This is a genomic window from Pseudarthrobacter sp. P1 (assembly GCF_050156935.1).
Classification (GTDB): Bacteria; Actinomycetota; Actinomycetes; order Actinomycetales; family Micrococcaceae; genus Specibacter.
On sequence record NZ_CP189584.1, the window covers coordinates 1,931,763 to 1,989,017 of the forward strand.

Annotated in this window: 45 protein-coding genes, 2 tRNA genes and 1 pseudogene (2 of these 48 running past the window's edge); 25 read left to right on the forward strand and 23 right to left on the reverse strand. The window is 70.1% G+C overall.

Features of this window, described 5'->3' with window-relative positions:
- Positions 1-31: the start of a hypothetical protein gene (locus ACQCSX_RS09135; RefSeq protein WP_427018672.1), read on the reverse strand. 869 nt of this gene lie to the left of the window's left edge; the window shows 31 of its 900 coding nt (coding positions 1-31); the start codon lies at positions 29-31; the stop codon falls past the left edge of the window.
- Between the two features lie 157 nt (positions 32-188).
- Positions 189-881, reverse strand: coding sequence for a helix-turn-helix transcriptional regulator (locus ACQCSX_RS09140; RefSeq protein ID WP_427018673.1), 693 nt, complete (start codon positions 879-881; stop codon positions 189-191).
- Positions 882-956: 75 nt separating this feature from the next.
- Between ACQCSX_RS09140 and folE the strand changes: the two genes are divergently transcribed.
- From folE to ACQCSX_RS09160, 4 genes are all read left to right on the forward strand, one after another.
- Positions 957-1,589, forward strand: coding sequence for a GTP cyclohydrolase I (gene folE / locus ACQCSX_RS09145; protein WP_427018674.1), 633 nt, complete (start codon positions 957-959; stop codon positions 1,587-1,589).
- Between the two features lie 169 nt (positions 1,590-1,758).
- Positions 1,759-3,021 (forward strand): NAD(P)/FAD-dependent oxidoreductase, encoded by a 1,263-nt coding sequence (locus ACQCSX_RS09150; protein WP_427018675.1) that lies wholly within the window; start codon positions 1,759-1,761, stop codon positions 3,019-3,021.
- 8 nt (positions 3,022-3,029) lie between these two features.
- Entirely contained in the window at positions 3,030-3,989 is a 960-nt protein-coding gene (folP, locus tag ACQCSX_RS09155) for a dihydropteroate synthase (RefSeq protein ID WP_427018676.1), read from the forward strand.
- Positions 3,986-4,789, forward strand: coding sequence for a pyrimidine reductase family protein (locus tag ACQCSX_RS09160; protein WP_427018677.1), 804 nt, complete (start codon positions 3,986-3,988; stop codon positions 4,787-4,789). Before folP ends, ACQCSX_RS09160 begins: the two co-directional genes overlap by 4 nt.
- On the opposite strand, the gene ACQCSX_RS09165 is transcribed toward ACQCSX_RS09160, so the two are convergent.
- Complete coding sequence (locus ACQCSX_RS09165; RefSeq protein WP_427018678.1) at positions 4,786-5,730, reverse strand: diacylglycerol/lipid kinase family protein; 945 nt, start codon at positions 5,728-5,730, stop codon at positions 4,786-4,788. The genes ACQCSX_RS09160 and ACQCSX_RS09165 overlap by 4 nt on opposite strands.
- A gap of 74 nt (positions 5,731-5,804) precedes the next feature.
- Here ACQCSX_RS09165 and ACQCSX_RS09170 point away from each other — a divergent pair, with 74 nt between their 5' ends.
- From ACQCSX_RS09170 to ACQCSX_RS09185, 4 genes are all read left to right on the forward strand, one after another.
- Positions 5,805-6,767: a J domain-containing protein gene (locus tag ACQCSX_RS09170; RefSeq protein WP_427018679.1), complete on the forward strand. Its 963-nt coding sequence runs from the start codon at positions 5,805-5,807 to the stop codon at positions 6,765-6,767.
- Between the two features lie 42 nt (positions 6,768-6,809).
- The gene (locus ACQCSX_RS09175; RefSeq protein WP_427018680.1) at positions 6,810-7,277 is read left to right on the forward strand and encodes a tRNA (cytidine(34)-2'-O)-methyltransferase; all 468 of its coding nucleotides are present in this window, start codon (positions 6,810-6,812) and stop codon (positions 7,275-7,277) included.
- Between the two features lie 44 nt (positions 7,278-7,321).
- Positions 7,322-8,122: a class I SAM-dependent methyltransferase gene (locus tag ACQCSX_RS09180; RefSeq protein WP_427018681.1), complete on the forward strand. Its 801-nt coding sequence runs from the start codon at positions 7,322-7,324 to the stop codon at positions 8,120-8,122.
- Between the two features lie 114 nt (positions 8,123-8,236).
- Entirely contained in the window at positions 8,237-8,992 is a 756-nt protein-coding gene (locus ACQCSX_RS09185; protein ID WP_427018682.1) for a MerR family transcriptional regulator, read from the forward strand.
- 126 nt (positions 8,993-9,118) lie between these two features.
- Here ACQCSX_RS09185 and ACQCSX_RS09190 read toward each other — a convergent pair whose 3' ends face one another.
- From ACQCSX_RS09190 to ACQCSX_RS09200, 3 genes are all read right to left on the reverse strand, one after another.
- The gene (locus tag ACQCSX_RS09190) at positions 9,119-10,105 is read right to left on the reverse strand and encodes an electron transfer flavoprotein subunit alpha/FixB family protein (protein WP_427018683.1); all 987 of its coding nucleotides are present in this window, start codon (positions 10,103-10,105) and stop codon (positions 9,119-9,121) included.
- 17 nt (positions 10,106-10,122) lie between these two features.
- Positions 10,123-10,941: an electron transfer flavoprotein subunit beta/FixA family protein gene (locus ACQCSX_RS09195; RefSeq protein WP_427018684.1), complete on the reverse strand. Its 819-nt coding sequence runs from the start codon at positions 10,939-10,941 to the stop codon at positions 10,123-10,125.
- Between the two features lie 212 nt (positions 10,942-11,153).
- Entirely contained in the window at positions 11,154-12,956 is a 1,803-nt protein-coding gene (locus ACQCSX_RS09200; protein ID WP_427018685.1) for a trypsin-like peptidase domain-containing protein, read from the reverse strand.
- 229 nt (positions 12,957-13,185) lie between these two features.
- On the opposite strand from ACQCSX_RS09200, the gene ACQCSX_RS09205 reads away from it, so the two are divergent.
- From ACQCSX_RS09205 to ACQCSX_RS09215, 3 genes and pseudogenes are all read left to right on the forward strand, one after another.
- Positions 13,186-15,213 (forward strand): TPM domain-containing protein, encoded by a 2,028-nt coding sequence (locus ACQCSX_RS09205; RefSeq protein WP_427018686.1) that lies wholly within the window; start codon positions 13,186-13,188, stop codon positions 15,211-15,213.
- 218 nt (positions 15,214-15,431) lie between these two features.
- Positions 15,432-16,211, forward strand: a complete 780-nt coding sequence (locus ACQCSX_RS09210) for a PspA/IM30 family protein (protein ID WP_427018687.1) — start codon at positions 15,432-15,434, stop codon at positions 16,209-16,211.
- A gap of 190 nt (positions 16,212-16,401) precedes the next feature.
- A pseudogene (locus tag ACQCSX_RS09215) lies at positions 16,402-17,448 on the forward strand (IS4 family transposase); the annotation flags it as partial.
- A 439-nt stretch (positions 17,449-17,887) separates the two neighbouring features.
- Here ACQCSX_RS09215 and abc-f read toward each other — a convergent pair.
- Entirely contained in the window at positions 17,888-19,525 is a 1,638-nt protein-coding gene (abc-f, locus tag ACQCSX_RS09220; protein WP_427018688.1) for a ribosomal protection-like ABC-F family protein, read from the reverse strand.
- Positions 19,526-19,671: 146 nt separating this feature from the next.
- Between abc-f and ACQCSX_RS09225 the strand changes: the two genes are divergently transcribed.
- The 5 genes from ACQCSX_RS09225 (at position 19,672) to ACQCSX_RS09245 (ending at position 23,996) form a co-directional block, all read left to right on the forward strand.
- A complete protein-coding gene (locus tag ACQCSX_RS09225) occupies positions 19,672-20,784 on the forward strand; it encodes a PQQ-dependent sugar dehydrogenase (RefSeq protein WP_427018689.1) in 1,113 nt (370 codons plus the stop codon).
- A gap of 69 nt (positions 20,785-20,853) precedes the next feature.
- The gene (locus ACQCSX_RS09230) at positions 20,854-21,264 is read left to right on the forward strand and encodes a TOBE domain-containing protein (RefSeq protein ID WP_427018690.1); all 411 of its coding nucleotides are present in this window, start codon (positions 20,854-20,856) and stop codon (positions 21,262-21,264) included.
- Entirely contained in the window at positions 21,261-22,073 is an 813-nt protein-coding gene (gene modA / locus ACQCSX_RS09235) for a molybdate ABC transporter substrate-binding protein (protein WP_427018691.1), read from the forward strand. The genes ACQCSX_RS09230 and modA overlap by 4 nt, the downstream gene beginning before the upstream one ends.
- Positions 22,051-22,914, forward strand: coding sequence for an ABC transporter permease (locus ACQCSX_RS09240; RefSeq protein WP_427018692.1), 864 nt, complete (start codon positions 22,051-22,053; stop codon positions 22,912-22,914). The genes modA and ACQCSX_RS09240 overlap by 23 nt, the downstream gene beginning before the upstream one ends.
- Positions 22,911-23,996, forward strand: coding sequence for a sulfate/molybdate ABC transporter ATP-binding protein (locus ACQCSX_RS09245; RefSeq protein ID WP_427018693.1), 1,086 nt, complete (start codon positions 22,911-22,913; stop codon positions 23,994-23,996). Before ACQCSX_RS09240 ends, ACQCSX_RS09245 begins: the two co-directional genes overlap by 4 nt.
- Before the next feature lie 100 nt (positions 23,997-24,096).
- Here ACQCSX_RS09245 and ACQCSX_RS09250 read toward each other — a convergent pair.
- Positions 24,097-24,173 (reverse strand) — tRNA-Met (locus tag ACQCSX_RS09250).
- Between the two features lie 126 nt (positions 24,174-24,299).
- Between ACQCSX_RS09250 and ACQCSX_RS09255 the strand changes: the two genes are divergently transcribed.
- Positions 24,300-25,136: an IclR family transcriptional regulator gene (locus ACQCSX_RS09255; protein ID WP_427018694.1), complete on the forward strand. Its 837-nt coding sequence runs from the start codon at positions 24,300-24,302 to the stop codon at positions 25,134-25,136.
- 79 nt (positions 25,137-25,215) lie between these two features.
- On the opposite strand, the gene ACQCSX_RS09260 is transcribed toward ACQCSX_RS09255, so the two are convergent.
- Entirely contained in the window at positions 25,216-26,676 is a 1,461-nt protein-coding gene (locus ACQCSX_RS09260; protein WP_427018695.1) for a purine-cytosine permease family protein, read from the reverse strand.
- Between the two features lie 311 nt (positions 26,677-26,987).
- Here ACQCSX_RS09260 and hutU point away from each other — a divergent pair, with 311 nt between their 5' ends.
- Positions 26,988-28,664: a urocanate hydratase gene (gene hutU, locus ACQCSX_RS09265; protein ID WP_427018696.1), complete on the forward strand. Its 1,677-nt coding sequence runs from the start codon at positions 26,988-26,990 to the stop codon at positions 28,662-28,664.
- A 140-nt stretch (positions 28,665-28,804) separates the two neighbouring features.
- Here hutU and ACQCSX_RS09270 read toward each other — a convergent pair.
- The 3 genes from ACQCSX_RS09270 to ACQCSX_RS09280 form a co-directional block, all read right to left on the reverse strand.
- Positions 28,805-28,878 (reverse strand) — tRNA-Met (locus ACQCSX_RS09270).
- A gap of 221 nt (positions 28,879-29,099) precedes the next feature.
- Positions 29,100-32,081, reverse strand: a complete 2,982-nt coding sequence (locus ACQCSX_RS09275; protein ID WP_427019017.1) for a UPF0182 family protein — start codon at positions 32,079-32,081, stop codon at positions 29,100-29,102.
- Between the two features lie 163 nt (positions 32,082-32,244).
- Positions 32,245-33,351, reverse strand: coding sequence for a YlbL family protein (locus ACQCSX_RS09280; RefSeq protein ID WP_427018697.1), 1,107 nt, complete (start codon positions 33,349-33,351; stop codon positions 32,245-32,247).
- A gap of 197 nt (positions 33,352-33,548) precedes the next feature.
- Between ACQCSX_RS09280 and ACQCSX_RS09285 the strand changes: the two genes are divergently transcribed.
- Positions 33,549-34,973 (forward strand): zinc-dependent metalloprotease, encoded by a 1,425-nt coding sequence (locus ACQCSX_RS09285; RefSeq protein ID WP_427018698.1) that lies wholly within the window; start codon positions 33,549-33,551, stop codon positions 34,971-34,973.
- Between the two features lie 115 nt (positions 34,974-35,088).
- On the opposite strand, the gene ACQCSX_RS09290 is transcribed toward ACQCSX_RS09285, so the two are convergent.
- Positions 35,089-35,700: a M48 family metallopeptidase gene (locus ACQCSX_RS09290; protein WP_427018699.1), complete on the reverse strand. Its 612-nt coding sequence runs from the start codon at positions 35,698-35,700 to the stop codon at positions 35,089-35,091.
- Positions 35,701-35,774: 74 nt separating this feature from the next.
- Here ACQCSX_RS09290 and ACQCSX_RS09295 point away from each other — a divergent pair, with 74 nt between their 5' ends.
- Positions 35,775-36,908 (forward strand): ThiF family adenylyltransferase, encoded by a 1,134-nt coding sequence (locus tag ACQCSX_RS09295; RefSeq protein WP_427018700.1) that lies wholly within the window; start codon positions 35,775-35,777, stop codon positions 36,906-36,908.
- Here the strand turns inward: ACQCSX_RS09295 and ACQCSX_RS09300 are convergent.
- Together ACQCSX_RS09300 and nudC are read right to left on the reverse strand one after the other, a co-directional pair.
- Positions 36,869-38,980 (reverse strand): ATP-dependent DNA helicase UvrD2, encoded by a 2,112-nt coding sequence (locus tag ACQCSX_RS09300; RefSeq protein WP_427019018.1) that lies wholly within the window; start codon positions 38,978-38,980, stop codon positions 36,869-36,871. The genes ACQCSX_RS09295 and ACQCSX_RS09300 overlap by 40 nt on opposite strands.
- A 40-nt stretch (positions 38,981-39,020) precedes the next feature.
- Positions 39,021-40,058 carry an NAD(+) diphosphatase gene (nudC, locus tag ACQCSX_RS09305; protein ID WP_427018701.1) on the reverse strand — a complete coding sequence of 346 codons (1,038 nt, stop codon included), beginning with the start codon at positions 40,056-40,058 and terminating at the stop codon, positions 39,021-39,023.
- A gap of 152 nt (positions 40,059-40,210) precedes the next feature.
- Here nudC and ACQCSX_RS09310 point away from each other — a divergent pair, with 152 nt between their 5' ends.
- Entirely contained in the window at positions 40,211-41,530 is a 1,320-nt protein-coding gene (locus ACQCSX_RS09310; RefSeq protein ID WP_427018702.1) for a phosphotransferase, read from the forward strand.
- A 98-nt stretch (positions 41,531-41,628) separates the two neighbouring features.
- On the opposite strand, the gene ACQCSX_RS09315 is transcribed toward ACQCSX_RS09310, so the two are convergent.
- From ACQCSX_RS09315 to ACQCSX_RS09325, 3 genes are read right to left on the reverse strand one after another with little or no spacing between them, the layout of a single operon-like run.
- Positions 41,629-45,120: an ATP-dependent helicase gene (locus ACQCSX_RS09315; RefSeq protein WP_427018703.1), complete on the reverse strand. Its 3,492-nt coding sequence runs from the start codon at positions 45,118-45,120 to the stop codon at positions 41,629-41,631.
- Positions 45,117-48,404 carry an ATP-dependent helicase gene (locus tag ACQCSX_RS09320; RefSeq protein ID WP_427018704.1) on the reverse strand — a complete coding sequence of 1,096 codons (3,288 nt, stop codon included), beginning with the start codon at positions 48,402-48,404 and terminating at the stop codon, positions 45,117-45,119. Before ACQCSX_RS09320 ends, ACQCSX_RS09315 begins: the two co-directional genes overlap by 4 nt.
- The gene (locus ACQCSX_RS09325; protein WP_427018705.1) at positions 48,401-48,814 is read right to left on the reverse strand and encodes an MGMT family protein; all 414 of its coding nucleotides are present in this window, start codon (positions 48,812-48,814) and stop codon (positions 48,401-48,403) included. The genes ACQCSX_RS09320 and ACQCSX_RS09325 overlap by 4 nt, the downstream gene beginning before the upstream one ends.
- A gap of 60 nt (positions 48,815-48,874) precedes the next feature.
- Here ACQCSX_RS09325 and ACQCSX_RS09330 point away from each other — a divergent pair, with 60 nt between their 5' ends.
- The 4 genes from ACQCSX_RS09330 (at position 48,875) to ACQCSX_RS09345 (ending at position 52,320) form a co-directional block, all read left to right on the forward strand.
- Positions 48,875-49,558, forward strand: a complete 684-nt coding sequence (locus ACQCSX_RS09330; protein ID WP_427018706.1) for a 3'-5' exonuclease — start codon at positions 48,875-48,877, stop codon at positions 49,556-49,558.
- 321 nt (positions 49,559-49,879) lie between these two features.
- A complete protein-coding gene (locus ACQCSX_RS09335; protein WP_427018707.1) occupies positions 49,880-50,812 on the forward strand; it encodes an ABC transporter substrate-binding protein in 933 nt (310 codons plus the stop codon).
- 9 nt (positions 50,813-50,821) lie between these two features.
- The gene (locus ACQCSX_RS09340; RefSeq protein WP_427018708.1) at positions 50,822-51,586 is read left to right on the forward strand and encodes an amino acid ABC transporter permease; all 765 of its coding nucleotides are present in this window, start codon (positions 50,822-50,824) and stop codon (positions 51,584-51,586) included.
- Positions 51,583-52,320 (forward strand): amino acid ABC transporter ATP-binding protein, encoded by a 738-nt coding sequence (locus ACQCSX_RS09345; protein WP_427018709.1) that lies wholly within the window; start codon positions 51,583-51,585, stop codon positions 52,318-52,320. The genes ACQCSX_RS09340 and ACQCSX_RS09345 overlap by 4 nt, the downstream gene beginning before the upstream one ends.
- 196 nt (positions 52,321-52,516) lie before the next feature.
- Here ACQCSX_RS09345 and hemL read toward each other — a convergent pair whose 3' ends face one another.
- From hemL to ACQCSX_RS09370, 5 genes are all read right to left on the reverse strand, one after another.
- Positions 52,517-53,836, reverse strand: coding sequence for a glutamate-1-semialdehyde 2,1-aminomutase (gene hemL, locus ACQCSX_RS09350; protein WP_427018710.1), 1,320 nt, complete (start codon positions 53,834-53,836; stop codon positions 52,517-52,519).
- Between the two features lie 35 nt (positions 53,837-53,871).
- Positions 53,872-54,852: a porphobilinogen synthase gene (hemB, locus tag ACQCSX_RS09355; RefSeq protein ID WP_427018711.1), complete on the reverse strand. Its 981-nt coding sequence runs from the start codon at positions 54,850-54,852 to the stop codon at positions 53,872-53,874.
- 37 nt (positions 54,853-54,889) lie between these two features.
- Positions 54,890-55,744: a uroporphyrinogen-III synthase gene (locus tag ACQCSX_RS09360; protein WP_427018712.1), complete on the reverse strand. Its 855-nt coding sequence runs from the start codon at positions 55,742-55,744 to the stop codon at positions 54,890-54,892.
- A gap of 206 nt (positions 55,745-55,950) precedes the next feature.
- Entirely contained in the window at positions 55,951-56,952 is a 1,002-nt protein-coding gene (hemC, locus tag ACQCSX_RS09365; protein ID WP_427018713.1) for a hydroxymethylbilane synthase, read from the reverse strand.
- Positions 56,953-56,955: 3 nt separating this feature from the next.
- On the reverse strand, positions 56,956-57,255 hold the final stretch of the coding sequence (locus ACQCSX_RS09370) for a ferrochelatase (RefSeq protein ID WP_427018714.1). The gene runs 927 nt beyond the window's last position; 300 of the gene's 1,227 nt are visible here — the last part of the coding sequence; its start codon lies off the right edge, out of view; it ends in the stop codon at positions 56,956-56,958.

The window sequence follows — 57,255 nt, forward strand, 5'->3', positions numbered from 1 at the left end:
GACCATCCCCCCACAGATTCCATGCGGCCACCCTACCCGGGTCTCGACCAGTTCGACCAGCGGTGGTTTCGGCGAACTCGACCGCCGGCGGCAGGGAGGGATTTTTGTAGGCGACGTCAAGGGACCTGAGGCCGCTTGCGGCCTGGGGTCACAGTCGCCGGAAAATCCTGGACTGCCGACCAACGAGGTCAGGTGCGCTCGATCCGGGCGCAGCAGAACGCGCCGCCGGGATCGGGCACCACCTGGAGTCCGGCATCGGCGCAGCCGGCGAGCGCACCGGCCAGCAGCGCGCCGTTGAGCGAGCACACCACCTCGGTATGGTCCCTTGCCAGCCGGTGGAAGGGACAGTTGGCCAGCACGTAGCCGCCGTCGCCGTCGTCCTGCGGCGCATACCCGGTGGCGTCCAGCACCGCTGCCATGCTGCCCTCGCGCTCCCCCAACTCCACGCCGGCGGCGAAGGCCACCTCCCCCAGTGCGTCCGCCACGGGGCCGCCGGTGGCGATGGACCGTTCCACGGCGCGGGCCAGCAGTACAGCGGCCAGATCGTAGTGGCGCTCGGGAACGGAGGCGGCAACCTCGGCGACGGCGGCACGGTACAGCTTGGCCGGGCGCCCCGAACCCGGACCGGTGCGCGGGCCCAGCTTGCGGAACTCCACCTCGAGCAGTCCGGCGTCCACCAGCCGGTCCAGCTGTGCCAGCGCCGTGCTGCGCGGCAGGCCCAGAGCGGCGGCGCAGTCCTCCCGCCCGAGCGGTTCCGCGCTCGTCTGCACCAGCCGGAACAGTGCCTTGCGGACGGGATCGCCCAGGGCGGCGACGGCGGCCAGGCGTTGCGGTTCGGCCATCTGCGCCATGGGAGCCTCCTCGGGTGCGTTGGTGGACATGTTCAGTCACAATAGCTTGACCATTCGAGTCTGCACTTCTAAAGTCGGAAAAACAAGCTTTAGAAAGGGAGTGCGATGGCCATCCAAAGCACGCAGAGCAGCGCTTTGTCCGACGACGGCGGGACCCTGGCCGAATTTGCCCAGGAGTTCGGCGGACCGGCCACCGGCGCCGGCATCGACCTGCCGGCCGCCGAGGCGGCCATCGCGGACTTCCTGCGGGCACTGGGCCGGGACACCACCGATGCCCACTTGGCCGACACTCCGCGCCGGGTGGCAGCGGCCTACGCCGAAATGCTCACGCCCCGTCCGACGTCGTGGACCACGTTCCCCAACGACGAGGGCTACCAGGGCCTGGTGCTGGTGAAGGACGTCCCGTTCAACTCGCTCTGCCAGCACCATCTGCTGCCCTTCCGCGGCGTCGCGCACATCGGCTACCTGCCCGGCGAGCGCCTCTTTGGCCTGTCCAAGCTGGCCCGCGGGCTGGAGCTCTTCGCCAAGGACCTGCAGGTGCAGGAGCGGTTGACCCAGCAGCTGGCGGACTGGCTCGAGGAAACCCTGGCGCCCCGGGGCGTGGGCGTGGTGCTGGAGGCCGAGCACATGTGCATGTCGCTGCGTGGCGTCCAGTCCGCCGGCACGCTGACCCGCACCTCCGTCTTCACCGGCCTGCTGGAACCCGGCGGCCCGTTGCGCCGCCAGTTCCCCCAGTAGCCCGCCACCCGCGCGAGCCTGCCACCCGCCCCGCGCACCGGACTGCCAGAGCGCCGTTCCACCGGACCGTGCCGCCGTTCCACCACCGTTCCACAGTGGACGGTTCCCACGGCGGCTGCTCCGGCGGAGAATCTAATCAAACCGTCCCCCAGACGAAATGAGCAGCACGATGACAGCAGCACCAGCACAAGGGCACGTTGAGCACTCCATGGTGATTGTGGGCGGTGGACTGGCCGGCGCCACGGCCGCGGCGTCGCTGCGGGCGGACGGCTTTGCCGGTGCCATCACCATCGTGACGGAGGAGGCGGAACTGCCGTACCAGCGCCCGCCGCTGTCCAAGGGCTTCCTGGCCGGCAAGGAGGGCGAGGAGGCGCTCTACCCCTATCCGGCGCAATGGTACGAGGACCACAGCGTGGAATTGGTGACGGCGGACCCCGCCACCGGCGTCGACCCTGCCGGCCACACCGTCACCTTGGCCAGCGGGCGCACCCTGCACTACGCCAAGCTGCTGCTGGCCACCGGCGCCAGCCCGCGCGTGATCCCCCTCCCGGGGCTGGAGCTGGACGGCGTGCACTACTTCCGGACCAAGGCCGACAGCGAGGGCCTGAAGGCGCTGCTCTCCGCGGGCGGGCACAAGCTGGTGCTCATCGGCTCGGGCTGGATCGGGATGGAAATCGCCGCCACCGCCCGCGAGCTCGGCAACGAGGTCACCCTGCTGGGGCTTGAAGACGTGCCGTTGAGCGCGGCCATCGGAACCGAGCTGGGCAAGGTGTTCATGGACAGGCACCTTGAGGCAGGGGTCCAGTTCCGGCTGCCGGCCTCCGCCGCGTCCATCAACGGGGCCGACGGCGGCAGTGCCGGCAAGGTGGCCAGCGTGACCACCAGCACCGGCGAAACGATCCCGGCGGACCTGGTGGTGGTTGCCGTCGGCGTCGTCCCGAACACCGCCCTGGCCCAGGCGGCCGGACTGGCCATCAGCAACGGCATCGAGGTCAACGCCCACCTGCAGACCTCGGCTCCCGACATCTTCGCCGCCGGGGACGTGGCCAACGCCCTGCACCCGGCCACCGGCGCCCACGCACGCAGCGAGCACTGGGCCAACGCGATTGCCGGCGGCAAGGTGGCGGCCCGCTCCATGCTGGGCATGAACGCCGTGCTCAGCGACATCCCCTACTTCTACACGGACCAGTTCGACCTGGGCATGGAGTACTCCGGCTACGGCGCCCTGGCCAAGGATGCCGAACTCGTGGTCCGCGGCAGCCTGGAAAGCCGCGAATTCATCGCCTTCTGGCTGCGCGAGGGCAAGGTGGTGGCCGGCATGAACGTCAACGTCTGGGATGTCCAGGACTCAATCAAGGCGCTCATCCATTCCGGACGCACCGTCGACACGCGGCGGCTGGCTGACCCCGCCGTGGCACTCGAGGCTATTTGATGGAGGGGATGACAATTCTCCAGGACCCCAGCCAGTTCCGCTCCGGCACCGCATCCCCCTTCTTCGAGCCGCAGCTGCTGCACCCCGTGCACCGGTTCGGCGCCCGCACGCTGGACTTCAGCCGCCAGGTGGCGCTGATGGCCATCATCAACCGCACGCCTGACTCCTTTTACGACGGCGGCGCCACCTTTGCCCTGGACGCCGCGGTGGCCGCCTCGCTCAAGGCCGTGGACGACGGCGCCGACTGGGTGGACATCGGCGGCGTGCCGTTCTCGCCGGGCCCGGCCCTGAGCGCCGCCGAGGAGGCGGACCGCGTGGTGCCGGTGATCGAGGCCGTTGCGGCCAAGAGCGACGTCATCATCTCCGTGGACACGTTCCTGCCGGAGGTGGCCGAGCTGAGCATCAAGGCCGGTGCCCACGTCATCAACGACACCACCGGACTCGCCAACCCGGAATTGGCCGAGGTGGTGGCCAGCACCGGTGCGCACCTGGTGATCACGCACAGCCTGGCCCAACCCCGCACCAGCTACCCGCGCCCGCAGTACGGCGACGTGGTGGCCGAGGTGGCGGACTTCCTGCGCCGCAAGACCGAGCTGGCACTCTCGCTCGGCGTCCCGGCGGAGAAGATCATCATCGACCCCGGCCACGACCTGAACAAGAACACCCTGCACACGCTGGAAATCACCCGCCGCTTCAACGAGGTCGCCACGCTGGGCTATCCCGCGCTCGCCGCCGTGTCTAACAAGGACTTCATCGGCGAGACCCTCAACCAGGACAAGGCGGACCGACTGGAGGGATCGCTGGCGGCGGCGGTGATCTGCATCCTGGGCGGCGCCCGGATCGTGCGGATGCACAATGTCGCGGCGTCGCACTCCGCCGTCCGCTTCACCGAGGCCACGCTGGGCTGGCGGGCGCCGGCCTACCTCAAGCACAACATGGGCGATGCGAACGAGCCGGCCAAGCGGTGAGCGGGGAACCCATCGAGCGGATCTTCCCCGCAGCCTCCGGGGAAGCCAGCGACGCCGACCTGCTGGACTGGTACGCGGCACCTTCTGTGGACGGTGGCAGCGGGCCTGCTTCCGGTGACGGCAGCGGGACCTGGGTCGGCTTCAACTTTGTCTCCTCGGTGGACGGGGCGGCCACGGTCGCCGGCAGGTCCGGCGGGTTGGGCAATGCGGCGGACCAGCGGATCTTCCTGCTGCTGCGCCGGCTGGCCGATGTCCTCCTGGTGGGAGCCTCGACCATCCGGGTGGAGGGCTACGCGGGCCCACTGCTGGACACCGCCGCGCAGGAGTGGCGCGTGGCGCACGGCAAGAGCGCCCACCCCGGGATCGCCGTCGTCTCCGGCAGCCTGGACCTGGATCCGGACATCGACTTCTTCCGGCTGGCACCGGTGCGCCCCGTCGTCCTCACCACGGCATCAGCCCCGCAGGCGCGCCGTGCGGCACTGGCCACCGTGGCCGACGTCGTCGACGCCGGGGAGACCACCCTGGACGTTGATTCCGCCATCGCAGCCCTCGCCGAGCGCGGATGGCTGCGCATCCATTCCGAGGGCGGCCCGCATGTACTGGGCACCTTTGCCGCCGCGCACCGGGTGGACGAACTCTGCCTGACGCTCTCCGCCAAGCTGGCCGCCGGCGGTGCCGGACGCATCGCCGCCGGGCCGCCGCTGGAGGTGCCCGCGGAGATGGAGCTGGCGCATGTACTGCGCAGCGGCTCCATGCTCTTCCTGCGCTATGTGCGCGGCGAGAACCGGGTCCGGCCCTAGCACCAGACCTTCAGCGCGCCGGGCACCGCCGTGGCCGTCACCGGCAGCGGGCCCACCCGCTCGCCGTCGGCGTAGCCCACGACAGCTTTAGCTTCAACGGAAACATCGTCGATGGACACGCTGGCGGCCCGGCGGATGCTCACGGCGGGGTGGGTGGTGTGCCGGCCGCTGAAGACGCGCGGAAAGATGGCCAGGAAGGTGGCCCGGGAGACGGGCGCGACGACGAAAAGGTCCAGCAGGCCGTCGTCGTAGCGGGCGTCGGGGGTGATCTTCATGCCGCCGCCGATGGAGACCCCGTTGGAGACGGAGATCAGCAGTGCGCCCAGCTCTTCCGGCACCCCGTCCACCACCAGCCTGTAGCGGGTGGCCTTGAGCGTGGCGAGTTCGCGCACGATGGCGAGGTTGTAGCGGGCGTTGCCGCGTGGCCAATGCCAGGAGTTGGCCCGCTCGTTGACCAACGCGTCAAAGCCGGCGGACAGCGCGCCGGCAAACCACACCGGTTCCCGGCCGTCCGCATCCAACCGCCCGAGGTCGATGGTCCGCGGGGCGCGGGCCGTGGCGGCCAGGAACTGGTCGACGGCGGCATCGATGCTGGTGCGCGCAATGCCCAGCCCACGGGCCGTGTCGTTGCCCGTGCCGGCCGGAATGATGCCCAGCGGGATGCCCGTGCCGGCCAAGGCGTTCACGCCCAGATGCACCATGCCGTCCCCGCCCACCACCACCAGGGCCTGGGCCCCGGCGGCCAGCTCGGCGTCCACCGCCGCGGAGAGCTGTGCATAGCCGGCCCGGCGCAGCACGGCCACCCGGTGTCCGGCGGCACGCAGCCGCGCCACCACCGCCTCACCGGCATGGCGGGAGCGGCCAAACGCCGCCCGGGGGTTGATCGCCACGGCAATCCGCAGTCCAGTGCCGGAGGGCCCGGGCGCCGTGGGGATAGTCATCGGAACGCAATTATGTCAGGGCCCGCGCCGGTAGGATGAACCATGCCCGCGTCAGCCACAGGAAAGGTGCGTTTGTGAACGGGAACGTCCCCACGCACTACCAGGTGCTGGGCATCCAAGCCGGTGCCAGCGAGCGCGAGATCAAGCTGGCCTACCGCAAGGCCGCCCGCAAGGCGCATCCGGACCACGGCGGCGACGCGGCACATTTCCGCCAGGTGACCGAGGCCTACGAAACCCTGATCGACCCGGCCCGGCGGGCCGCCTACGACAGGTCCTACGGGGCCAACCGGCGCGGGTCCGCCGGCACGCGGCAGGGCGGCTGGTCCGCCTCAACTGCGGGCCCCGATGCTCCCGCGGCCGGATTCCGCACCGACGCCCGCCCACGCGAGCACCGCGCGTCGTCGTCGGACCCCACCGTCTATGTCCCGGCCTACGAATCCCTGCCTGCGGGCGGCACCCCGCTGCTGGCGCGCACCCGGGCGGCCCATCCCGTGCACGGTGCCCCGCGCAAACGCGGCCTCTTTGGCGCCCAGGCCCGGCTGGCGCGCGAGGCCCGGACCATCCAGCTGCTGATGCAGCAGGTGCTCTCCCAGATCCCCTCCGCCCGGCTGGTCAACGGGCTTCTCTCCCCCGCGGACAACGGGTACATCGACCACGCCCTGCTGGTGGGCTACCGGCTGGTGCTGTTGGGGTCAATGATGCTGCCGGAGGGCGCCTACCGCTGGAACGGGCAGACCCTGGTGCACGGGTCCAAGGTGATCGAGCCGCCGCGGCTGCTGCCGGCCGTGCGGAAGATGCAGGAACTCTTCCCCGAATGCAACGTCACCGGCTGGGTGCTGGTTCACAGCCCCGACGGCAACCTCTACCAGCCCGTGATCGACTATGCCCGCGGCAGCGAGCCCGACGGCAGCGACCTGGTCCAGGTGGCCAACGGGGCCCGGCTGGTGCGCGAGGTCAAGCACTTCCTCGGTGCCGGACCGGCACCCAACGTGGTGGACCTGCAGGTGCTCTCCCGGCTGCTGGGCGGCATGCACTAGCCGCTGTCGGGCGGGCGGACGCCGCGTGCCTAAGATGGTTGGGTGTTCCGCATACTTTTCTACACGCCCGAGATCCCCGGCAATACCGGCAATGCCATCCGGCTGGCCGCCATCACCGGCGCCGAACTCCACCTGGTGGAGCCGCTGGGCTTCCAGCTGGAGGATTCCAAGCTGCGCCGCGCCGGCCTAGATTACCACGATCTGGCCGTCCTGCACGTCCACCCCAATCTTGAGGCGGCGTGGGAGGCCCTGGCTCCCGAGCGGGTCTTTGCGTTCACCTCCGACGGCGAGGCGTCCTACACGGACATCGCCTACCAGAAGGGCGACGTGCTGCTCTTCGGCCCCGAATCGGTGGGACTGCCCGACGCCGTCAAGCGGGATCCGCATGTGACCTCCCGGGTGCGACTGCCCATGCTCCCGTCGCTGCGCTCGCTGAACCTGGCCAACGCGGCCTCGATCGCCGTCTACGAGGCGTGGCGCCAGCACGGCTTCGCCGGCGCCCAGCTCTAGGTTTCCCCTTTCGTCCGTCCCCACATGCTCTCCCGGAGGTAAGAATGTCCGCACGCGATCCAGGCCTGGCCTTCACCGACGGCGCCCTGCAGTTTGAGGCGTGGTCCGAGGCGCTGTGGGACCCGATGGGTGCCGCCGTCGCCGCCGCTGCGCACCTGCGGCCGGGTGAGAAGGTGCTGGACGCCTGCTGCGGCACCGGGGCGGCCACGCTCCCGGCCGCGGCCGCCGTCGGGCCCACCGGCAGCGTCGACGGCGTGGACCTCTCCACCGGGCTGCTGCGCCTGGCCGCCGCCAAACTGGCCGCCGCCGGCATCCTGAACACCACCCTCACCGAGGCGGATGTGACGCGCTGGCGCGGCCACCGCACCTTCGACGCCGTGCTGTGCTCGTACTCCATGTTCTTCCTGACCCCGATGGAGGAGGGCGTGGAACACCTGGTGAGCATGCTGCGCCCGGGCGGACGGCTGGTGGCCAGCACCTGGGTGGAGGGCGCCCTGGAACCCTTCGCCGGGCGGATCCTGGAGGCCGCCATCACCGAGCGGCCCCGGCTGGCCGGCGTGGTCCCGGAGCCCAACCAGAACATGGACAAGGTCTCCTCCCCCGCGGCGCTGAAGGAGTGGCTCGAGGCCCGCGGGCTGGTGGACGTCGAGGTGGCGTCCCGGCCGCAGACCCTCACAGTGGACGACGAGATGGCCTGGACGCTGGTGATGGGCAGCGGCTGGCGCACCCTGCTGCCGCGCGATCCGGAGGCGATTGCCCGGGTCCGCAAGCACTTTGTCCGCTCCGTCGGGCCACAGGTGCAGATGAACTCGGACGCATTGGTGGCCACCGGCCGAAGGCCCTAGCCACGTCCGCAGCGGCTGCCCCGCCGGGCGCTTGACCTTGACGCTGCGTCAACTTCTACTGTGGGAAACGGGCCCGGAGGACCGGGGCCGAAACAGTTGATGGAAGGGGTTCCGATGTCCGGGAGCAACGAGCGGTGGAGCATTGCCGACGTCGCCCGCCTGGCCAAGGTGACCTCGCGGACCCTGCGGCACTACCACCAGATCGGCCTGCTGGAGCCGGCCGGAACGGCGGCCAACGGCTACCGCTTCTACGGCCGGGCCGAGCTGGAGCGCCTGCAGCGGATCCTGCTGCTGCGCGAGCTCGGGCTGGGGCTGGAGAAGATCGGCGAAGTCCTGGCCGGCCAGGCGGACCCGGTGGCGGCATTGCGCGCCCACCGCGTCTGGCTGCTGGCCGAACGGGACCGGATGTCAGCCATGGCCGCCACAGTGGACGCCACCATCAACGCCCTGACCCAAGGAGAAACGATGAGTGCCGAGGAACTGTTCACGGGCTTCGACGAGAACCCGTACGAGGAAGAGGCCATCTCGCGCTGGGGCAAGGAGGCGGTGTCGCGCAGCACTGCGAAATACAACGCCCTTACCCCGGAGCAGAAGCAGGCGATGATGGACGAGTCGGCGGCGATCAATGCCGAACTGGCCCGCTGCCACGGGGCCGGCCTGCCGGCCGGCGATGCTGCCGTCCAGGCCGCCGTGGGGCGCCACTACCGGTGGATCTGCTTCCACTGGACGCCCACCGCGGCAGCCTACGTCGGCCTGGGCGAGATGTACCGGGACGATCCCCGCTTCGCGGCCACCTATGAGGGCGCCGGCGTGCCGGTGGGCTACATGCTGGAGGCCATGACGGTCTACGCCGCGGAAAACCTCGCGTAGCCGCAACTGGGGCGCAGCAACCGTCCCCAGCCGCTCCCAGGGCTCGCAAGCTCGCCCCGGGTCCCTCGCGGCCGTGGGCCCCGAAAATCCGTGGATTCCGTGCAGTTGCTGCGCCCCAGTTGGGCGTTAAGCCCGGCGGCGCCTGATCTCGGCCGTGGCCTGGGGCAGCACCTCGAAGAGGTCGCCCACAATGCCGAAGTCAGCAATCTCGAACACCGGGGACTCGGCATCCTTGTTCACGGCCACGATCACCTTGGATGTCTGCATGCCGGCCTTCTGCTGGATGGCGCCGGAGATGCCCACGGAGATGTACAGCTGTGGGGAGACAGTCTTGCCGGTCTGGCCCACCTGCGCGGAGTGTTCGATCCAGCCGGCATCGGTGGCCGCGCGGGAGGCGCCGATGGCCGCGCCGAGCACGTCCGCCAGTTCCTCCACCGGGCCAAAGTTGCCGTCCACGCCGCGTCCGCCGGCCACCACAATGCGGGCATCGCCCAGTTCCGGGCGTCCGGTGTCGGGCTTGGGCGTGCGCTCCACGATGCGGGCGCCCAGGCTGGCCGGGCCGAATTCCGCGGTGAAGGGCTCGACGGCGGCCGTGGCCGGGGCCGCTGCCGGCTCGGCGTGCACGCTGTTGGACTTGACGGCGACGACGGCGATGGCCGTGGTGGCGGAGGCCTCCACGGTGTACTCGCCGGCCAGCACGGACTTCTGCACGCTCAGGACGCCGTCGGCAACGGTGAGCCCCACGGCGTCGGAAATGACACCGGCGTCCAGGGCGATGCCCACGCGCGCGGCAATCTCCTTGCCCTCGGAGTTGTTGCCCACCAGCACGGTGGAGGCGCCGGCGGCGGTGGCCACCTGGGCCAGGAAGTCTGCCTTCGGCGCCACCAGATAGGACGTCAGTTCCTCCTGGTTGGAGGCGAACACGCGCGCCACGCCGGCCTCGCCCAGTGCGGCGGCCAGGCCATCGCTGACCTCACCTGCCACGGCGGCCACGGGCTCCCCGGCCAGCCGGGCCAGGGTCAGCAGCTCCTGGTTGCTCTTGGAGAGCGCATCAGCGTCCCCGGCGCCTCCGGAGACGTCGGTCTGGTCAATGAAAACTACAACTGCACTCATTCTCAGTCCTTCGTCGCTTAGAGGAGCTTCTGGGCGGCCAGGAAGTCCACCAGTTGGATGCCGGCGTCGCCGTTGTCCGTAATGATGGTTCCCGCGGTGCGGTGCGGGCGGACCTCGGCCGAATGCACCACTGTCCGGGAACCCGCGCTGCCCACGCTGGCGGCGTCGACGCCGATCTCGGCGAGCGAGAGCGTGGTGACCGTCTTCTTCTTCGCGGCCATGATGCCCTTGAAGTTGGGGTAGCGCGGCGAGTTGGCCTGGTCCGTCACGGAAACAACGGCGGGCAGGGTGGCCTCGATGACCTCGGCGTAGACGTCGCCGTCGCGCCGGGCCGTCACGGTGTGGGCGTCGCCGCTGGAATCGAGCTCCAGCGAGGAGGCGAAGGTGATCTGCGGCAGACCCAGGCGGGCGGCCAGCTGGGCCGGCACCAGGGAGGTCTCGCCGTCGGTGGAGGCCATGCCGGTGAGCACCAGGTCCACCGCGCCCAGGCGGCGGACGACGGCGGCCAGGGCCAGCGAGGTGGCGGCGGCGTCGGAGCCGGCGAGGGCCTCATCGCTGAGGTGCACGCCCTCGGTGGCGCCGATCTGCAGGGCCTTCTTCACCGCGGCGACGGCGGATGCCGGGCCCATGGTGATGGCTGTGACCTTGTTGCCCGCGGCCTCTCCGCCGCGGGCCTCGGACAGCGCCAGGGCAGCCTCGATCGCGTACTCGTCCAGCTCGGAGAGGATCGACTCCGACCGTTCCAAGGTGTTGCCGGCTCCCGTGAGGTGCCGGTCAAACTGTGCGTCCGGCACATATTTGACCAGTACCGCGATGTTCAGTGCTGTGTTTTCCACTGTTGCCCTTCGTCCTGCGTGGTTCTTGAGCGCATACCCCACGAGCTTAGTTGTTCCCCGCCCGCGGCACCCAGTCCATTTGTCGCCCCGTTACAGGGCGGGCCGTCCGGCGTCCGACGGCTGCCAAGCCACCGGCCGCCGTCGGACGCCCGGAGCCGGGGCACAGGAGAGGGCGGTCCCGGCCGGGACCGCCCTCCTGTATCAGGCAAACGCTAGCTGGCAGTCCCCAGTGTCACGTCCGCGGACTGCGTCTTGCCATCGCGGACAAAGGTGACCTTGACGGTGGCGCCGCCGGCCTGCTCGCGGACCGCCGCCGTCAGTTCGGAGGCGTCGGTGATGGTGCGCGATCCAAGCTGGACGATGACGTCGCCCTTCTTCAGCCCCGCCTTGTCCGCCGGCGAATCGGCCGGGACGGTGGCCAGGGAGGCGCCGTTGGAGAAGGAGCTGGAGGTGCCGTTGGCCGCGGCGGCCTGGACGCTCACGCCGAGCTGGCCGTGGGTGGCCTTGCCGTTGGCGATGATCTCCTGGGCAATCCGCTTGGCCGTGTCGATCGGGATGGAGAAGCCCACACCGATGTTGCCCGACTGGGCGGATGAGGAGGAGGACCCGGCGGAGGCAATGGCCACGTTGACGCCGATGATCTCGCCCGCGGTGTTCACCAGCGCGCCACCGGAGTTGCCCGGGTTGATGGCGGCGTCGGTCTGGATCACGTTCAGGTTGACCGTGCCCGTGGCGGCGCTGTTGGTGCTGTTCGAGCCGTCCGGCGGGGCAAAGTTGAAGCCATTGCCGCCACGGCCGCCCTGCTGGCTGGAATCGCTGCTGGAGCCCGGCACCGCCGAGGAGGCCACCTGGATGGTCCGGTTCAGCGTGGACACGATGCCGTCGGTGACGGTGCCGCTCAGGCCCAGCGGTGCACCGATGGCAATGACGGTGTCGCCGACGTTGATCTTGCCGGAATCGCCCAGCGCGGCGGGCACCAGGTTGGGGGCATCGACCTTGATGATGGCCAGGTCTGAGAGCGGGTCCGTGCCCACGATGGTGCCCTTGTACACCTTGCCGTCGGAGGTCTGCACCTCGATGGTGGCGTTGGCGGCCTGGCCGTCAAGGGTCACTACGTGGGTGTTGGTTAGGATGTGGCCCTCGGTGTCAAGGATGATGCCGGAGCCGGTGCCGCCGGACTGCCCGGACGAGGCGGAAATGGTGACAACGCTCGGCGAGGCCTTCTGGGCCGCCGCGGTGACGGCGTTGACGTTGTCCTTGTTGTTCACAATCACCGACGAGCTTTGGGGCGCCTGGGTGGCACTGCTCGAGGTGTTCTGGCTGGCCAGAAAGTAGCTGGTGGTGCCGGCGACGCCGCCGCCGACGAGGGCCGCGGCCAGGACGCTGGCCACCAGGACACCCGTGCCGAACCTGCGCTTGCCGGGGGTCTTGACCGCCGGGGGCAGGGCACCCTGGTAGGCGGGGTGCTGGCCCTGGTACATGGGGTGCGGGCCCGGCTGCTGGCCCGGGTATTGCTGGGTGGCCGGCTGCTGGGGTGCGCCGTAGTGCGCGCCGTGCCCGGCACTGTGGGAGCTCTGGGCGTACTGGCCGTAGCGCGGCTGGGGTGCGGGAATGGGTGCCGTCGGGTACGACGACGGCGGCACGGGGGCGCCGGCCGCCGGTGCCGTGGGCTCGACGGGTGCGAAGTCCGGTTCTGCGGCGGCGGACGGCGCCTCGGCGGCTGTGGCCGGTGCGGTAGCGGCCGGCAGGGCCGCGGTGGGTGCGGCGGCGTCAGGCAGCGGCACGGCGGGTGCGGCGGCGTCAGGCAGCGGCACGGCGGCGGTCTCGGCAGCCGCCCCGGAGGCATGGCGCTGGTTCCACAGTTCATGCAGTTCGAGGGTGGGATTGGTTGCGGGGCTCTGCGGAGTCAGTGCCTGATCGGCGGCGGTGTTCTGCGCCGGGGTGGTGCCGGTGGCATCCTCGCCGTTCTGGCCCTCTGCAGCCGGGAATGTTCCCGGGGTGTTGTTGTCCGTCATCGCTCTGCCTTCCTCGTTCAATCCGCACTGGCTTTGTTGTTACCTCAATCATGACTCCATTTTCTGGAGCCTTGGCGAGCGTTCGCTGGAAGGTTCCTGTGAGCGGATCGGCCCCTCCCGCGTTTCGCTGGAGGCTGAGGCCCCCGGATGGACGCTCTCCCGGCCCCGCCCTAGACTCAAAGCACGCGATGACTACGGCGGAGGGTTCCCCATGCGGTCCGGTTTGAAATTGTTCACACGTCTTGCGTCCATTGCCGCCATCGCCGCACTGGCGCTCCTGCCCGCGGCGGCGGCCAACGCGGAACCGCCGGTCACCATTCCCGGCGGCACCTACGTGGTGGACCACGCCAACGCCCTGGGCTCGAAGGCCCAGGACGTGAAGGACGCCATTGCCAAGCTCAGCAAGGACCACGGCTGGACCTTCTTTGTGGTCTACGTCGACTCCTTCGATGGCATGAACCGGGATGACTGGGCCAAGGCGGTGGTCGCGTCCAAGAACATGGGGCGGACCGAGGCACTGCTGGCCGTGGCCACCAAGGACCGCCAGTACAGCTTCCAGGGCGGAAGCGCCCTGACGCCCGCCCAGGGCAACAGCATCAGCCAAAACGCCATCAAGCCCCAGCTGGGCCAGGACAATTGGGCGCAGGCAGCCATTAACGGCGCGGCGGCCATCGGCGATGCCGCCGGCGGCGGCAGCGGCACCGTCCCGGACACCTCCAGCGGACTGGTCGCGCTGGGCATCGGCGGCGCCGTCGTCGCCGGCGGTGTGGGCACGGTGGTGGTGCTGCGCAACCGGCGCAAGAAGAAGGCCCTGGCCGACACCGCGGCGGGCTACGGCCCCTCCGGCGAGAAGCTGGACCCACTGGCCGGGGTGAGCATTCCGGAGCTGCGCACCCGTGCCGGATCGCTGTTGATCGCCGCCGACGACGCCATCAAGTCCTCCGAGCAGGAGATCGGCTTTGCCCAGGCCTCCTACGGGGACGACGCCGTCAAACCGTTCCAGCAGGCGCTGGCCGATGCCAAGGGGCACCTGAACGAATCCTTCAAGCTGCAGCAGCAGCTCGACGACACCGTCCCGGACACCATCGAGGAGCAGCGCGCCTGGTACGGCGAAATCATCCGCCGTTCGGAGGCGGCCAACGCGGCCCTGGCCGAGCAGAAGGGGAACTTCGATTCCCTGCGCGAGCTGGAAAAGACCGCCCCGCAGGCCCTCGCCGCCGTGGCCGCCGGCGCCGTCGAAGCCGGTGCCAAGATCACCAGCGCGCAGTCCACCCTCACTGCGCTGGCGAGCCACTACGCGGACTCGGCGCTGGCCCCGATTGCCGACAACATCGCCCAAGCCCAGCAGCGGCTGGAGTTTGTCCACACGGCCTCGGACCAGGCGCAGGCCAAGCTGGCCGGCCAGGACACCGCCTCGGCCGCCGTCGCCGTGCGCGCCGCGGAGGAAAGCCTCTACCAGGCCAACCTGCTGCTGGATGCCATCGCCAAGGTGGCCCACGATCTGGACGCGGCCAACACCAACCTGCGCGCCGCCGTGGCGGACACCACCGGCGATCTGGCCCAGGCCAAGGCGCTGGCGGCCACCGCCGGCAACGCACAGTACGGTCCCACGGTGACCGCTGCACAGGCCGTCCTGGACCAGGCCAACGCGGCCATCGCCAGCGGCAAGCTGGACCCCGCGGCCACGCTGGCCCAGGTGGAACGCGCCCACAGCGCCCTGGATGAGATGCTCGGCGGCATCCGCGATGCCCAGCAGCAGCGCGCCCGGGCCCAGGCCTCGCTGCAGCAGGCCCTGGCCACTGCGCAGGCCCAGATCTCCGCCACCAACGACTTCATCGCCGCCCGCCGCGGCGGCGTCGGCTCCGAAGCGCGCACGCGCATTGCCGAGGCCCAGCGGAACCTGGACTATGCCCTCGCCATCGCCTCCTCGGACCCGGCCTCCGCCCTGGCCTACGCCCAGCAGGCCAATTCGCTGGCCCAGCAGGCGGCCCAGTACGCCCGGAACGATGTCTCCGGCTTCGGCGGGGGCGGCGGTTTCGGCGGCGGCGGGTACGGCGGGCGCGGCGGCGGCGGCCTGGGCGGCGGCTTCGGCGGCGCCATCCTCGGCGGCATCCTGGGCGGCATGCTCTCCGGCGGCGGCCACGGCGGTGGCGGCAACTGGGGCGGCGGCGGCTTCGGCGGCTGGGACTCCGGTGGAGGCGGCGGCGGAGGCGGGTTCGACGGCGGCGGATTTGGCGGGGACTCCGGCAACTTCTAGTCCCCACTCCCTCCCCCAGCTCGCAAGCTCGCTGCGGGTCCCTCGGGAGCGTGGGCCCACCACCACCCCCCGGCGGCTCGCACCAGGACACGCCTCCCGCGGCTAGCCAAGCCGGGCAATTTTTGACAGGCTACCCACAGAAGTACAGGCGGTGCCGCCCCGCACGGGCGCACCGGCTGGGCGGCACCCACGCAGCACCTCCACGAAAGGCACTAACCATGGCAAAGCAGTCCATCTTCGGCCGTATTGCGCAGTTGGCCAAGGCCAACATCAACGCGTTGCTGGACCAGGCCGAGGACCCGCAAAAGATGCTGGACCAGATGGTCCGCGACTACACCAACAACATTGCCGAGGCCGAGTCCGCCGTCGCACAGACCATCGGGAATCTGCGCATGCTCGAGGACGACTACAACCAGGACGTCAAGACGGCCGCCGACTGGGGCAACAAGGCCCTCGCCGCCAGCCGCCGGGCGGACGAATTCCGTTCCGCCGGGGACACCGTGGATGCCACCAAGTTCGACAACCTGGCCAAGGTGGCCCTGCAGCGCCAGATCACCTCGGAGAACGAGGCCAAGGCCTCCGCGCCGAACATCGCTTCCCAGACCGACGTCGTCGAGAAGCTCAAAGACGGCCTGACCCAGATGAAGTACAAGCTCAGCGAGCTCTCGAGCAAGCGCAATGAGCTCATCGCCCGGGCCAAGACCGCCGAGGCCCAGACCCAGGTGCACGATGCCATCAAGAGCATCGACATCCTGGACCCCACCAGCGAGGTCAGCCGCTTCGAGGACAAGATCCGCCGCGAAGAGGCCAAGGTGCGCGGCCTGAACGAGCTCGCCGCCTCAAGCCTGGACGCCCAGTTCAACAGCCTGGAGGACCTGGGCGAGCAGACCGAGGTGGAGGCCCGCCTGGCCGCACTGAAGGCAGGCAGCGCTCCCGCCCCGGCAGCCATCACGGCCGCTGACGCCCCGGTCAACGAGGCGGACTTCGACAAGCTCTAAAGCCGCCGCACGCAGGTTGAGGCGTGAGTTGGTGCCCTCTAGAGACAATGCCGGGGAGTTAAGGTTCGGGGTCGTGGGTCAATCTTCTGCGTCGGCGTGTTGTTGACCGGCAGGCGAACGGAGGTCCGGTAAGACGGAAATCGACCAAGAAAGCCGTCTGTAAGGACCTCCGTTGCGCTCCCATTCTGCCATCCGTTCCGCTGTTACGACCATTACCCGCACGATCACGGTCGCGGCGGGGGTGTTCGCCCCCGGACACCTGGGCGAGCTGACCCGCATCGTGCCGTTCGAGCTGGCCGATGCGGTGCTGGCCCGGACCCGCACCCGGGAACGGCGGCTGCGGACGCTGCCCTCAAGGGTCGGGATCTATTTCGTGCTCGCTCTGGGCCTGTTCCCCCGCTGCGGCTACCAGGGCGTGTGGGCGAACCTGACCGCGGCGCTGCGGGGACAGGCGCCCCGCCCGTCGGGCAAAGCACTGCGGGACGTGCGCCGCCGCCTGGGTCCGGCCCCGCTGCGGGCGCTCTTCGACATCCTGGCCGGCCCGCTCGGACAGCCGTCCACGCCCGGGGTGCGCTTTGGCCGGTACCGCACCGTCACGTTCGATGGCTGCCGGTCGATCAAGGTCCCCGACACCGAACGCAACCGCGGCTGGCTGGGCAGGCTCAACGCCGCGCAGGGCCAAACCGGCTACCCGGCCATCCAGCTGATGACACTGGTCGAAACCGGCACCCGCGCACTGATCGGTGCCGTGTTCGGCACGCCCGCCGATGGCGAAATCACCTGGGCCCGGCGGCTGTTGCACCACCTGGACGGGAGCATGCTCGTCCTGGCCGACCGCGGCTTCGACGCCGCCGCGTTCCTGGCCGACGTCGCCGGTACCGGCGCCGGGTTCCTGGTCCGGATCAAAGCCGGCCGCCGGCTGCCCGTGACCGGGCGGCTGCCCGACGGCTCGGTGCTCTCGTGCCTCGGCGGCCTGAAGGTACGGATCATTACCGCACACGTGGGCGTCACCTGCCACGACGGCACCACGTACGGCGAGGACTACCGGCTGGCCACCACGCTGACCGACTGCCGGGAGTACCCGGCCGGGGCGCTCATCGGGCTCTACCACGAGCGGTGGGAACACGAAATCGCCTACCTCGCCCTGCGGCACACCCTGCTCCAGGGCCAGGTGCTGCGCTCCGGCGACCCGACCGGCCTGGAACAGGAAATGTGGGCACTGCTCGCCGTTTACCAGACATTGCGCATCGCGATCACCGACGCCATCACCACGGTGCCAGGCACCGATCCGGACCGGGCCAGCTACCAGCTCGCGGTGACAACCGCCCAGAACCTGGTCATCGGCGCCGAGAACGTCACCGCCGGCAACGAGGACTTGGCCGGCGACATCGGCCGCGCAGTCCTGGCCAACCTGAACCCGCCCCGACGGCCGCGCGTCTGCGCCCGGCGCGTGAAATCCCCGCTATCACGCTGGAACAAGCAGCCACCGGGCAAACCCCGCACCAACTTGCGGATCACCCGGCTCACCATCACCGCCAGCGGGCACGACCCCCTGGACGAGGGAACGACACGCCGCAGCCGGTCCTTGACCCAGGCCGCAGGCCCTTAACTCCCCGGCATTGCCTCTAGAGAGGTTCTATAGGGCACCAACTCACACCTCAACGTGCGTTAAAGGGTTACAGAACGGAGACGGTGCCGGCCTCCACGCGCCAGCGGGCATCCAGGCGCACGTTCTCCAGCAGCCGGCGGTCGTGCGTGACCAGCAGCAGGGCGCCGTCGTAGCTTTCCAGCGCCTCCTCCAGCTGCTCGATGGCCGGCAGGTCCAGGTGGTTGGTGGGCTCGTCCAGCACCAGCAGGTTCACCCCCCGGGCCTGCAGCAACGCCAGCCCGGCCCGGGTCCGCTCCCCCGGTGAGAGGGCGCCGACGGTGCTGGTGGCCTGGTCCGCCTTCAGGCCGAACTTGGCCAGCAGGGTGCGCACCTCCCCGCTTGCCATCTCCGGCACGCAGTCCTCGAACGCGTCCCCCAGCGGCTTGTCCTCCGCCAGCTGCCCGCGGGCCTGGTCGATCTCGCCGATGGCGACGCTGGAGCCCAGCGCGGCCACACCATTGTCGGGCGCGTCATGGCCCAGCAGCAGGCGCAGCAGCGTGGTCTTGCCGGCGCCGTTGGGGCCGGTGATGCCGATCCGCTCGCCCGCGTTGACCTGCAGGGACACCGGGCCCAGGGTGAAGTCCCCGCGGCGGGCCGTGGCGGCGTTGAGCGTCGCGACGACGGAGCTGGAGCGCGGGGCGGCACCGATGCTGAACTGCAGCGCCCACTCCTTGCGCGGCTCCTCCACCTCGTCCAGCCGGGCGATGCGGGATTCCATCTGGCGCACCTTCTGCGCCTGCTTCTCGGAGGACTCGTTGCTGGCCTTGCGGCGGATCTTGTCGTTGTCCGGGTTCTTCTTCATCGCGTTGCGCACACCCTGCGAGCTCCACTCGCGCTGCGTGCGGGCGCGGGAGACCAGGTCCGCCTTCTTGTCGGCAAACTCCTCGTAGGCCTCGCGGACATGCCGGCGTGCGACGGCGCGTTCGGCCAGGTAGGCGTCATAGCCGCCGTCGTACACGGCCACCTTGTTCTGGGCCAGGTCCAGCTCGACGACGGTGGTTACGCAGCGGGCCAGGAACTCGCGGTCGTGCGAGACCAGCACGACGCCGCCGCGCAGCCCGCGGACAAACTGCTCCAGCCGCTCCAGGCCGGCCAGGTCAAGGTCGTTGGTGGGCTCGTCCAGCAGGACGATGTCGAAGCGGCTCAGCAGCAGCGCGGCCAGGGCAGCGCGGGCCACCTGCCCGCCGGACATCCCCGTCATCAGCGCCTCCACGCCCAGCTCCAGGCCCAGCTCGGCCAGGGTGGCGGGGATGCGTTCGTCCAGGTCCGCGGCACCGGAGACCAGCCAGTGGTCCAGCGCGGTGCCGTAGGTGTCGGCGGCCTCGGTGGTGCCGCTGGCCAGCTCCTCGGCCGCTGACTCCATGGCGTCCGTGGCCGCGGTGCAGCCGGTGCGCCGGGCCAGGTAGCCGCCCAGGGTCTCGCCCTCGATCCGCTCGTGCTCCTGCGGCAGCCAGCCGACAAAGGCATCCGCCGGGGCCGTGCTCACGGTGCCGGCCAGCGGCGTGTCAGCGCCGGCCAGCAGGCGCAGCAGGGTGGATTTGCCGGCCCCGTTGGCGCCCACGACGCCCACCACATCGCCGGGGGCCACGGTGAAGTTCAGGTTGGAAAAGAGGGTTCGGTGGGCGTGGCCGCCGGAGAGGTCCTTGGCCACGAGCGTTGCAGTCATGGTTCCAGTTTAGTTTCCGCCCCTCCCCCGCCCGAACCGGGAAGGATGGGCGGGACGGGCCAGGGCTGGTGGCGGGCGGGCCGGGCCCCGGCGCGGCCCGGCCGGAGCCGTGGACGGGGCAGCCGGGCGGGCATAGGCTCTGGAGCATGGGAGGCCTGCGCACCCGCGCCAACGCTTTGGTGGCCGCCGCGGCCGCCGTCGCCTGCTTTCTGGCTGCCTGCGCCCCACCAACCGACGGACCACAGCCCGCCCCGGTGGCGGCGTCGGACGTCGCCACGGGGCTCGCGGTGCCCTGGTCCATGGCGGCACTGCCCGACGGGTCGGTGCTCGTCAGCGAGCGCGGCACGGCCAGGGTGCTGGAACTGCTGCTCGGCGGCGCCACCCGGGTGGCCGGAACGCTCGACGGCGTCGTGCCCGGCGGCGAGGGCGGCCTGCTCGGTCTGGCGGTGCGCCCCGGCTGCGGCCCCGGCCCGCAGGCCACCGAAACCGGCTGCGCCACCCTCTATGCCTATCTGACGGCCGCCGGCGACAACAGGATCGTGCGTCTGCCCGTCACGGGCGCCGCCGGAAGCCAAGCGCTGGGCAGCCAGCAGACGGTTTTCACCGGGATCGCCAAGGCCGGCAACCACAACGGCGGCAGGATCGCCTTTGGCCCGGACGGCTGCCTCTATGCCACGGCGGGCGATGCCGGGAACCGCGCGTCGGCGCAGGATCCGCGCTCCCTCAACGGCAAGATCCTCCGGCTCACACCCGACGGCGGGATCCCGGCGGACAATCCGTTCCCCGGCAGCCCCGTCTACTCGCTGGGCCACCGCAATCCGCAGGGGCTGGCCTGGGACGGGCAGGGGCGGCTCTGGGCCTCGGAGTTCGGCCAGGACACCTGGGACGAGCTGAACCTGATCGTCCCCGGGCACAACTACGGCTGGCCGCAGGTGGAGGGCATGGGCGGCGGGCCCGGCTTCACCGATCCGGTGCTGGCCTGGCACACCGGCGAGGCCAGCCCCAGCGGCATCGCCATCGCCGGGAGCACCCTGTACATGGCGTCGCTGCGCGGGGCCCGGCTGTGGGTGGTGTCCCTGCCCGGCGACGGCGGCACGCCCGCCCGCCGGGACGCCTTCGTGGGCACCTACGGCCGGCTGCGGGATGTCCGGCTGGCGGCGGACGGAACCCTGTGGCTCCTGACCAACAACACCGACGGCCGGGGTTCCCCGCGCCAGGGCGATGACAGGATCGTCTCGGTGCCGCCGCCCGCGCCCTGACCCGCCACGAGGCCGCATATTCGGACACATTGGTGCAAATATACTGCTTCTGCGGGTAGATTGTGGCCTATGGCACGTATCCGCGTTTCCGAAGCAGCCCACCTGCTGGGCGTCAGCGACGACACCATCCGCCGCTGGATCGACAATGGCACCCTGCCCGGGACCAAGGACGCCTCCGGCCGGCTGGCCGTCGAGGGTCTGGACCTGGCCAATCTGGCCCGGAAACAGGCCGCGTCGCCGGATGATCCCGCCGGGTCGCGCAGCTCCGCCCGCAACAGGTTCACGGGGCTGGTGACGGGCATTGTCACCGACACCGTCATGGCCCAGGTGGAGCTGCAGTGCGGGCCGTTCCGGGTGGTGTCGCTGATGAGCAGCGAGGCCGTCCGCGAGCTCGGGCTGGAATTGGGCTCCGTCGCCACCGCCGTGGTCAAGGCCACCACCGTCATTGTTGAAACCGGACCCCTGGGGAGCCAAGCATGATCAAGACAACAGCATCTCTCATCGCAGCCGCCGTGCTGGCCGCCGGCGCCCTGGCCGGCTGCGGCGCCGGCAGCACGCCGTCGTCCTCCCCCACCGCGGGCACCGGCACGACTGGGGCAAGCGCCGACACGCTCAGCGGCACCCTGACGGTCTTTGCCGCCGCCTCGCTGAAGTCCACCTTCACCGCGATGGCCAAGGACTTCGAGCAGCAGCACCCGGGGGCCAAGGTCCAGCTAAGCTTTGCCGGCTCATCGGACCTGGTGGCCCAGATTTCCCAAGGCGCCCCGGCGGACGTGTTCGCCTCCGCCGACACGAAGAACATGGCCAAGCTGACCGATGCCTCGCTCATCGACGGCACGCCCGTGAACTTTGCCATCAACCGCCTCACCATTGCGGTTCCGCCGGCCAACCCGGCCAACATCGCCACGCTGGCCGATCTGGCCAAGCCCGGCGTCAAGGTGGTGGTCTGCGCGGCCCAGGTGCCCTGCGGCGCCGCGGCGGTGACGGCCGAGAAGGCCGCCGGGGTGACCCTGGCCCCGGTCAGCGAGGAATCCTCCGTGACGGATGTGCTGGGCAAGGTCTCCTCCGGCGAGGCCGACGCCGGCCTGGTGTACGTCACCGATGTCCAGGGCGCCGCGGGGAAGGTCAAGGGCATCCCCTTCGACGCCGCGGAGCAGGCCGTGACGACGTACCCGATGGGCACTGTGGCGGCGAGCCAGCACAAGGATCTGGCAGCGGCGTTCACCGCTCTGGTCACCGGTGCCACCGGCCAGAAGACGCTCAGTGATGCCGGTTTTGGGGCGCCGTAGCCCCACCACAGTCCGCACTCCGGGGAGCGCGTATTCCGCCGTTCCCCGCTGGATCGTTGCCCCCGCCGCGCTGGGTGTGGCCTTCATCCTGCTGCCGCTGGCGGCGATGGCAGCCCGCGTGGACTGGGGGCAGTTCGGCGCCCTGGTCACCTCGGAATCCTCGCTGGCGGCCCTGGGCCTGAGCCTGCGCACCTCCGGGGCCAGCACGCTGCTGTGCGTCTTGCTGGGCGTGCCGCTGGCCCTGGTGCTGGCGCGCACCAGCTTTCCGGGCCAGCGGCTGCTGCGCGCCCTCGTGCTGCTTCCCCTGGTGCTGCCGCCGGTGGTGGGCGGCATCGCGCTGCTGTACACCTTCGGCCGGCAGGGCCTGCTTGGCCACGCGCTCTCCGTGGCCGGGATCCAGATCGCCTTTTCGACGACGGCGGTGGTCATGGCGCAGACGTTCGTGGCGCTGCCGTTCCTGGTCCTGAGCCTGGAGGGCACCCTGCGCACCGCGGGCAGCCGCTACGAGGCCGTGGCCGCGACCCTCGGCGCCCGGCCGTCCACCGTCCTGCGCCGGGTCACGCTGCCCCTGGTGCTGCCCGGGCTGGCCTCCGGGGCCGTGCTGGCCTTCGCCCGCAGCCTGGGCGAGTTCGGCGCCACCCTTACATTTGCCGGCAGCCTGCAGGGTGTCACGCGCACGCTGCCCCTGGAAATCTACCTGCAGCGCGAGACCGACCCCGACGCCGCCGTCGCCCTGTCCCTGCTGCTGGTGGCCGTGGCCATCGTGGTGGTGGCTGCCGCCTACCGCGGACCCCGGACAGCGAAGCAGCCAGCCACCGGGGCCGCGGAGGTCCTGCCGTGAGTTTTCACATGGCAGCCACCGTGGCCGCCCGCGGGCTGGACATCGCACTGGAGCTGGCCGACGGCGAGACCCTGGCCGTGCTGGGCCCCAACGGCGCGGGGAAGTCGACGCTGCTGGCCGCCGCCGCGGGGCTGCTGCGCCCCGATGCCGGCAGCGCCCGGCTGGGCTCCACCGTGCTCTTCGACACCGAGGCCGGCACCTGGCTGGCCCCGCACCGGCGCGGCACGGTGCTGCTGGCCCAGGAACCGCTGCTCTTTCCGCACCTGAGCGTGCTGGACAATGTGGCCTTCGGTCCGCTGAGCGCTGGCGGTTCCCGTGCCCAGGCCCGGGCCACGGCACAGCACTGGCTGGAGGAGGTGGAGGCGGCCGGGCTGGCCGCGCGCAGGCCCGCCGAACTCTCCGGCGGCCAGGCCCAGCGGGTTGCCATCGCCCGCGCGCTGGCCGCCAATCCGGAGCTGCTGCTGCTGGACGAGCCTTTGTCGGCCCTGGACATCCATGTGGCGGCGCTGCTACGCCGGCTGCTCACGCGCGTGCTGGCCGGGCGCCGGGCCATCATCGTCACGCATTCGGTGCTGGATGCCCTGATGCTCTCCCAACAAGTGGTGGTGCTCGACAGCGGCAAGGTGGCCGAGGCCGGCCCCACCCGGGAGGTGCTCACGCGCCCGCGCAGCCGCTTCGCCGCCGGGCTGGCCGGGCTGAACCTGCTGGCCGGGACGCTGGCACCGGGCGGGCTGGTGGCCGACGGGGGCCAACCGGTGGCCGGACGGGTGGAGTACGCCGGGGAGCCGGCGGGCGCTGGGGCAGCTGCCGGACCGGCCGGAAGCGGGGCCGGGGGCCGCGGCGTGGCGGTGTTTTCGCCGTCGTCCGTCTCCGTCTATCTGGCGCCGCCGCACGGCAGCCCGCGCAACGTCTTTGCCGGCACCGTCACCGAGCTCGAACCGCACGGGGACCAGGTCCGCGTCCGGGCCGGCGCGCTGGCCGCGGACATCACACCACTCTCCGCAGCGGAGATGGGCCTGGCGCCGGGGACCTCGGTCCATTTTGTGGTCAAGGCGGCCGAAGTGGACATCTACCCGGCGTAGGCCACGGCGCGGCAGTGCGGCAAGTGCGGCAGCCGGGGCGTTAAACCAGAGAGGCCCCGACCAGTGTCCCGGTCGGGGCCTCTCTGCGGCGCAATGCCTGTGGTTGCGGGGACAGGATTTGAACCTGTGACCTCTGGGTTATGAGCCCAGCGAGCTACCGAACTGCTCCACCCCGCGTTGCGTCTCTAACAGTACATGCCATCGGCCACAGAACCTATTCGAGGGCCGGGGCGGGCGGGGCCGAGGCCAAATCCGCGCACCGGTTCGTCTGTCATCGCAGACGGACATGCGTATTCTGGTGCTATGAATGCCGCCGACATCCGCCCCCAGGTTCCCGCAGCCGCCAACGTCCTGGCGGTGCTGCGGTACGTGGCCTCCCAGGCCGGCCCCACCGGAGCGTCGGCCATCGCCCGCGATGTGGGGCTGCCGCGGTCAACCACGTACCACCTGCTGGCCGCCCTCATCGACGACGGGTTCGTTGTCCATCTGCCGGAGGAGCGCAAGTACGCGCTGGGCGTGACGGCGCACGAGCTGGGCACCGGCTATTCGCGCCAGGCCCCGCTGCAGCGCATCGCGCGGTACCCATTGGCCAAACTGGTGGCGCGCACCAAGCGGACCGCGCACCTGGCCGTGATGCACGGGCGCGAGGTGATCTACGTGATTGAGGAGCGTGCACCGCGGCAAAGGCCGCTGGTGACGGATGCCGGCGTCCGGCTGCCGGCCCACCTGACGGCCAGCGGCCGGGCCATGCTCGCCTCGATGGACTCCGCACAGGTCGCCGCACTCTACCCGGGGCCGGAGGCCTTCACCACCCGCAATGAAACCGGCGTCCATTCGCTGCCGGCCCTGATGGAGCTGTTGGAGCGCGTCCGTGCCGCGGGCTACTCCTGGGAAGAGGACGAGGTCACGGATGGATATTCCTCAGTGGCCGTCCCCGTGCTGGACCGCACCGGATATCCGGTGGCCAGCGTCACGCTGACCGTTGCCAACCGGCCAACGCCCTCCCCCGCGGCCGCCGCGCGCACCGCTGGCACGGTGCCCGAACGCACCGTCCACATTGAGGATGTGGCCCAGGACTGGGTGCCGGACGTCGCCAAATGTGCGCGCGAAATATCGCGCCGGCTGCGGCCCAGCGGCTAGCGGCCCGGGAACCCGACGGCGGCACCCAGGCCCGGGAGCCGCCGTCGTCCGTGGCGCCACGGCCCTGGGGCGCCGCCGGCTAAGACCGGGTTGCCGGTTCAGCCAGGGGTTCCGAAACATCCGCCGGGTAGATCATGTCGGCCGGCGGATTCTGGAACTTCTTGGCCACCGGGTAATAGATTGCAGCGGTGGCCACCAGGCCAACCAGCCATGACACGTCCGCCCCGCCCATCAGCTTTGTCAGGGGCCCCGTGTAGAGGGACTGCGCCAGGAAGGGGATCTGGATGGCGATGCCGATGGCGTAGGTGGCAAGCGAGGGCACGTTCCAGCGTCCGTAGCGGCCATTGAGGTCGTAGAGCGCGGGGATGTCCACCTTTTCCTTGGAGATCAGGTAGTAGTCCACCAGATTGATGGAGCTCCACGGAATGAAGACCATGAGCAGGAGCAGCACAAAGTTCTTGAAGTTCGAGATGAAGTCCGGCGAGGCCAGGACGGCTATGAGCACGGAAATTCCGATGAAGGCCACCACATACGCGAAGCGGGTCCACGGCGCGATGCGGGTGCGGCGGGTGAAGGCCGAGACAGAGGTCAGCACTGTCATGTAGCCGCCGTAGGCATTGAGCGTATTGACTGTCAGTTTGCCGACCACAATGACGAAGTAGATGGCCACTGCGATGGCGCCACCACCACTGAGCTTGCCCATGAACGCCACCTGGCCATCAAGGAAGCCCTCCCCCTTGGGCAGGGCCAAGGCGGCAAAGATGGCTCCCATGGTCATGGACCACTGGGAGCCAATCACGGTGCCCAGGAAGGAAGCGAAGAACGTCTTCTTGGCGGGGGTGTTGGCGGGCAGGTAGCGCGAGTAGTCGGCAACATACGGGCCGAAGGTCAGCTGCCAGCCGGCACCCAGCGAAATGGCCAGCAGGAAGGTGGGAAATTCGAAGCCGCCGGTGCCCAGCACCGCGCCCACGTCGTGGAGGGCGAAGAGCCGGATGGCCAGGTAGGTGAAGCCCAGGATGCCGACAATGGTGGCGATCCGGCCCAGCAGATGGATGTACTTGTAGCCCAGGGTGGCCACAAGGATGGTGATCGCACCGAAGACGACCATGCCGATGGCACCGGTCCCGGTGTGCAGGATCTGGCTCACCGCCTGCCCCGCCAGCACCGTCCCGGTGGCGGCGAAGCCCAGGTACATGATGATCACCAGCACCAGCGGGATCACGGCACCCAGAATGCCGAACTGCGCCCGGCTGGAGATCATCTGCGGCAGGCCAATCTTGGGGCCCTGCGCAGCGTGCAGGGCCATGACGGCGCCGCCCAGGAGGTTGCCGAGGAGCAGGCCGATGATGGCCCAAAAGGCGTCGGCGCCAAAGACCACGGCAAGCGCACCATCGACAATCGCGGTGATCTGCATATTGGCGCCGAACCACAGCGTGAACTGGCCAAAGGGCTTGCCGTGGCGCTCCGCATGCGGGACAAAGTCGATGGAACGGCGCTCCAGGCGCGAGCCACCCGTCTGCGGTGTTGGCGGTGATTGCATGAACATTCCTCCAGTGGAATTTAGATCGTGGGCCCCAAATCGTTAAACAATCTGACCATGATCCAGGCCACATCCGATGTCCCAGCTCCGGGATATCGTCTGCCATGGCAGACACTGGCGCCGAAACGCAGCTCCGGCCGCCCATCGGGCCACCGGCACGCCGCAAGGTGCCCGCATGTCTGGGACCACAGACAGGCAGCAGCGGGAATCCCTTTCCGGCCGTTCCGGTTCCGGGTTTAGTTGTAACCAGAAAGCCCGCCCGCACCCCACCGGTGCGGCCGGGCCGCGGCACACACACTAAGGACACCTCCATGGCAACCATGCACGACCCCTCCCGCACCATCCGCGCCGCCCGCGGCACCACCCTCACGGCCAAGTCATGGCAGACCGAGGCCCCGCTGCGGATGCTGATGAACAACCTGGACCCCGAGGTCGCCGAGCGCCCCGAAGACCTGGTCGTCTACGGCGGCACCGGCCGCGCCGCCCGCTCCTGGGAGGCCTACGACGCAATCGTGCGCACCCTGGCGGACCTGGAGGACGACGAGACCCTCCTGGTCCAGTCCGGCAAGCCGGTGGGCGTGTTCCGCACCAACAAGTGGGCACCGCGCGTGCTGATCGCCAACTCCAACCTGGTGGGCGACTGGGCCACGTGGCCCGAGTTCCGCAAGCTCGAGGCCGAGGGCCTGATGATGTACGGCCAGATGACGGCCGGCTCCTGGATCTACATCGGCACCCAGGGCATCCTGCAGGGCACCTACGAGACCTTTGCCGCCATCGGCACGAAGCGCTTTGGCGGCACCCTGGCCGGCACCCTAACCCTGACCGGCGGCTGCGGCGGCATGGGCGGCGCCCAGCCCCTGGCCGTGACGCTCAACGGCGGTGCCTGCCTCATCGTGGACGTCTCCGAGGAGCGCCTGCGCCGCCGGATGGGCAAGCGCTACCTCGACGACGTCGAAACCGACCTGGACGCGGCCCTCGCCAAGGTGCTCGCCGCCAAGGCGGAAAAGCGGGCCCTGTCCGTGGGCATCGTCGGCAATGCCGCCGAGCTCTTCCCGGAGCTGCTCCGCCGCCAGCTGGCCGGCGAGTTCACCGTGGACATCGTCACCGACCAGACCAGCGCCCACGATCCCCTCAGCTACCTGCCCACCGAGTACACCATCGACCAGTGGACGGCCGAAGCCGAGGCCGATCCCGACGGGTTCACCAAGAAGGCGCAGAATTCCATGGCCCGCCACGTACAGGCCATGGTGGAATTCCAGGATGCGGGCTCCGAGGTCTTCGACTACGGCAACTCCATCCGCGACGAGGCCCGCAAGGGCGGCTACGGCCGCGCCTTCGAATTCCCCGGCTTTGTCCCGGCCTACATCCGCCCGCTGTTCTGCGAGGGCCTGGGCCCGTTCCGCTGGGTGGCCCTGTCCGGCGACCCGGAGGACATCCGCGTCACCGATGAGGCGCTCAAGGAGCTCTTCCCGGAAAACGAGCACCTGCACCGCTGGCTCGACGCGGCCCAGAAGCACGTTGAGTTCGAGGGACTGCCGGCCCGCATCTGCTGGTTGGGCTATGGGGACCGCGCCAAGGCCGGACTGCTCTTCAACCGCCTGGTGGCCGAGGGCAAGGTCTCCGCACCGATCGTGATCGGCCGCGACCATCTGGACTCCGGCTCGGTCGCGTCCCCATACCGGGAGACCGAGGCCATGAAGGACGGCTCCGACGCCATCGCCGACTGGCCGCTGCTGAACGCACTCACGGCCGCCAGCTCCGGCGCGACTTGGGTGTCCATCCACCACGGCGGCGGGGTCGGCATCGGCCGCTCCATCCACGCCGGCCAGGTCTCCGTGGCCGACGGCACCGAGCTCGCCGCGGCCAAGCTGGAAGCGCTGCTGACCAACGACCCGGGCATGGGCGTCATCCGCCACGTCGACGCCGGCTACCAGCGCGCCATCGACGTCGCCAACGAGCGCGGCGTCCGCATCCCGATGGCCGAATAGTCCAACTGGGGCGCAGTAACTGTCCGAAATCCCCGGATTTCCGGCAGTTGCTGCGCCCCAGTTGGACTCCTTCCCGTCGGGAGGTGCTTAAAGCAAAAGGTCCCGGCCAGTGTTTCCACTGGCCGGGACCTTTTTCATCGTTGCGGGGACAGGATTTGAACCTGTGACCTCTGGGTTATGAGCCCAGCGAGCTACCGAACTGCTCCACCCCGCGGCGTGTTCTCTACTTTACCCGGCGTTCACCTGAGGGCCAAATCGCCGGGCTGTGAGCTCCGTCTCCCCGCAACGAGCCTGCGAGTTGCGGGAGCAACTGGGGCGCAGCAAGTGCTCCCCAGCCGCTCCCAGGGCTCGCAAGCTCGCCCCGGGTCCCTCGCGGCCGTGGGCCCCGAAAACCGGGGTTTAAGTGCACTTGCTGCGCCTCAGTTGGACGGGGTGCTACGGCGCGGGGGTGGCCGACGGCGACGGCGTCGCCGTCGCGGTTGCCGACGGCAGGGCGCCCAGCTTGGCCTCGGCGGCCAGGGCTGCGTCGATGGCCGTCTTGAGCTTGGCCTGTGCCGCGCCGTAGGCGGCGAAGTCGCCCTTGGCCAGTGCGTCCTGCCCATCCTTGATGGCCTGGTTGGCGTCCTTGAGCGCCTGCACCAGCGCCGCCTGGGCGCCCGGATCCGTGGCACCGCCCGTGCCGGAACCGGAACCGCTGCTGCTGCCGGCGGAACCGGGCGGCGTGGTGGCGTCCTTGCCGGCGTCGCCGGCCTGGGCTCCGGAGTTGCCGCCGAAGAGCTGGTCCAACGCCTCGTTCAGCGTCGCCGCGTAGCCAATCTTGTCACCGAAGGCCACCAGCACGCGCTGCAGCGTGGGGTACGAGGTGGCGCCGGTGGACTTCACGTAGACGGGCTGCACGTACAGCAGGCCGCCGCCCACCGGGAGGGTGAGCAGGTTGCCGTTGATCACGCTGGACTGGCCAAGCTTGAGCACGTTCAGCTGCTGCGACACCGTGGGGTCGGAGATGAAGGTGTTCTGCACCTGGCCCGGGCCCGGCACCTGGGTCTCCGGCGGCAGCTTGAGCAGGCGCAGCTTCCCGTAGCCGGGATCCTTCACGCCCTTGGTGTTGCCCGCGTCGGCGTCGGCGGCCAGGAAGCCGTACATCACGTTGCGCGACTCGGTGCCGACCACCGACTGCGGAATGAACGAGGACGTCAACGAGAACGCCGTTTTGTCCTGCCCGGGCATCTGCAGCGAGAGATAGTACGGGGGCTGCTTCACGCCCGTCGTGGAGGAGGTGGGATCGTCCGGCACGCTCCAGGCGTCCTTGTTCTGGTAGAAGTCGGCGGCGTTGGTCACGTGGTAGCGGCCCAGCAGCTCGCGCTGGACCTTGAAGAGGTCCTCCGGGTAGCGCACGTGGCTCATGACGTCCGCGCTCATGTCCTTGTAGGACTTGATGGTTCCCGGGAACACCTTGGACCAGGTCTTCAGGATGGGGTCGGTGTCGTCCCACGCGTACAGGGTCACGGAGCCGTCGTAGGCGTCCACGGTGGCCTTGACCGAGTTGCGGATGTAGTTCACCGAGCTTTGCGGCAGGGCACCGGTGCCCGACTTCTGCGTCAGCGAATCCGTGGTGGCAGAGTCCAGCTGCTGCGGCTGCGAGTACGGGTAGCTGGAGCTGGTGGTGTAGCCGTCCACAATCCACTTCACCCGGCCGTCGACGACGGCGGGGTACGGGTTGCCGTCGATGGTCAGGTAGGGCGCCACCTTGGCGATGCGCTCCTCGGGCGTCCGGTCGTAGAGGATCTGCGACTTGTCGTTGACGCCGTTGGTCAGCAACAGGTCCGAGGACTGGAACTTGACCGCGTAGAGCAGCCGGTTGAACCAGTTGCCCACGCTGGGCCCGCCGTTGCCGGTGAAGGTCGTCTGGGAATCCCCGGCGTCGCCGGCCGAACCCTGCGGGCGGTCAAGCTCGACATGGTTGGCACCCTCGGGGGCGCCGACGATGGAGTAGTCCGAGGTGTACTGGCCGAAGTAGATGCGCGGCTGGTAGCTGCTGTCGGTGCCGAGCACGCCGTTGGACGGCACGCCGGACTGCATGAAGACGGGCTTGCCGTCGGCGGTGGCCGTGTTGCCGTAGGCCGCCACCACGCCGTAGCCGTGCGTGTAGACCAGGTGCTTGTTGTACCAGGTCTGCTGGCCCGGGTTGATGCCCGCCGGGTTGAGCTCGCGGACGGCAATCACCGTGTCCTTGACCTTGCCGTCAATGGTGTACCTGTCCACATTCAGCGTGGCCGGGAACCGGTAGTACGGGCGGTACTGTTCCAGCTGCGCGAACGTGGAGGAGATCAGGTTCGGGTCCAGCAGGCGGATGTTGGCCGCCGTGTCGGCGTCCTTGCGCAGGGCGCCGGCGGTCGCCGTCGTCGTCGCGCTGTACGGGATGACATCAATGTCGGAGAGCCCGTAGGCGTTGCGCGTCATGTCGATGTTGCGCTGGATGAACGGGGATTCCAGCGTGGCCTCGGACGGCCCCACCTGGAACTGCTGGACGGCCCAGGGGTAGATGCCGCCGGCCAGGATGGAGGTGATCACCAGCATGGCCGTGCCGATGATCGGCAGCCGCCAGCGTCTGGTGATGGCCGCGAGCACGAACAGCACCGCCACAATGCCGGCCGCGACGGCCAGGATCGCCTTGGTGGGGATCACGGCATTGGCGTCGGTGAACATGGCACCGGCCCGGTAGCCGGTACTGTCCTGCAGGGTGGCATAGCGGTCCAGCCAGAAATTGGCGGCCAGCAGCAGCAGGAAGACCCCCGCGAGCACGCCCAGATGGATCTGTGCCGGGCGGCTGGTGTAGATGCCGCGCTCGTTGATGCGGATGGCGCCGTAGAGGTAGTGGGTCAGGACCGCGGCAATGAAGGAGACGATGACGGCGCTGATCAGCAGGCCGGCGACGAAGCCCAGGAAGGGCAGCGTGTTGGTGTAGAAGCTGATGTCCAGGTGGAACTGCGGGTCCTGCTGGCCGAACGGCTCCTGGAAGAAGAACAGCAGCACCTTTTGCCACTGGGCCGCGGCGGCGGTGCCGGCAAAGAGGCCGAAGACCACCGGCACGCCGACCATGACCAGGCGGCGGACCGGCTCGAGCTGGGCCTGGTAGCGGTTGAGGTTGTCCGCCATCTCGTTGTCCGGGGCATAGACCGGGCGGGCCCGGTAGGCCACGCGCAGGGAGACGTAGACGGCCGCCGCCATGGCCAGGAAGCCGACAAAGAACGTCAGGCCTTTGGCCACGTTTTCCCGCCAGAAGACGTCCAGGAAGCCCAGCTGGCTGTACCAGAGGACATCGGTGTAGACATTGGCAAAAAACAGGAAGCCGATGACCAGCACCGCCACCACGATGACCGTGGGCAGCAAGGCTCCACGGCGTCGTCGGAGGGGCATTGGTCTTTGCGGCGGCTCTGGACGGGAAGTCACTTAGATCCTCAACTCGAAGGTGGGTGCTGGGTGTGATGGTCGGGGCTTGCGCAAACAGGTCCTACTAGGTGCCACGAACGGGCGCATGGCTAAGTTCCGCTTCCGGACCGGCCTCCCCGCGCCCGCCACGTCAGTTGGCCGAACAGGTGGGCAGGGCGGAACCGTCCTGGCCGGAGCCGATCAGCTTCACGGCGTCGTAGGCGGCCGAGAGCGTGTCCACCTTGACCACCTGCAGCCCCGCCGGGACGTGCCCGGCGACGTCGTTGCAGTTGGCGCCGGGGGCCAGGAACACTGTGGCGCCGCTGTTCCGGGCGCCGACCATCTTCTGCGCGATGCCCCCGATGGCACCCACGTTCCCGGCGGGATCGATAGTGCCGGTGCCGGCAAAGTGCTTGCCGCCGGTCAGGTCGGTGGGGCTGAGCGTGTCGATGATGCCCAGGGCGAACATCATGCCGGCGCTTGGTCCGCCGACATTGCTCAACGCAATGGAAACCTCGAAGGGGAAATCGAATTTGGTGGCCAGGGAAATGCCCAGCAGGTACTTGCCGTTGCTGGCCAGCGCGGGCGTGACCTGGACATCTTGTTCCGCGGAGCCGCGGGACAGGTGCACTGTCACGGGCTTGCCGGCGCCCTCGGCCAGCGTTTTCTGCACCACGGCGATGCCCGTGATCGGCGCGCCGTTGATGGCGAGCAGGATGTCCCCGGCCTGGAGCTTGCCCGCGGAGGGCGAGCCCGAGGGAATCTGGGCCACCGACAACGAGGAGCCGTACTTGATGCCCAGCTGGTCCAGGGCGGCCGCCGTCGCACTTTCCTGCGAGGACGTCATGGCCGCGGCGTTCTCATTGCTGACTTCCGACTGGGTGAGGCCCGGAGGGTACATCAGCTCGGCCGGGTAGACGGCCCGGTTGGAGTCCAGCCACCCGGCCAGGGCCTGGAAGACGTTGATGCTGTTCTGCGGCAGCCCGCCATTGACGTAGACGGTGACCAGGTCGAGGTTTCCGCTGGTGGGGTACGTCTTTTCGCCGCTGATCTGGATGACGCTCTTGCCGTTGTCCGTGCCCAGGGTGTTGAATGTGGGGCCCGGGGACTCCACCACGTAGGGCACCGGAATCAGCAGTGCGGCCACACACAGCGCGGCGGCCAGCGCCCCGGAGACCAGCATGGTGGCGAAGCGGCCGTCACGCGGCCGTTGCGCCGACGTCTGCGCCGGCGGCCCTGCGGGTGTTTCCTCGCTCAAAGAATTTCCTCATCTGCGCCAGCCGGCGCCCAACACGACTCTTGTCCAAATGCCCAGCCTACAAGTTCCCGCCGCATGCAGGCTGTGAATCTCCGGGCTTTGCCTTCAGCGAACTCCCGCTCCGTTGGGGCGACAACCCCTTGGCGGCGGCGGTAACGTGAAACACATAGCCAAATCCTTCCAACGATCGGCCAGTGATGACCCAGAACCCAGCCAACAACGACGACGACACGCCCAAGGATCCGCTGTCAGAGATGCTGGCCAACCTCATGGGCGGCAAGGGCATGGAGGGCTTTGATCCGGCCGCGCTGGCAAAGGCCGCCGGCCTGCCCGAGGACCCCAACGCCCTGGCGGCGATCTTCTCCCAGGTCCAGTCCATGATGAACTCCTCCTCCGACGGAGCCGTCAACTGGGATCTGGCCCACGACCATGCCCGCCAGGCCGCCGCCGGTGGGGACCCCTCCGTCACCCCGGCCCAGTCCCGCGAGGTGGACGAGGCCCTGCGCCTGGCCGAGCTCTGGCTGGACCCCGTCACCGACCTGCCCAGCACCGGCATCATCGGCAAGGCCTGGTCCCGCGCCGAATGGGTCGAGGAAACCCTGGGCACCTGGAAGCGCCTCACCGAGCCGGTGGCCAATTCCATCGCCTTTGCCCTCTCCAGCACCATGGGCGAGCAGATGCCCGAGGAGATGAAGTCCATGATGGGCGGCGCCTCCTCCATGCTGGCCAACATGGGCGGCGCCCTCTTTGGCATGCAGCTTGGTGCCGCCGTCGGCGCGCTGGCCAAGGAAGTGGTCGGCTCCACCGACATCGGCGTCCCGCTGGCGGACCTGCAGATGGCGCTGCTGCCGGCCAACGTGGCCGCCTTTGGCGAGGGCCTTGACCTCCCGGAGCAGGAGGTCCGGCTGTTCCTGGCCCTGCGCGAGGCCGCCCATGCCCGGCTCTTTGTCCAGGTTCCGTGGCTGCGCGGCCACCTGCTGGGCGCCATCGAGTCCTATGCCCGCGGCATCCACATCGACATGTCCCGGATCGAGGGCCTGGCCCGCGATCTGGATCCGAGCAACCCGGAGGCCCTGCAGGCCGCCCTCTCCGAGGGTGTCTTCATGCCGGCCCGCACCCCGGAGCAGGATGCCGCGCTGGAGAAACTGGAAACGGCCCTGGCCCTGGTGGAGGGCTGGGTGGACGAGCTCACCTTCGAGGCCGCCCGCAACCTGCCCTCGGCCGGCGCCCTGCGCGAGACCATCCGCCGCCGCCGCGCCACCGGCGGCCCGGCCGAGCACGCCTTTGGCGCCCTGGTGGGCCTGGATCTGCGTCCGCGCCGGCTCCGCGAGGCCGCTGCGCTGTGGGCCTCGCTGAAGGATGCCCGCGGCATTGCCGGCCGCGACGCCATCTGGAAGCACCCGGACCTGCTGCCCACGGCCGAGGACCTGGACGATCCCGCGGGCTTCGCCGCACGCCGTTCCCTGCTGGAGGCCTCCGCCTCCGAGGTGGATGCGGCGCTGGAGCGGCTGCTGGCCGGCGGCTTTGATGCCAAGGACGACGGCGGGTCCGACGCCGATTCAGCGGACGACGGCGGTGACGCTGGTTCAGCGGACGGCGGCGGCGACGCTCCGAAGGCGTAGCAATTCCCTCCGCTACAGGGACGGCCTTCTGCATCCGGGATGCCCCATGCCGTCCGGGATGCTGCCGTGGCGCCGTCCTGGACGGGGAAGACCGTCGTGGGCGCGCGCTGGGACGCTAGGCCTCGTCGTCGTCCTCAAGGTCGTCTTCCATACCGTCGCCGGGGCCGGCGGCGAGGCCCCGCGAGGTGGCAAAAGTGACACCGTTCAGGAAGGCCTTGGCCTGTTCCAGCTGGGGATAGCCGGCCAGTTCCGCCCAGAACGCCGGCCCGTGCGAGGACACCAGCAGGTGCGCCAGCTCGTGCAGCAGCACGTAGTCCACCACCCAGGCGGGCATCCCCTGCAGCTGGTTGGACAGGCGGATGGTCCGGCGTGACGGGGTGCAGGACCCCCAGCGGGAATTCTGGTTGGACACCCACTTCACCGACACCGGCACCGCCCGTCCGCCCAGGTAGGCGGCCGAGAGCTCGGCGGCACGGCCCATCAGCGCATCGTCGCCCGAGGCAGTGCGGGGCATGCGGGCCTGCCGGGCCGTCTTGGCTTCCAGCTTGGCCACCATCCGCTCCACCCAGTGGCGTTCCTGGGCCTCGCTGAAGTGCGCGGGGATGGAGACCACCATGGTGCCGCCCTGCCAATTGGCGGACACGGTCCGCTTGCGCCGGGCCGAGCGGCGGACCTCAACGGGCGCGCTGGACTGGGCGCCCGTGCTGCCCAGGGGTGGAATCGTCATGTCTCGACGGTACCGCGGCCGGGGCCATCCCAGGTGCCGGGAAATCCGCTCTGTGGATAACCCCACACGCCCCTGTGCCGCATGCCACCATCGAAGAACAGGTGGCCGTTGACCGGATCCGGCCCGCATACGAAGGGGTGGATGCCGTGGTCCAGATCAACCCGGGACTGCGCGTGGTGCGGCGGTCCGCAGGCTGCATGCAGATCGGGGTGGGCCCGGGCGGGCTCATCGTGGAAGGGCTGAGCTCGCCGGAAGAGGACTTCGTCGGCGCCCTGGCCGTCGGGACGGCCGACCCCCTGGCCGCTTCCACCCGGCTGGGCATCACGCCGGAGCGGGCCCTCCACCTGCTTCAGATGCTGGCGCCGGCACTCTTTGCCGAACCATCCGCTCCTCCCATCCCGGGCCTGCGCGGCGAACGGCTAGCACCCGAGGAGCGGCTACTCCGGGCCGTCCACCACGCGCCGGCGGACGAGCTGCTGGCCTGCCGGGGACGCGCCGTCGTGCGCATCACGGGTCTGGGACGCACGGGCGCCGCCCTGGCGCAGGCCCTGGTGGGCGCCGGGGTGGGCACGGTGCTGCTGGAGGATGACGCCGTGGTGGGGGCGGCGGATGTGGGACCGGGCGGCTACCGGATCAGCGACATCGGCATGCCGCGCTCGGCCGCCGTGCGCCGCCAGCTGCTGGGCCTGGACCCGGGCTGCCAACCGCACGTCCTGCATTCAGGGTCGGAGGCCGGAAGCGTGTTCCATCTGCTGGACCTGGTGGTCCACTGCGGGCACGACACCCTTGACCCGGCGGCGTCGGCGGAGCTGATGCGCCGCGACCAGCCGCATCTGCTGGTGCTGCTGCGCGAACAGGACGGCACAGTGGGCCCGCTGGTGCTGCCGGGCGCCACGGCCTGCGCCGAATGCGTGGAACGGCACCGGGCCGATGCGGACCCCCAATGGCTGGGCCTGTGCGCCTCGCTGTCCCGCTCCCCCGCGCTTGGCGAGGATGCGCCCACGGCCCTGTCGCTGGCGGGCGCCGCGGCCCGGGCCGCGCTGCTGTTCCTCGACGGCGGGGCCGCCCCGGCCGCGTTGTCGGCCGTGCTGACGCTGCGCGCCGCCGACGGTGGCTGGTCCCGGCGCGAGTACCTGCCGCACCCGGACTGCGGCTGCCAATTCCAGCGTCAGGCCTTGGCCATGATCTCCAGTACGGCGTCACCGTAGCGTTCCAGTTTGGCCGGGCCCACGCCGGGCAGGCTGGCCAGCTGTTCCAGTGTCTCCGGGCCCGCCTCGGCGATGGCCACCAGCGTGGCGTCGGTGAAGACCACGTACGCGGGCACCTCGGCCGCCTTGGCCGCCTCCAGCCGCCACTGCCGCAGCGATTCAAACACTGCCTCCTCGTAGCCGGCCGGGCAGTCGGCGCAGCGGCCCATCTTGCGTTCGGCCCCGGAGCTGAGCATCTTGCCGCAGACCCGGCACGTCGTCGGCACTGCGGCCTTGCGCTGCTTGCGCGCCGTGGAGCCGGCCCGGACGCCGTAGGCGGGGGCGGTGGAGTTGGGCCGCAGCCCGTCCAGAAAGCGCGAGGGCTTGCGGTTGGCACGCCCGCCGGGCGTGCGGGCGGTGGACCAGGACAGGGTGAGGAATTCGCGGGCCCGGGTGATGCCCACGTAGAGCAGGCGCCGTTCCTCATCCACCGAGGCAGGGGAATCGGCGAAGGAGATGGGCATCAGGCCCTCGCTCATGCCCACGAGGAACACCGCGTCCCATTCCAGGCCCTTGGCGGAGTGCAGCGAGGCCAGCGTGACGCCCTGCACCGTGGGGGCATGCTGGGCGGTGGCCCGCTCCTGCAGCTCGGAGACGAAGTCGACCAGCGTGAAGCCGCCCTCGACCGAACCGCGCGTCACCACCAGCTCGTCGGCCAGCGCCACCAGCGCCGCCAGGGATTCCCAGCGCTCGCGCACGGCGCCGCCGGTCTTGGGGGCCTCGTCCTGGTACCCCAGGTTGCCCAGCACGTCGCGGACCATCTGGCCCACGGGCTCGTCCTCGGCGGCCCGGGAGGCGGCACGCAGCTGCAGGATCGCGTCGCGGACCTCCTTGCGGGCGAAGAACCGCTCGCCGCCGCGCAGCTGGTAGCCGATGCCGGCCGAGGCCAGCGCCTGCTCGTAGGCCTCGGACTGGCCATTGGTGCGGAAGAGCACGGCAATCTCGGCGGCCTGGGTGCCGGCGTCGATGAGCACCTTGATCCGGGCGGCGACGGCGGCGGCCTCGGCCTCGTCGTCGCTGCATTCCAGGAACTCCGGGGCCGGGCCCACGGGGCGCTGGGCCACCAGGTGCAGCGGCGGGGACCACAGGGCGTCGGCCTCGAAATCGCCGGAGCGCCGGGCGGCCAGCAGCGAGTTGGCCAGGCCCACCACCTGCGGCGTGGAGCGGTAGTCGCGGATCAGCTTGATCACCTGGGCCTGCGGATACCGGGACGGGAAGTCCAACAGGTGCCGCGGCGTGGCACCGGTAAAGGAGTAGATGGTCTGGCTGGCGTCGCCCACCACGCAGAGGTCGTCGCGGCCGCCCAGCCAGAGGTCGAGCATCCGCTGCTGGAGCGGGGACACATCCTGGTACTCGTCCACCACAAAGTGCCGGTACTGGTCCCGCACGGTGGCGGCCACCCGCGGATCCTCCTGCAGAATGCCCACATTGATCAGCAGGACGTCCTCAAAGTCGATCAGGTTCCGGTCAGTCTTGACGTCCTCGTAGGACTGGAACAGGCGTGCGACGGCGGTGCGGTCCAGGCCGCCGGGCTCGCCGCGGTCCGTGGCTTGGGTCAGGTAGGTCTCCGGCGTCAGCATGGACACCTTGGCCCATTCGATCTCCGCGGCGAGGTCGCGGATGGAGGCGCGGTCGCTGGAAAGCCGCAGCCGGCGTGCGGCCTCGCCGATGGTGGCGGCCTTGTGGTCCAGCAGGCCCGGGAGTTGGCCGCCGACGGCGTGCGGCCAGAAATACTGCAGCTGTCGCAGGGCGGCGGCGTGGAAGGTGCGGGCCTGCACCGTCCCGACACCGAGATCGCGCAGCCGGGTGCGCATTTCGGCGGCGGCGCGGGCGGTGAACGTCACGGCCAGCAGGCGCGACGGGTTGTAGACGCCGCTATGCACGCCATAGGCGATCCGGTGCGTGATGGCGCGGGTCTTTCCGGTGCCGGCGCCAGCCAGCACGCAGAGCGGCCCGTGCAAGGTGGTGGCGACGGCGCGTTGCTCCTCGTCCAGGCCGGAAAGAATGCGTTCCTCGAGGGTGCGCTCATCCATCAGCGGTGCGGCAAGGGGCGCGTGGCCCACCTTCTGCGGTTCAGCCACGGCCGGCCGCCTGGGACCCGGGATTGGCCGGCGGCGTGGGCTCGGCGACCGGAGAGGACCCGTCCGCCACGGCGGCCATGGCCGGCGGCGTGGGCTCGGCGATGGGGCCGCCGTGCCAGTGCTCGATCAGGGCGCGGGCAATGGACATCCGCGGCGGGATGGTCACCTCGCCGCCCAGCACGGCGGACTGCAGCTCGGGGCGGGTGAACCAGCGGGCACGGGTGACCTCGACGCCGTCGGGCGTGGCGACGTCGTCGTCCGTATAGGCAATGAAACCGAGCATCAGCGACGCCGGGAACGGCCACGACTGCGAGGCGAGGTAGCGCGGGGAGTGCAGGCGCACGCCCACCTCCTCGGCGATCTCGCGCACCACGGCCTGTTCCAGCGATTCCCCCGGTTCCACGAAACCGGCCAGTGTGGAGTACCGGTTGGACTCCCAGCTGCTGCCGCCGCCGAGCAGGATGCGGTCGTCGGCGCCCACCACGGCCACGATGATGGCCGGGTCCGTGCGCGGGAAGTGCTCGGTGCCGTCCGCGCTGCAGCGCCGCACCCAGCCACCGGATTCCGGCACGGTGGGTGCCCCGCAGCGGGGGCAGTGCGTGTGCGAGCGGTGCCAGTTGGCAATCGCATTGGCCTCGATGAAGACCAAGGCGTCCGCGGCATCAAGGGACGCGGCGGCCTCGCGGTAGCCCAGCAGTGTTGACCCGGGGGCCAGCCGCGTAAGGCCGGCGCCGTCGTCGTCGGGGTCCGGGTCCGGCACGGGAGCCAACAGCAGGTCCGTGTCCACGGCCACGCCGGTGAGCGCCGGCGTGCTGGAGCCCAGGAAGATGGCGTTCCCGCCCGCGGGCAGCACGGTGGGGTCAAGGAAGACGATCCGGCCGTCCTTCACCAGCGTCTTCCCGCCGGTGAGCACCATGGTCCGGTATGCGCCGCCGGCCCGCGCGGAGTCGAGGAAACCCTCCACCGCACGGCGCTCGGTGCCTCGGTCCAACACGGCATGGGGCCAGGGCAGCGGCAGGGCGTCAATCATGCTTCTACCGTACGCAGTTGCGCCGACAATTCACACTCGGGATACCACGCCGAGGGCACCGAAAAGCGTGTCCTTGGCAACGCATCTTTCGACTCGCCGCCGCGCCTCTCCCGGTTCCCGGGCATCGGCCCTACGGTGGAAAGGTGAGAAGAATGACGCCCATCGAATTGGCAGCCGTGGCCAGTGCCGCCGTGCCCGGACTGAACCTGACGGCCTGCGCCGCCGACTACGACGACGCCACCGACTTCGAATCAGCCCTGTTGGTGGACTCCGACGGCAGGCGCTGGCGCGTCCGCTCCCCCAAGCATGCCGAGGCCAGCACGCGGCTGGAGACCGAGCTGGCCGTCCTGCGTGCCTTCTCCCCCGCCGTCCGTGCCGAACTGCCGTTCCTGATGCCCACCGTGGCCGGAACCGTGCGCAAGGGCGAGCTTTCCACCTTTGTCTATTCCCATCTGGCCGGCCACCCGCGCTCCGTGGAGTCGCTGGCATCCGGCGGCGCCGCCGTCGCCCGCGAGCTGGGCGCCGCCATTGCCGCCATCCACGACCTTCCGCCGGCGCTCGTCAGCGGCGCGGACCTGCCCAGCTACACGGCCAACGAGTTCCGCCAGCGCAAGCTCAACGAGCTGGACCAGGCCGCCACCACCGGCAAGATCCCCGCCGCCCTGCTGCGCCGCTGGGAGCACGCGTTGGAGGATGTGGCCCTGTGGCGCTTCAGCCCGGCAGTGGTGCACGGCGATCTGCATGAGGACAACATCCTGCTCGAGGGCACCCGCGTGATGGCCGTGATCGGCTGGACCGACCTGCGCGTGGGCGACCCCGCCGACGACTTTGCCTGGCTGGTGGCCGTGAACGACCACGCGTTTGTAGACAAGGTGCAGGAGGCCTACTCGGCCGCCCGCAAGGACGCCCCGGACCGGCACCTGCTGCGCCGCGCCGCACTGAGCGCCGAGTTTGCCCTGGCCCAGTGGCTGGTCAAGGGCGTGGCCACGGACAACCCGTCCATGGTGGCCGAGGCCGAGGGCATGCTGCGCGCGCTCGAGCACGACATCGCCACCTACGGCGGCCAGCCGATCGCCACCGAGCCTCCCGTGGTGGCCCCGGCGCATTCGGCCGCCGTCACCCCGGTGGCCATCCCGTCCGAGCCGGCTGCGGCCACGGCGGGCGGCACAGCTGCAGGCGGCACGGCTGCTGGCGGCACGTCCAAACCAGCGTCCGACGGCGCAGCGGACAAGGCTGCGGCCCGGAAGCCTGCCGCCGTGGAGGCAGCTCCCGGGTCCGAAGCTCCGTCCGCTGCCGACGAGCCCCCTGCACCCGCTGACGCTTCCGCCGAGGCCACCGATGGCAGTGGCACGGCGCCGGACGGCGCGGAGCCCAAGGGCGACGCCGGAAAGCCGGCCGACGCCGCCAAGGCACCGCCCGGCAAGGAAAACCTGGACACGGCTGCCATGTCGGTCATCCCGCTGCACAAGTAGAACTGGAGCGCGGCCGGCCCCGCTGGTGGAGCGCAGCCGAGACCAGGTGCGCCGGGTGGTTTCGACAGGCTCAACCACCGAGGCGGGCACCATCGGCGCTACATGGCGTAGGCGTTGGTGACGATGGCCTCCAGTTCCGCCTCGCCGGCGAGGTCGAGCGGCCGGACCAGGGCATCCTGGCCGACGAAGTAGAAGGCCGCCCGGACCTGCTCCAGCGGCACGTCCTTCAAGCGCGACCACGCCAGCCGGTAGACGGCCAGCTGCACCGCACGCACGGCCAGCTGGGCCGGGTTGGGCTTGGCCCCTGTCTTCCAGTCGATCAGGTCCCAACCGCCATCGTCGTCCCGGAAGACGGCGTCGATCCGGCCGCGCACCACGACGTCGGCCACACGCGTCTCCACCGGCACCTCCAGGGCCGCCGGCGTCCGGTCGGCCCACATCGAGGATTTGAAGGTCTCGCGCATTTCCTCCAGCCCGTAGGCCTCGTCCACATAGGCATCCGCACCGGCAAACTCGTCGATGTCCAGCTGGCCGGACGTGCCAAAGTACTCCTCCACCCAGGCGTGGAAGGCGGTGCCCTTGCGGGCCGCCATGCCGGGCTTGCGGGGCACCGGGCGGCGCAGGTTCCGGGTCACTGTGGCCGGGTCGTCGCCCAATGCCACCAGCAGCGAGGCCGAAATGTGCGCCGGAAGCTGGACCGAGAGCGTGCTGGTGTCCAGCTTGGACTGGGCCAGCAGCAGCTCGGTTTCCATCCCCCAGCGCGGATTCCCCGCCGCCACTGCCAGCAACGCACCCGCCGCACCGGGGCCAGCCTGTGCCACGGCGTCCTCCACGGCGGCCAGCCGCTCCAGCACGGCGGCGGCGGAGCGCTCGGCATTGGCCCGGCGGCCGGCGTGCGGGGCGCCGGCCGTCTTGCCCGTGATCTGCGGCCCCTCCAGCGGATCGTAGGGCCAGACGGCGCTGATCGTTCCCACGCTCAGCGGGTTCTCCACCCCCGGTTCGGGGTCCTCCAGCCACGCCAGGATCCGCGCCTGGCCCGAACCATCCCCGGCCAGCGGCAGCAGCGAGGCCAGGAATGGCGAGACCTCGGTGAAGCTGGCCCGGCCCGCGCTCCAAATGGTGGCCGAGCAGACCAGGACGTCGCGGGCCCGGGTGTAGGCAACATAGGCCAGCCGGCGTTCCTCCTCCTCGGCATGTGCCCTCACGTCCTCGGCAAAGAGCTTCTCGCTGTCCAGCCAGCTCTTCTGGTCCTCCCCGCCCAGGTCCCAGGCGGGGAGGTCGTTCCGGTCCCCGCGCAGCGGCCAGGGCAGCTGGCCGGCACCGGTGGACCAGCGGTCCGCCGTCGCGCTCGGGAACGCGCCCTGGTTCAGGCCCGGCACAAAGACCACGTCCCATTCCAGCCCCTTGGAGGCGTGGACCGTCAACAGCTGCACGGCGTCGGGGTTGGGCTCCGGCGCTGTCATGGACAGGCCGTCCTCCTGGGCCTCGGCCGTCTCCAGCCAGCCCAGGAAGGCGAGCAGGTCCACGCGTTCGGCGGCCTGCATGAAGTCCGCGGCGGCGTCCTGGAAGGCATCCAGGTTCCGGCGGGCCTGGTGGATGGTGAACTGCGGTTTGGCGGCCAGCTCGATGTCCAGCAGCATGGTCCGTTCCACCTCGCCCAGCAGGTTGGTGAGATCGTCCCCGACAAAGCCGCGCAGCATCCGCAGCTCGTCGCGCAGGGCGATGAGCCGTTCGCGGGCGACGGGCGTGAGGGTGCGTTCCAGCGCGGCCGGCCAGTAGTCCGGGCCAAGGTAGTCCAGCGCCTCGACCAGGCTGGCACTGTCCACCATGTCCTGCTCCACCGGTGCCGCATCCACCCCGGAGTTCTCGTCCTCGGCCGCGGGATCAAAGGCGCGGTGGTCCCGGGCCGCCCGTTCACGCCGCCGGGAAAGGTACCGGGACCAGTCGGCCAGGGCCATCAGGTCCGCCGGGCCGATCCGCCAGCGGGCGCCTGTGAGCAGGCGCATCAGAGCGTCCGAGCGGCCGGGGTCGGCCAGCACGCGAAGGGTGGCCACCAGATCCACAATCTCCGGCGTGGCCATCAGCCCGCCCAGGCCCACGATCTCGTAGGGGATGCCGCGGGCATCAAAGGCGGCGGCCAACGGCTCAAACTGGGCCCGGCGGCGGCACAATACCGCCACGGTGGTGGGGTCCGGCGCGGTGGCCCCGCCGCCGAAGCCCTTGTGGGCCAGAATGTCCCTGGCGATGGCCTCGCATTCGGCCTCCACCGTCTCGTAGCGTGCCAGCAGCACCTGGCCGTTGGTGGCCTTCGGGCGCTCCTGCAGCGGCGACACCCGGATCCGCGGGCCCGGCTCGCGGCGCTCGCGCGCCCGCAGCTCGGCGGCGGCATTGAGCTGCCCGGAAATGACGTTGGCCGCCCCCAGGATCCGGGCGGAATTGCGCCAGGCGATGGTCAGCTGCGCGGTGGACGCGTAGCCGCCGTCGTGCTTGCGGAAGATCTCCGGGAAGCGGAACAGCTGCCCGGAGGAGGCCCCGCGGAAGCCGTAGATGGACTGGTGCGGGTCCCCGACGGCGGTGACGGGGTGTCCGCCGCCGAACAGCTTGGAAAACAGCGCCAGCTGGGCGTGCGAGGTGTCCTGGAATTCGTCCAGGAGCACCACCTTGTAGCGCTGGCGCTCCAACGCCGCGGCCTGCGGGACCTCATCCGCGATGCGTGCCGCCAGCGCCACCAGGTCGCCAAAATCCAGGGCATTGCGGTGCCGCTTGGCGGTGGCGTAGCGCTCCACCATGGCCGCCACGGAGCCGCGGGTGCGGAAGATGTCCGCCAGCCTGGCGGCCGCCAGCGTGGGGGCCTTCGTGGCGCCCTCCTGGTACGGCATGGCAGCCAGCTGTTCCGCCAGCCCGTCGGCCATGGCGCGCACGGCGGTGGGGTCCTGCAGGTGCTCGGCGCACTCCCCCGCCATGGACATCAAGCCCTTGACCAGGGAGGATTTGGCGGCGGTGAAGTGCTCGTGCGGTCCCTCGTAGGCCTGGACGACGTCGCTGGCCAGCTGCCAGGCCTCCGCCCCGCCCAGCACGACGGCGTCGCGCTCCACGCCGAGGCGCAATCCGTAGTCGGTGACGATCCCGGCGGCGTAGGAGTGGTAGGTGGACACCTTCGGTTCCAGCGCGTCCTGGGCCGCCGCGGCCGGGGCCAGCTCGACGGCGCCCGTCTTCGCCAGCGCCGCCAGCTTGGCCAACTGGCGGCGGATCCGGGCGGCGAGCTCGCCGGCGGCCTTGCGCGTGAACGTCACGCCGAGGATCTCCTCTGGCAGCACCAGCCCGTTGGCCACCAGCCACACCACGCGGTCCGCCATTGTGGTGGTCTTGCCCGAGCCGGCGCCGGCAATGACCAGCAGCGGTTCCAGGGGCGAGGAAATGATGGCGGCCTGCTCCTCGGTCGGCGGCAGCTGGTTCAAGAGCTCCGCCAGCTCGTAGGGCGAGAGGATGGGCCGCTCGGCGGGCTCCCCGGCGGACCCGGTGGAAGTCCCGGCGTCTGCGGTGGAGGCCCCGGGTCCGGTGCCGTTCGGCTCTGCGTCGGGCGTGCTCATTCGGTGACCTGCTTTCCTTCGGTGCACAGCGGGCAGATTTCCGGCACGGCGCAGCCGCCGGCAAACCCGCCGGCCCCGGGGTCGTGGCGGGCCTCGAAGTGGGCGCCTGACATGAGCTCGGCGGCCTCCATCACCAAATCCAGCGCCCAGGAATCGCCGGGGTCCAGTGCTTTCTGGTCCTGGGTCTTCATGCCCTTGGTGGCGTCGCCGAGCGGGGCGAGCGCGGCCCCGCCGGACACGGCGCCGTCCGGGACGCCGTCGTGCCCGTTGAACGCGCCGGCCAGAATGGCGGCCTGGTAGGCGCCGAGCTGCGGGTGGGTCTCCAACTCCTTCGCGGCGGGCTTGCGCCGGCCGGTCTTGAGGTCGATCACCACCAGGTTGCCATTGGCGTCCTTTTCCAGCCTGTCGATCTGCCCCTTCAGCCGGACGATGTGGTGCTCGCCGGGCAGGTCCACGCTGAAGTCCGCCTCCACGGCCAGCAGCTCCCGGCCGCGGGAGCGCATGTCCAGCACATACAGGGCCATCTTGCGCACCATCTCCTGGGCGCGGGCAAAGTCCGCCTGGCTCTCCCAGGTGTCGGGCATGCCCAGCGAGGGCCAGCGCCGGGTGAGCTCCGCCAGATACTCGTGCCCGGCGGCGTCGGGCAGGTCCTGGGCAATCGCGTGGATCAGCGTGCCCAGGCTGCGGGCGAAGTCAGTGGCGGCCTCCCCGCCGGCGGCCTTGATGAACCAGTTCAGCGGGGACTTGTGCACGGCGTCCACCTTCGACGGCGACACATTCACCACCGCGCCCTCGGCGGCCAGCGGCTCGGTGCTGCTCAGCGGCGCCAGCCCCCACCACGAGTCCGGGTGGGCGCCGGGGATGCCCTCGGCGGCCAGCACCGCCAGCAGCCGGGCGGCCTCGGCATCGGCATTGAGCTCCGATTCCTGGCGCAGCTCCGGGACCAGCGTGCGCAGCGTCATGGGGCGGGGCACCTGCTCCACCGGGCGGTGTTCCGGGCCGCCGTCCTCCGGTTGGAAGGGCAGCACGATGTCCAGGAACTGCGAGGGCTGGAGCTCGTGGCTGGAGGCAGCGGTGCAGATCAGCCGCTCGGTGGCGCGGGAGATGGCCGCGGCAAAGCTGCGCAGCTCGTCGTAGCGGATCTCGCGCAGCCGGGCCGCGGCGTCGATCTGGCGGGCGGCCTGCGCACCGCGCTCGGCCACGTCCACCAGCAATTGGCTGCCCAGCAGCTCCCCGCGCAGGCGGGTGTTGGGCCAGACGCCCTCCTGCAGCCCGGCGACGATCACCACTGGCCATTCGCGCCCGGACGCGCTGGCCGGGGTGAGGATCTCGACGGCGTCGCTGCGCTGGGCGCGCGCCGCCAGGGTGTCCATCGGCAGGTCCTGGCTGAGCAGGTATTCCAGGAACTGCTGCGGGCTGGAGCCGGGCAGTTGGTCCACATAGCGCTCCGCCGTCTGGAACAGGGCCATGATTGCATCGAGGTCGCGGTCCGCCCGGATGCCCGCCGGCCCGCCTTTGAGCGCCTGGGCGGCCCAGGTGTCGGAGCAGTCGGCCGCCTCCCAGAGCGCCCACAGCACCGTCTCCGCGTTGGCCCCGGGCTCGGCGACGGCGGCCCGGCCGGCCTGGAGCATGCGCGCCAGCCGGGCGGCGTTGGAGGCCTCCCAGCCCAGCTGGGACAGGATGGCCGGGTCCAGCAGCGCGTCCACCAGCAGGGAATCGCTCTCGCGCCCGCCACCGGCGCCCAGCTCCGCCTTGCGCAGCCCCTGGCGGAGCCGGCGCAGGTGGATGGTGGTGGAGCGGCCCAGCCGCGACGTCAGCAGGGACACGGCCATGGCGGCGTCGAGCAGGCCCGGGTCCAGCGAGACGTGGAAGGCGTCCAGCAGCGGGCGGACGGCGGCCTCGTCGCGGACCGGGTTCTCGGCCACGGGCACCTTCACCGGAATGCCCTGCCCGCTGAGGTAGCGCTGCAGGGCCGCCAGGTGCGAGCCCGTGCGCACGATGACGGCCATCTGGCCCAGCTCATAGCCCTGGGCGTGCTGCAGGTTCAGGATCCGCTCCGCCACGAGCCGGAGCTCGTGCACCTCGGATGCCACCAGGTGGACGGCGACGGCGGGCTGTGCGGCAGCGGGGGCCCGAACCCCGGCGTCGGGGGTTTCAGTCCCGGGGGTGCCGGCGACGACGCGGGGCTCCCCGATGGCCCCGGCGTCGGGCTCCCACTCCAGCAGCCGGGCCTTGTGCCCGCCGCGGGTCTGGGAGATCCGCGCGGCCACCGAGCCCCAGGAGGCGGCCAGTTCCGGCCCCATCCGGTGCGAGGTCCGCAGCACGAATTCGCCCACCGTGACACCCATCGCCGGGTCCGCGAGGTGGTCCCGCACGGTGCCGGCCAGGTCCGGCCGGGCGCCGCGGAAGCCCTGCACCACCGTGTCCGGGCTGGCCGTGGCGAGCACGTCCTTGCCGCGGCCCAGCATGGCCAGGAGTTCGTGGATGGCCTGGTTGGCCTCCTGGATGTCGTCGACCAGGATCAGCTGGAGCCGGTCGCGCTCGAGCTGGAGGTATTCCCCGTCCTGGCTGAACAGGTTTGTCACGGAGGTGATGATGCCGGCGGGGTCGTAGGAGCCGGACTTCCCCCAATCCACCACGTCGCGGTATTCGCCGTACAGCGAGGCCGCGGCCACCCAGTCCGGGCGGCCGTTCTCCGTTCCCAGCCGGGACAGTTCCTCGGGGTCGATGCCGTATTCGATCACCCGGTCAAAGAGCTGGCGGACCTCCTGGCGGAAGCCGCGGGTGCCCAAGGCATCCCTCAGGTCCGCGGGCCATGCGGGCGCCCGGCCCAGCCCCTGCCGATGCCCGTCCAGCAGCTCCTTGATGATGAGGTCCTGTTCGGGGCCGCTGAGCAGCCGGGGCGCACGCTCGATGTGCGGCAGCCGCCCCTCCACCTTGGCCCGGCGCAGCACGTCAAAGGCATAGGAGGACCAGGTCCTCGCCGGGGAGATGCTCAGGCTGCGGTTCAGCCGGGCGCTGAGCGCATCGCGCAGCCGGGCGGCCGACAGGCGCGAGGGCCCCAGCAGCAGCACGCCCGCCGGGTCGACGCCGTCGTGCTCGATCCGCTTCACCGCGGATTCCACCAGCACCGTGGACTTCCCGGTGCCCGGGGCGCCCCACACCAGGGCCGGGCCGCTGCCCGGGGCCAGATCGACCACGCTCTGCTGGTCCGCCGACAATGTGGGGGCCACAAGCTCGACGGCGGCCGGCGCGGCCAGGGCCAGGGTGGGAGTGCTGCTCATGGCTCCAGTCCATCACGAGGCACCGACAGGTCCACATCCGGCGCCTCCTGGCGTGCCATGTCCTCGCGGACGGCATCCAGCGCCGCCAGCTGCGCATCGTCCGGATTCCAGCGCGCGGTGCGCATGTCCACCCGCCAGGACGCGTCCTCGCCCGTGGTCTTGCCGCGCAGCGCCGTCCCCTCGCTGAGGTACTGGGCCAGTGCCCGCTCGTCGTGGCCCTGCGGCGGCAGCCCGCCGGCGCGGATCACCCGCCACCACGGCACATCGGAGCCATAGCGGGCCAGCACGGAGCCCACTTGGCGCGGTCCGCCGGATTCCAGCAACACCGCAATGTCCCCGTAGGAGAGGACATGTCCGGCGGGGATCAGTGCCGCCACGGAAAGGACCGCGTCAATGTAAGCCGTGCGCATGGGATCCAGCGTACGCAAGGGCACGCCGGCGTTGTCGGAACGTGCCTGTAGCGTGGGGGCATGAGCAGTTGGAGCACACAACCCCGGGCCGCATTCGACGTCGAGACCACCGGCCGCAATCCCCGCGAGGCGCGCCTGGTGACCGCCTCCATAGTGGTGGTGGACGGCGCCGGGAAGGTCATCGAGGAGCACGAGTGGCTAGCCAACCCCGGTGTGGAGATCCCCGAGGAGGTCACGGCCATCCACGGTGTCACCACCGCCCACGCCGTGGAGCACGGCCTGCCGGTGGCCGACGTCGTCGGACAGGTGTCGACCGTGCTGGCGGACCTCTTTGCCCGCGGCATTCCGGTGATCGCGTACAACGCCAGCTACGACTTCACCGTGCTGGCCTCCGAGGCGGCGCGGCACGGCGTCGCGGCCATTGACGCCACCCTCGTGATCGACCCCTACATCTGCAACAAGCACGTGGACAAATACCGCCGCGGCAGCCGCACCCTGGGCGCACTCTGCGAGGAGTACGGCATTCCCCATGACGATGCGCACACCTCGGCCGCCGACGCCCTCGCCACCATCCGGCTGGCGGAGGCCTTGGCCGCCAAGTACCCCGCACTGGCGATCGACGCCGCCAGGCTCCACCAGGCGCAGATCGGCTGGGCCGACGCACAGGCCGCGGACTTCCAGGGCTACCTCCGCCGGACCAAGCCCGAGGCCGTCATCGAGGGTGCCTGGCCAGTGCTCCCGTAGCTCCAAAACAAGTGAATGAGAGCCATATCACAAAGGTTCCACCGATCGGCGGCCCTCTGCGGTGCCGCCGATCGTTTTGCTGGACACCCGCGAAATGCCCGCCACGGCCCTCCCGAAGCACTGTGGCTGAACATTCTTCCGAAAATCCGAATTCTTGACGTTGATGGTTCGCCCCTAACGGCCGTTCGCACTGGATGACATAATTTAGTTCGACAGGTCGAGTTCTGGTAGTGCCCTGGGGCACATCGGAGGGCTCCCTGCACTCGCGAACCCCACCCATGGATGTCGTGGACCGGGGACCTCTATGAAAGTGATTGTTTGATGAACAACAAAGCCCTCAAGTGGCTCGTTGCGGCTCCCGTAGCCGTAGCCCTCGCCTTCTCCCTGGCCGCCTGCGGCAGCTCCACCGCCACCAGCAGCTCCACGGCCACCACCGATGCCCTGGCCGGCAGCGACCAGCAGTCGCTGGACAAGTACACCACCAAGGACGTCACCCCCCTGGACAAGATCGACAAGTCCAAGCTGGGCCTGATCGTCCCCGGAACCATCACGGTGGGCACGCTCTCCGACGCCCCGCCGAACATCTTCATCGACAAGGACGGCAAGTTCACCGGCTTCGACAACGAGCTGCTTCGCGCCGTCGCCGCAAAGCTTGACCTGAAGGTTGAGTTCAAGTCCACCGACTTCTCGGCCCTGCTGGCCCAGGTGCAGAACAAGCAGTTCGACGTCGGCTCCTCCTCAATCTCCACGACGGACAAGCGCCGCCAGAACGTCGGCTTCACCAACGGCTACGACTTTGGCTACATGGCCGTCGTGACGAAGACGGACGCCACCGTCAAGTCGTTCAAGGACCTGAGCAAGGACACCCGCATCGGCGTGATCCAGGGCACCGTCCAGGATGACTACGTCACCAACACCTTGAAGCTGGAAGCTGTCCGGTTCCCGGATTACAACACCGCCTACGCGAACCTGAAGAACGGCCAGATCGACGCATGGGTCGCTCCGTCCCAGCAGGCCTCGGGGCAGATCAAGGAAGGCGACAACACCCACATCGCCGAGTCGATCATCAACACCCAGAACTTCACCGCCTACGCCGTGAACTCTGGGAACCATCCGCTCATCGACGCCATTAACTCCGGCCTGGACGCCGTCGTGGCCGACGGCACTTGGGGCAAGCTGGCCAAGGAGTGGTACCCGACCCGCGAAACCCCCACCACTTGGTCCCCGGGCTCCAAGGCCGTCAAGCTCCCGTAAGGCGCACGCATGAATGCATTCGAGCAGTTCCTCAAAACATTCTTTGACTGGCAGGCCATGGGGGCGGTCATCCCCAACCTGCTTACTGTCGGCTTGCCAAACACCCTGATCCTGGCAATCTCCTCGGGCATCCTGGGCTGCGTCTTTGGCCTTCTCCTTGCCGTGATGGGCATCTCCCGGAACCCGGCGGCCCGCGGGATCGCACGGGTCTACACGGACATCCTCCGTGGCCTGCCCGCCATCCTGGTCATCCTGGTGATTGGCATTGGCATGGGCCCCACCGTCCGTGCCTTGACCGGAAGCACCAACCCGTACCCGCTTGCCATTTTGGCTTTGTCCTTGATGGCTACGGCGTACATCGGTGAGATCTTCCGTTCCGGCATTCAGAGTGTGGAAAAGGGACAGCTCGAAGCATCTCGTGCCCTGGGCTTCAGCTACGGCGCCGCCATGATCCTGGTGGTCATCCCCCAAGGCATCCGCCGGGTGCTGCCCGCATTGGTCAACCAGTTGATCCACTTGATCAAGGACTCATCCCTGATCTACATGTTGGGTCTGCTGGGCAGCCAGCGCGAGATCTTCCGCATCGGAAATGACGCCGCGGCCAACTCCGGAAACCTTTCGCCCCTCGTTGCTGCCGGCGTTCTGTACCTGCTGATGACCGTGCCGCTGACGCACGTCGTCAACTACATGGACAAGCGCATGCGTGAAGGCAAGGCGCAGAAGGTTGAGCCGGATGAGGCAGCAGCAATTATCGGAAAGGGCGCCAAGGCATGAGCGAATTTTCGTCGGGTACCCTGACCGCAAAGAACATCCACCTGTCCTTCGGATCCAACCGTGTGCTCCGCGGCATCGACCTGCACGTTCCGCAGGGCACCACGGCCTCCGTGATCGGCCCCTCGGGTTCGGGCAAGTCCACGCTGCTGCGCGTGATGAACCGCTTGATTGAACCCGAGCAGGGCGACATTCTGCTCGACGGCCGCTCGGTTCTGCAGGACAACCCGGACGAGCTGCGCCGCCGCATCGGCATGGTGTTCCAGCAGTTCAACCTGTTCCCGCACAAAACCGTGCTGGACAACGTCTCGCTGGCACTGCGCAAGATCCGCAAGCTGCCCAAGGACCAGGCAAATGCCGAGGCCCTGGCGCAGCTGGATCTGGTGGGGCTGCGGCACAAGGCAGACGCCCGCCCAGCCAACCTCTCGGGTGGACAGATGCAGCGGGTGGCCATCGCCCGCGCGCTGGCCATGAAGCCCGAGGTGATGTTCTTCGACGAGGCCACGTCCGCACTGGACCCCGAGCTGGTCAAGGGCGTCCTCGCCCTGATGGCCGACCTCGCCAAGGGCGGCATGACCATGGTGGTGGTGACGCATGAGATGGGCTTCAGCCGCAACGTCTCCGACACCGTGACCTTCATGGACGGCGGCGTGGTGGTGGAGACGGGCGCTCCGGACCAGCTCTTTCTGGATCCGCAGACCGACCGGTTGCAGAGCTTCCTCTCGGACGTTCTCTAGCCCCGTCGGGGGGGCAGGTTCGGCAATTTCCCGGCGACTGTGGCACCACGCCGCAAGCGGCCACGTGCCCCTTGACGTCGCCTACGGAAATTGCCTGCCCTGCCGCAGCCGTGGACGCATCCCGAACGGGGAATGGCGTCCCCGGTGGAATGATCCACCAGGAACGCCGTTGCAGCATCCGTTTGCCTCGGGAAGCTTAGGCAGTCGCCTTAGCGGCCGCGTTTGCGGCGGCGGGGAGGGCACCGATGATGCGGTCCATCACGGCGTCGTCGTGGGCGGCGGAGAGGAACCAGGCCTCGAAGACGCTCGGGGGCAGGTACACGCCGGAGTCCAGCATGGAGTGGAAGAACGGCGCGTAGCGGAAGGACTCCTGGGCCAGGGCGTCGGCGTAGTTGTGCACGCCGTGGGCGGAGGTGCCGAACGCAACGGAGAACAGGTTGCCGGCGCGCTGGATGGAGTGGTCCACCCCGGCGGCGTCCAGGGCCTGGGCCAGTGCGGCGGAGAGCTGGAGCGAGCGGGCATCCACCGTGGCGTAGACCTCGGCGGTGGCGGCGGTCAGCGTGGCCACACCGGCGGCCATCGCCACCGGGTTTCCGGACAGCGTGCCGGCCTGGTAGACCGGGCCCAGCGGAGCCAGGAAGTCCATGACGTCGCGGCGGCCGCCCAGGGCCGCCGTCGGAAGCCCGCCGCCGATGACCTTGCCGAAGGTGAACAGGTCCGGCGTCCAGTGCTCTTTGCCGTCGGCGTTGCCGCCGGTGAGGCCCCAGTAGCCGGCCGGGCCGACGCGGAAGCCGGTGAGGACCTCGTCAAAGATCAGCAATGCGCCGTGGGCGGAGGTGATCCGGGACAGGCCGGCGTTGAAGCCCTCCCCCGGGGTCACGACACCCATATTGGCGGGCGCGGCCTCGGTGATGACGGCGGCGATGTTCTCACCGTGCGCGGCAAAGGCGGCCTCGACGGCGGAGAGGTCGTTGTACGGCAGCACCAGGGTCTCGGCGGCGGTTGCGGCCGTGACACCGGCGGAACCGGGCAGGGCCAGCGTGGCCAAGCCGGAGCCGGCGGAGGCCAGCAGGCCGTCAAGATGCCCGTGGTAGCAGCCGGCGAACTTGATGATCAGGTTGCGGCCGGTGAAGCCGCGGGCCAGGCGCACGGCGGTCATGGTGGCCTCGGTGCCGGTGGAGACCATGCGAAGGCGCTCGACGGCGGGGATCCGGGCCTGCACCAGGGCGGCCAGGTCGCCCTCGGCCGGAGTGGAGGCGCCAAAGCTCAGGCCGTGGTCGACGGCGGCGTGCACGGCGGCGAGCACGTCCGGGTGGGCGTGGCCCAGCAGGGCCGGGCCCCAGGAGCAGACCAGGTCGGCGTAGTCCTTGCCCTCGGAGTCGGTCAGGTAGGCGCCCTTGGCGTTCACCATGAAGCGCGGGGTGCCGCCCACGGAGCCAAAGGCCCGCACGGGCGAGTTCACGCCACCGGGCATCAGGGATTTGGCGCGGTCAAAAAGTTCTTCGGAGCTGGTCATAGGTCCATTCTTTCAAATCAATGCTGCGGCAGGGGTCAGGGGTTGCGGAGCCAGCCGGCCAGCTCGGCCGCCCAGTAGGTGAGGATCATGTTGGCGCCGGCGCGCTTGATGCCCAGCACGGACTCCTCGATGGCCTTACGGCGGTCGATCCAGCCGTTCGCCGCGGCGGCCTCGATCATCGCGTACTCGCCCGAAATCTGGTAGGCGGCCACCGGCACCGGGGACATGGCGGCGACGTCGGCCAGCACGTCCAGGTAGCTCATGGCCGGCTTCACCATCACCATGTCGGCACCCTCTTCAAGGTCCAGCTCCACCTCCATCAGCGCCTCGCGGCGGTTGGCAGCGTCCATCTGGTACGTGCGGCGGTCGCCGGTGAGCTGCGAATCCACTGCCTCGCGGAACGGGCCGTAGAACGCGGAGGCGTACTTGGCGGCGTAGGCCAGCACGGCCACGTCCTGGAATCCGGCGGCGTCCAGGGCCTGGCGGATCACGGCGATCTGCCCGTCCATCATGCCCGAGGGCGCCAACACGTGCGCGCCGGCCTCGGCCTGGGCCACGGCCATCTTGGCATAGATCTCCAGCGTGGCGTCGTTGTCGACGGTGCCGTCGGCGGCCAGGACGCCGCAGTGCCCGTGGTCGGTGAACTCGTCCAGGCAGACATCGCTCATGACCACCAGATCGTCGCCGACGGCGGCCCGGACGTCGCGGATGGCCTTGTTCAGCACACCGTTGGGGTCCAGCGAGGCGGAGCCGACGGCGTCGCGCACGGCCGGGATGCCGAACAGCATGATGCCGCCCAGCCCCAGGTCGCGGGCTTCAAGCGCCGCTGCCACCAGCGATTCGGTGGTGTGCTGGACGACGCCGGGCATGGACGTGATCGGCTTGGGCTCCGTCAGGTCCTCGCGGATGAAGACGGGGAGGATCAGCTCGGCCGGATCCAGCCGGTGCTCGGCCACGAGCCGGCGCAGGGCCGGGGTGGTGCGCAGGCGGCGCGGACGGTGGTGGGGAAAGCTCACGGATGGCTCCTTGGGGTGGTTCGAAGTATTCGTGGTTCTAAACGGTGGGGCGGGCGGTGCTGCGGGCGCAGACCAGCGCGTCCACGATGCCGGCCGGCGTGGGGTGAGTGGCCGTGGCGGCCACGTCCATGCCCAGGCGCTCCGACTCGGCCCGGGTGGGCTGGCCGATGGCGATGAGCAGGCACTCGGCGGGCAGCGGGGCCAGCAGCGTGTGGATCCGCCGGGCCGCGCTGCCAGAGGCGGCGACGACGGCGTTGATCGCGCCGGAGCGGACCTCGGCGGCCGCTTCGGCCGGTGTCAACAACGGGTGCCCGGCGGCAACAGGCGCCGTGGCTGTATCGGCGGCCCAGTCCTTGCTGGGCGCCAGCACGGCGGTCAGCCGGTGGGACTCCCGGGCCGGATAGTCGACCGTCACATAGGCGATAACTGCGTCGACGTGGAAACCGGCGGCGGCGATGCCCTCTTCCAGCCCGGGCTCGGCCAGGTTGGAATGCGGCACCAGCACCTCGCCGGTGCCGGGGGGCCAGAGCGCCACCAGCCCGTCGGCGGACTGGATGTCCACCGGAGCCAGCTCGACGGCGAGGCCCTCGGCTTCCAAAATCCGCCGCGACGACGGCCCGATGGTGGCGACCCTCGTGGTGGCGGGAACCAGCTCCGCCAGGGTGGTGGAATGTCCGGCGCACCACTGCTTGAGCGCGCGCACGGTGGTGATGGAGCTGACCACCAGCCACAGGTACTCCCCCGCGGCCAGGCACTGCAGCGACGCATCCAGGGCCGCGGCGTCCGGTGCCACCTCAAAGTCGATCAGCGGCACCAGCACCGGCTCGGCCCCGGCGGCTGCCAAGGCGTCCGCCAAGGCCCCCGCCCGGTCCCGGCTGCGCGTGATCGCCACGCGCAATCCGGCCAGCGGTGCGGGTTTCGGCTCCGCTTGGGCCCACGGCTGCGAGGGCCCCGAAGCGAGCTTGCGAGGTTCGGGAGCAGCTGGGGACCGCTCAACCACCGGCGCATCAAGGCCGGAGCGGTGTAGGGGCCCGGGAGCGGCTTCGGGCGTCCGCGAAGCGGGCGGGGACCCTACACCGCTCCGGCCTGCGCCGTCTGTCATTTGCCGCTGCCGGCCAGATCCGCCAGGTCGCCAGCGCCGTCGGCCAGGAGTTCCTCGGCCAGGTCGATGCCCAGCAGGGTCGCCCCCACCTCGGTCAGCCCGTCCGTCGCCTTCTTCTTGCGCAGCACCTTGGTGCCGTCCAGCGAACACACCACCGCGTCGAGATAGAGCATGCTGCCCTTGCGGTACGCCAGCGCGCCCACGGGGGCACTGCAGCCGGCCTCAAGCCGGGCCAGCAGCGCACGCTCGGCCGTCACGGACAGGCGGGTGTCGACGTCGTCGAGCGCGGCCAGGGCCTGGCCCAGCAGGCCCGGCGTTCCGGCGGCAATATTGTTCGGGGCGTCCTCGGTGCGGCATTCCACGGCCAGCGCGCCCTGCCCGGGGGCGGGCAGCATGACGTCGGACTCAAAGTACTCGGCCACGGTGTCCAGCCGGCCGATCCGGGCCAGACCCGAGGCTGCCAGCACGACGGCGTCCAGGTCCCCGGTCTTGCCGGGAACAACGGCATCCGCGGCGTTGCCGGGCAGTCCTGGCACGCGGCCTAGGCGGGTGTCCACGTTGCCTCGGATGTCCACCACCGACAGGTCGGGGCGGGCGGCGAGCAGCTGGGCGGCGCGGCGCGGCGAACCGGTGCCCACCTTCGCGCCGGTGGGCAGGTCCGCGAAGGACAGGCCATCGCGCGAGCACAGCACATCGCGGGCGTCCTCGCGGGCCGGGATGGCCGCAATGCTCAGGCCCAGGGCCGCCGCGGTGGGCAGGTCCTTGAGCGAGTGCACGGCGATGTCCGCGCGGCCGTCCAGCACGGCCTGGCGCAGCGCCGTGGCGAAGACTCCGGTGCCGCCCATCTGGGACAGCGGGCCGGTGAGGATGTCGCCCTCGGTCTTGATCTCCACGAGCTCAATGCCGAAGCCACCCACGGCGGCCAGCTTCTCGGCCGTCTGCCGGGTCTGGGTCAGGGCCAGCTTGCTGCCCCGGGTGCCAACTTTCACACTCTGCACGGTTCAGGCCGCCGTTCCAGCAGTGTTGGGCTTGGGGTCGTGGGCAGTGCCGATGATGGTGTCGGCACCGGCAATGGTGGGCTTCTCGCCGCGCAGATTGGCGCAGCAGCCGGGGCGGCAGACGTCGTACCAGGGTCCGAGCTTGGTCATAGCCGGGCGGTCCACGATCGTGTTGCGCGCCGTCCGCTCGCAGATCAGGTCCACGAGTCCGGTGATAAACTTCTGGTGCGTTCCGGGGGTGGGTGCGCGGTCGAAGGCCAGGCCCAGTTCGGCGGCCGTTTCCTTCGCTTCGGTGTCCAGGTC

What these genes read in the sequence shown, in the direction of transcription:
- ACQCSX_RS09140 (WP_427018673.1), bottom strand. Translation starts at nt 881, where the DNA reads ATGTCCACCAACGCACCCGAGGAGGCTCCCATGGCGCAGATGGCCGAA.
- folE (WP_427018674.1), top strand. Translation starts at nt 957, where the DNA reads ATGGCCATCCAAAGCACGCAGAGCAGCGCTTTGTCCGACGACGGCGGG.
- ACQCSX_RS09150 (WP_427018675.1), top strand. Translation starts at nt 1,759, where the DNA reads ATGACAGCAGCACCAGCACAAGGGCACGTTGAGCACTCCATGGTGATT.
- folP (WP_427018676.1), top strand. Translation starts at nt 3,030, where the DNA reads ATGACAATTCTCCAGGACCCCAGCCAGTTCCGCTCCGGCACCGCATCC.
- ACQCSX_RS09165 (WP_427018678.1), bottom strand. Translation starts at nt 5,730, where the DNA reads ATGACTATCCCCACGGCGCCCGGGCCCTCCGGCACTGGACTGCGGATT.
- ACQCSX_RS09180 (WP_427018681.1), top strand. Translation starts at nt 7,322, where the DNA reads ATGTCCGCACGCGATCCAGGCCTGGCCTTCACCGACGGCGCCCTGCAG.
- ACQCSX_RS09185 (WP_427018682.1), top strand. Translation starts at nt 8,237, where the DNA reads ATGTCCGGGAGCAACGAGCGGTGGAGCATTGCCGACGTCGCCCGCCTG.
- ACQCSX_RS09190 (WP_427018683.1), bottom strand. Translation starts at nt 10,105, where the DNA reads ATGAGTGCAGTTGTAGTTTTCATTGACCAGACCGACGTCTCCGGAGGC.
- ACQCSX_RS09200 (WP_427018685.1), bottom strand. Translation starts at nt 12,956, where the DNA reads ATGACGGACAACAACACCCCGGGAACATTCCCGGCTGCAGAGGGCCAG.
- ACQCSX_RS09210 (WP_427018687.1), top strand. Translation starts at nt 15,432, where the DNA reads ATGGCAAAGCAGTCCATCTTCGGCCGTATTGCGCAGTTGGCCAAGGCC.
- abc-f (WP_427018688.1), bottom strand. Translation starts at nt 19,525, where the DNA reads ATGACTGCAACGCTCGTGGCCAAGGACCTCTCCGGCGGCCACGCCCAC.
- ACQCSX_RS09225 (WP_427018689.1), top strand. Translation starts at nt 19,672, where the DNA reads ATGGGAGGCCTGCGCACCCGCGCCAACGCTTTGGTGGCCGCCGCGGCC.
- ACQCSX_RS09230 (WP_427018690.1), top strand. Translation starts at nt 20,854, where the DNA reads ATGGCACGTATCCGCGTTTCCGAAGCAGCCCACCTGCTGGGCGTCAGC.
- modA (WP_427018691.1), top strand. Translation starts at nt 21,261, where the DNA reads ATGATCAAGACAACAGCATCTCTCATCGCAGCCGCCGTGCTGGCCGCC.
- ACQCSX_RS09240 (WP_427018692.1), top strand. Translation starts at nt 22,051, where the DNA reads ATGCCGGTTTTGGGGCGCCGTAGCCCCACCACAGTCCGCACTCCGGGG.
- ACQCSX_RS09255 (WP_427018694.1), top strand. Translation starts at nt 24,300, where the DNA reads ATGAATGCCGCCGACATCCGCCCCCAGGTTCCCGCAGCCGCCAACGTC.
- ACQCSX_RS09260 (WP_427018695.1), bottom strand. Translation starts at nt 26,676, where the DNA reads ATGCAATCACCGCCAACACCGCAGACGGGTGGCTCGCGCCTGGAGCGC.
- hutU (WP_427018696.1), top strand. Translation starts at nt 26,988, where the DNA reads ATGGCAACCATGCACGACCCCTCCCGCACCATCCGCGCCGCCCGCGGC.
- ACQCSX_RS09275 (WP_427019017.1), bottom strand. Translation starts at nt 32,081, where the DNA reads ATGCCCCTCCGACGACGCCGTGGAGCCTTGCTGCCCACGGTCATCGTG.
- ACQCSX_RS09285 (WP_427018698.1), top strand. Translation starts at nt 33,549, where the DNA reads ATGACCCAGAACCCAGCCAACAACGACGACGACACGCCCAAGGATCCG.
- ACQCSX_RS09290 (WP_427018699.1), bottom strand. Translation starts at nt 35,700, where the DNA reads ATGACGATTCCACCCCTGGGCAGCACGGGCGCCCAGTCCAGCGCGCCC.
- ACQCSX_RS09300 (WP_427019018.1), bottom strand. Translation starts at nt 38,980, where the DNA reads ATGGATGAGCGCACCCTCGAGGAACGCATTCTTTCCGGCCTGGACGAG.
- nudC (WP_427018701.1), bottom strand. Translation starts at nt 40,058, where the DNA reads ATGATTGACGCCCTGCCGCTGCCCTGGCCCCATGCCGTGTTGGACCGA.
- ACQCSX_RS09310 (WP_427018702.1), top strand. Translation starts at nt 40,211, where the DNA reads ATGACGCCCATCGAATTGGCAGCCGTGGCCAGTGCCGCCGTGCCCGGA.
- ACQCSX_RS09315 (WP_427018703.1), bottom strand. Translation starts at nt 45,120, where the DNA reads ATGAGCACGCCCGACGCAGAGCCGAACGGCACCGGACCCGGGGCCTCC.
- ACQCSX_RS09320 (WP_427018704.1), bottom strand. Translation starts at nt 48,404, where the DNA reads ATGAGCAGCACTCCCACCCTGGCCCTGGCCGCGCCGGCCGCCGTCGAG.
- ACQCSX_RS09325 (WP_427018705.1), bottom strand. Translation starts at nt 48,814, where the DNA reads ATGCGCACGGCTTACATTGACGCGGTCCTTTCCGTGGCGGCACTGATC.
- ACQCSX_RS09330 (WP_427018706.1), top strand. Translation starts at nt 48,875, where the DNA reads ATGAGCAGTTGGAGCACACAACCCCGGGCCGCATTCGACGTCGAGACC.
- ACQCSX_RS09335 (WP_427018707.1), top strand. Translation starts at nt 49,880, where the DNA reads ATGAACAACAAAGCCCTCAAGTGGCTCGTTGCGGCTCCCGTAGCCGTA.
- ACQCSX_RS09340 (WP_427018708.1), top strand. Translation starts at nt 50,822, where the DNA reads ATGAATGCATTCGAGCAGTTCCTCAAAACATTCTTTGACTGGCAGGCC.
- ACQCSX_RS09345 (WP_427018709.1), top strand. Translation starts at nt 51,583, where the DNA reads ATGAGCGAATTTTCGTCGGGTACCCTGACCGCAAAGAACATCCACCTG.
- hemL (WP_427018710.1), bottom strand. Translation starts at nt 53,836, where the DNA reads ATGACCAGCTCCGAAGAACTTTTTGACCGCGCCAAATCCCTGATGCCC.